Below are 47,258 nucleotides of genomic sequence, written 5' to 3'. Positions count from 1 at the left end.
CGGCGCGTGCGCCGGCTGCGGCTGCAGCTCGAAGGGCTCACGGCGATCGGTGAGGACGCGCTGCTGCCGCTCGCGGTGCGCATCGAGACGCAGTGGGTGCTGTCCGAAGCGTTGAGCACGGCGCCGTCGGCGGCGGCGCTTGCCGTGCTCGCGGACTGGCTTGGCGAGCGGCAGGATGTCGCAAACCTCGCCGCAGTCGCGCAATGTGTCTGGTCGTGAGTATTCTTATGACGTACCGGCGCCCGGCGGTGGAACTCAGCGAATGTCGGTTCAGCAGCAAACGCAAGATCGGAGTCATCCCGATCAGCTCCATCGGGAGGCCGGACGGGTGAACGTCGATGATGCCGGACATGTGCGTATGAACAAATACGACAGGCCTGCGCTCATGAACGGTAAATCCAAGGTGGATTACTGATGACCTCACAGTCGCTAGCGGCAAAGTTGCAGCGAAACCTGCATTTGAAGAGCTATTTGGCCGAGCTTTCTGCACTGACTAGTCGGCCCGTCGAGGCGCATGAACTTGGAAGCCCAGATGATGCGGTGAAGTATCGCGCAGAAGCGAGCCGATCCACTCTATTGGAAGGCGCAAGGGTCGAGATGCCGATCGCTGCGCTGGGAGATGAGCGATTCACGAACTTCATCGGCAGGCTTCAGGAAGCGAATCGGTCATCCGTGTACATTTGGTCAGAACACTCGATTTATTGCGGTCTCTTGCTCGTGTCATCGATCAGCAGCATCAAGTTCGACTGTGGAGTTGGAACTAACACGGGCGAATTGATTGCATTCAGAACAAAGGACTTGATGAATAGGTTGTTGCTTGACGTTTCAGAATCTCAGGTCGGCGATAAGTATGTACAGATTGAGGCAGACGGTGTGCATTGGGGGAGGGTTCTGTACTGACACTTCCTCCTCGACAACCGGCGAAATTTTGTGCCAGCCTCGTAGGGCGCAATACGCGAAGCGAATTGCGCCATAGTTGTTGAATGCGGCGGGCACGAACTAATTTTTTGCGGTTCATGAAGAAGCACTCCATGTCTTTTGAACGGTCCATGCCGCAGCCGCCGACGCCTGGGCAGACAGAGACATTAATTCATCCGGGTGCGCTCAGCGATTTCGAGAAAATTATAAAAATTTTCGAGGTGGATTATTAATGCCGTTTCTTGTTATGGAGTTGGATCCCAGGCTCGTGTCTTATGAAGAGTCGGCCGCTGAAACTAATGCCGACTTCGTTTACGAACACATGAGAGCTTATTGCGCAACATTCGATCCGTTACCGGCAATAAAAGTTGCTGCTCGGAACAATAGATTTGAGTGCACTAGTCGGGCGTATTACGTCCGTATCGCGAATCACTTTGAGCGGCCTGCAATACGAGCGATTTTCGATTATGGTACGGAGTTTTCTGTCGACAGATTGCTCGACAGAATCGAGAAGTTTGCAGGGTTCTACAGAGTAGTCTCGCGCGACGAACTGGAGCGAGAAGATGCGCAAAATACTGGTGATGGATGGCACGTTTTCTTTTTAGAAAATCCAATAACGCTTGAACAGCAAAGCGGTCTTCGAAAATGGTTTGAAGATTTTATGTTGAAAAGCTTGCCGGGCCTGATTGGCAGCCGATCTCCGAAGCTGAGTGGTTGGCGATACGATAGTGAGTCGCTTCAGATTGCTTTGCGAATTCCAACACCTCGCCCTGATTATAATTGGCCGTTGGACTTTGGACGGACTTTCAATAATTTGCCATTTGGGCTGCGTTTCGTGTCATATCAGGGTTGGCGGCTTCCGCGCTAATAATGTTAGTTTTGTGCAATTATGATATAATAAATGTATATAGTATTCGATCCGAAGTTGCGCGTGTTGGTGCGGTGGCTCACTTTATGCGGATGAATCTGCGGGTGATGGAGTCGTACGCGCAGTATGCATGCGGCCAGGAACATGTCGTTTGGCGCGTCCGTCTAAAAACCTCGTGCGAGCGGTTCTCGATGTGCTTCGAATGCGATTCCGTGTGGCTTGACAACCAATTGGTTTCTGAACAGGCGGGAACGAAGTTCGACAAGCTCATGAAGTCGTGCGCTGGCGAATGGCATCGATCAGGTGATCGACGGCGAGTTCCTCAGGTTTTGGCAAAGTGATGCGTTACCGATTTGGTGCTGCGCGCTGCCGACAGCTCAAGCTGGAATATCGCATCGGATGGCGAAACCGTGCTCGACAGGTTTCGGCGGCACTCTGGCGTCGTCGTCGAGGTGGGGGACATCGAGCTATGAACGTCCCGGAACTCAACGATTCGGCGCTGCGGGATATTTGCGTGCCGTGTGTGCCGGCGGCACGCGCGATTCTGCTTTCTACGGAGATGAGATGAGTTCGGCCGATCCCGTTCTTGAGCTGCCGCCCGACTTTGCTGATTACGATTGGGAAGTCGTTGCGAAAGGGTGTTTCTCCGGCGCGTCGATTACCGTGGACGGGCAGCGCTATCGGCTGGTGTTCTACGACACGGTTCGGCTGGGGCAGGAGATCGAGAGTGAGCTCGAGCGCGGTGGTACGTTCTTCGAACCGAATCTGCTGGTCGTGCGGTCGGTCACGCGGGAGTGCATGGAGGAGGCCGTGGACTGGCTCGTGCGTTCCCGGCAGCTTGATTCCTTCGTGCCGGAGCCCGAAGCCGAGCGGCCCGATGTGGCGGCCTGGTATGAAGTCTGGGCCGACGAGAGCTCGACACCGCCTTATCTGCTGTTGCTGAGCGTGGACGTTCCTGCGGCAAAGTTCAGGATCTGCGATCCGGCACTGGCGATGAAGGTCGTGTTCGAAGCGGGTACGTATGAGCAGGCGAAGAACTGGCTGCTCGAAGATGAATTCATGAAGGTCAGAGGACGCATGTCTATCGACGATGGACGGTCGTAGCGGCGCTTCCGGTCGGTGTCAGTTGCACTTCACAGTTGAATAGGTCGGATCGAGCGAACTCGTTGTTTTTCGCGCACACACAGCAAGTACGCGAGTATTCCGGTTTGAAGCAAGCCTAACGCATCCTTCTTTGGCTCATCGGCGTATTTCATGGACCCGACGATAGCGGCTTTTTTCGAGAACGAGGCTACCGATTAGGTCCATACCCGATCGAGGCTTGGGCAACCGTCCCATTGCCGTTAGGAAGGGTGGCGAGCGGTGCAGCCTCCGCCGGCACCACGTTGCTACCGTTGATTCGCAGAGCGTCGAAGGGCACGCCTCTTACATTCGACAGAGTTGCTCGCACATGGACATCCCCGGCCGGACGTGTTTATGGCGAAGGCTCAACTCACGGAAATCGAGTACGGCATGTGCTCGATCACGCAGCACCAAACCCAGCTAAGAGCGTTCATTCCGTTTTTAGTGTGAATCGAAATGAGATTCTGGGCCTTGTCGACGAAGCCTGGACTGCGAGAGTGGGGCCGGTACGCTGCAGGCGAACGGCAACCGTTTCTGGGTCGTTAATATGGGGCGTCAAGTCGGGACGGGTGGTCAGACTTCTGTTCAGATTGTAGTCCGCGACGGAACAAACGAAGTTATTACGGCCTATCCAAGATGAAGATTTGTCCTTTCTGCCAAGAAGATGTCGTTTGGCGCGTCCGTCTAAAAACCTCGTGCGAGCGGTTCTCGATGTGCTTCGAGTGCGATTCCGTGTGGCTTGACAACCAATTGGTTTCTGATCAGGCGGGAACGACGTTCGACAAGCTCATGAAATCGCTCGGCCGCATTCCCGACTGGAAGGACATTGAGAAGCTCGAGTTGGTGGATTGAGCCAAGGAAGACCATCCTTGGTTCTCCTCGCGAACTGCGACGTTTTGTTGCCGCCGTGCAGAAGTCACACAGCCCGGCTACGCTAGCCGGACCATGAACCTGCCCGCCTCCAGTGTGTCGGGAGCGTTGCCGTCGATCGACGGCGGCGAGGCCGTGGATTTCGGCGCGGCGATACAGGCATTCATGCTGGCTCAGCTGCGGCAGATCGACGACCAGCTCGGCGAGCGGCGTCATCCGCATCGCGCGATACACGAGGTGCGCAAGGCGGTGCGGCGGTTCCGGTCGATGCTGGCGCTCTGTGTCGACGTGTCGCCGAAACGATTCGATGCGCTGGACAAGCGCGTGCGGCGGGTCGGGAAGCGGTTGTCGGCGTTGCGCGATGCGCACGTGCTCGTCGGGACGGCGGCTTCGGTGCGGCGGCGTGACGGGCGCGAAGCGATCTGGCTGGCGCTCGATCTGTGGCTGCGGCGCGAGCGCAGACAATTGCTCGATAGTGCGCTCGCTGACGATCCGGAGTTTGCGGTGCTGCGACGTCGTGCGGTGCGGGCGGCACGCGCGCTCGCCGGGATCGATTTCTCGGGGCTCGGCGGAAAGGCGGTCGTTCGCGCATTGCGCGCGAGTGCGGCGGAAATGGCCAAGGCCGAGCAGAAGGCGAGCGAGCATCCGCGTGCCGCGATACGTCATCGCTGGCGGCGGCGCGTGCGCCGGCTGCGGCTGCAGCTCGAAGGGCTCGCGGCGATCGGTGAGGACGCGCTGCTGCCGATCGCGGTGCGCATCGAGGCGCAGTGGGTGCTGTCCGAAGCGTTGAGCTCGGTGCCGTCGGCCGCGGCGCTTGCCGTGCTCGCGGACCGGCTCGGCGAGCGGCAGGATGTCGAGAATCTCGCGGTACGCGTGAAGCGTCACGATGAGTTGCCGCATCGCGAAGACATACTTGCGGCGCTCAAGGCGCGCCAGGGCCCGCGTAGGGCGCAATAACCGAAGGGCATTGCGCCGATTCCGTCCTAGGCGTCGCCGCTGGATTGTCGGCGAAATACGCGGTCCGCATTTTTTTGTTTGCGCAAGCGATGGCGCCACGCATCGCGAACGTAGGCGCAATGCCGGCGCAATGCCTTCGGTCATTGCACCCAACGTTGCGTGCGTTTCACCGCTTCCAGGATTCCTTGACGAGTCCGACGAGTCCTGGCGGCAGCGGCGTGTAGCCGAGCGAATCGGCGGTTTCGCCGCCGCGTTCGAGTGCCCAGCCGAAGAACGTCATGGCGATGCGTTCGCGCTCGGCGCCGCGCAGGCTGCGCGGCATCACGATCCAGGTGCTTGCGGCGATCGGCCAGGTGTCGCTGCCCTGGATGCCGACGAGCAGCAGGTTGAAGTGCGAGGCGCCGAGCCAGTCGGCTGATTCGAGCGCGTTGCGGATCGTGGTCTGGGTCGGCGAGATCGCGCGTTCGGGTGTCGCATAGAGATTCACGATCTGCAGTTCATGCTGCAGCGCATAGCCGTATTCGACATAGCCGATGGAGTAGGGCGTCTCGACGACGCGCTGGCCGAGTCCGGTGTTGCCTTCGGCGGCGATGCCGACGGGCCATTTCACGGTCTTGCCGGTGCCGATCGTTCCGGCCCATTCCGGGCTCGTCTTGGACAGATACGCGGTGAAGTTGTAGGTGATGCCCGAGCTGTCGCTGCGGCGCACGACGGTGATCGGCGCGTCGGGCATGGCGAAGGTCGGATTGACGGCCTGCAACGCAGGATCGTTCCAGCGCACGATCTTGCCCTGGAAGATCCGCGCGAGCAGCGGGCCGTCGAGGCGCAGGCGCTTGCGGCCGGCGCCGCGCAGGTTCGTGACCGGCACGATGCCGCCGGCGACGATCGGGAATTGACGAAAACCGCCGGCGCGCAACTCTTCGTCCTTGAGCGGCGCGTCGGTCGCGGCGAAGTCGACCTTGCCGGCCTTGAGCTGTTCGATGCCGGCGCCGGAGCCGACGCCGTCGTAGCGGATCGTGTCGCCCTGCTGCTGCGCCCATTGCGTCGCCCAGCGCGTGAGCACGGGTTCGACGAAGGTCGAGCCCGCGCCGGCGACGGTCGCTGCGGCGGCGGCGTTCGCTGCGATGCCGCCGGCGAGCATGAGAAGCCCGGCGAGTCCCTGGCCGATGAATCGCGTGATCACGTGTGCCCCCTGCAGGCCGTGTTGAAAGCGCGCGAAGCGTGCCTGCGCGATGTTGCATCGCAATGTCGTCGGCACTGCGATGCCGTGTGGGGCGCGAGACTGTCATGCGACGGTTGCGTGTCGGACGGCGAAACCTCGCCGTGCTGTCGCGAAACTGCAGCAGCGCGTGTTTCAATGTGCACAAAAGAAAAACGGCGCAGTTGCCTGCGCCGTTTTCTCATTACGTTGCGGATGGCGATTTACTGCAATCCGTCCTTGATCGCCTTCGCGAGCGAGCCGGTGGAATCGTCGCCGCTGAATTCCCAGAAGAACGCACCGCCGAGGTTCTGGTTCTTCACGTACTGCATCTTCTCGAACACCAGCGCCGGATCGTCGTAGCTCCAGAACTGATTGCCGCTGAGCAGCCAGTGCGCGCGCGCGGTCGCGTCGGTGTGATGCGAGCCCGCGCGGTTCTTCAGCACCTTGTAGTCCTCGATGCCGGCTTCATACGTACCGGGTGCGGCGCTGCCACTCTGGTAGAGACCGTTGTTGGCCGACGACACGTTCTGCCAGCCGCGGCCGTAGAAGCCGATGCCGAGGTTGAGCTTCGCCGCCGGGACGCCACGGTTGCGGAACGCCTGGATCGCATCGTGCGAGTTGTAGGAACGCTGGTCGCCCGTCGACGGATCGGACGGCGAGCCGTACAGCGCGGAGTGATGATTGGTCTGCGGATCCCACGCGCCGTGGAAGTCGTAGGTCATCACGTTGATGAAATCGAGGTACTGGTGATACGTGCCCGGATCGGTGACGCGGATCTTGTCGATGCCCGCACCGGCCGCGATCGTCAGCAGCAGGCCCGGACGGACCTGGTCGAGCTGGCGGCGGAACTCGGCGAGCAGCGCGGTGAAGTTCGCGTTGTCCTCGGGCGAACCGCAGGCGATGCCGCAGGCCACGGGGTATTCCCAGTCGAGGTCGATGCCGTCGAACACGCCGGCCGCCGCGCCGGGGCCGCCGGCGTTGTCGGTCACCGGCAGGTTGCCGCGGATGTAGGCGTCGATGCACGAGGCGACGAAGGCCTGGCGGTTTTCCGGACGTGCGGCGCTGGAGAAGCCGCGCGACCAGGTCCAGCCGCCGAGCGAGATCAGCACCTTGATGTTCGGATACTTGGCCTTGAGCTCCTTGAGCTGGTTCCAGTTGCCGCGCAGCTTCTGGTCCCAGGTGTCGGCGACGCCGTCGACGCTTTCGGCCGCGGAGAACGCCTTGGAGTAGTCGGCGAACGCGTCGCCGCCGGCGCCGGTGTTCGGATCCGACGGAATCGTCAGGCCGACTTCGCAGCGGTTGTTGCGCACGTTGCCGAACGCGTAGTTGATGTGCGTGAGCTTCGCGGCGCTGCCGCTCGTGTCGATGTGCTGCACGCGATAGCCGCGGCCGTAGATGCCCCACTGCACGAAGTAGCCGAGCACGGTCTTCGCGCCGCCGACGATCACGGGCTTGGTGCGCGCGGTGATCGGCGCGCTCTGCGCCGAGGCGCCGGCCTCGCTGACCGCCGCGACGGTGAAGCTGTAGTTCGTGTCGGGATTGAGTCCGCTGTTGGTGAAGTTCGTCGCCGTGACTTCACCCTGCTGCGCGCCGCCGCGGAACACGCGGTACTTGATCGTGCAGTTCGCGCCGGCGGCGACCGCGCCCCAGCTCAGGCTGACGCTGTTGGTGGTCTGGCTCGGCGAGGTCAGGCCGGCCGGCACCGACGGAACCGTCGTGCAGGTGCCCGTGCCATTCGTCGTCACGTTGAGCGGCGAGGACTGCGCTGACGCATTCGACGCGACGTCGCGCGCACGCACGCGATAGGTATACGTGGTGTTCGCCGTGAGGCCGGTGTCGGTATACGTCGTCGCCGTCGGGCTGCCGACCAGCGTCGTGCCGCGATACACGTCATAACCCGCCACGCCGCTGCCGCCGGCGTTGTCGGTCGACGCGCTCCAGCTCAGCGTGATCGAGTTGCTCGTGCGCGAAGGCGAGGCGAGGTTGGCCGGCACGCTCGGTGCCGTGGTGTCGCCCGGGCCGCTGTCGCAGGCGCCGAGGTCGGTATACCAGCCGCAGCTGGGGCAGTGGGTCGGCGGCGCATTCCAGATCGGAATGTTGGCCTGGTACAGACGGTTCTGGTAGACCATCCTGTCGCCGGCGTTGTAGATCGTCGACTGGTTCCAGGCGGCGACGCCGGCACAGCTGACCGCGTGCGCCGAGGTCCAGGCGGTTGTGGAAAGTGCAACAAACAGCAGATGGGTAAAAGCCGATCGGAAGCGCATGTCCTTGACTCCGTTGCGAGTGAGTGCGGAGAGCGAAACCGGGGAGCGGCGAGGCCGCATTGACGCAGTGCGATGACGAAACGTTCCTGCGCGGGCGGTTTCAGGGACCGCCGGCGCAGCGGCGCAGGGCCGCGACAGACCGTTCGACAGCACCGGCCGGAACGGATCCGGCGGCAATGCAGTACCGATGCGTCCTCCCCGGACACATCGACTGCGGCGATTCGCGTTGTCGCATCCGTCCGCGATCGGCGCCCCCGCGCCCTCGCTGCGGCCGGTCGTTCCGGCCGTTTCCGCTCGCCGCAGTTGCGGTCGGCGTTTTTCCTTCCGTGGGCATCGCGCCTGCAGGAGGCGCAACGCGGATGCGCGGTCTTCGCCGCAGCGTCGAAACTTCATCCAGGCCGGCGATCCCGCCGACGATCCGCCGCATTTCGCGACGACCTCCGTGTTGACGGCACCAACCGCCAGCCCGACGCGGCGCCTACAGTGCGCGCGACTGACAACGTTGTCAACAATTGCGCGAACAAGACTTGCGGAGAACTTCACACAACGTGGATTCTGCTGCATTGCGGCAAACCGCGCGGCCTGAAATGACGCGCGCTTCCGTCAAAGAATTGAGTCCCGGAGCGAAATGTCGCGCGTATGTTGCGGAATTTTATGGGGCATCGCCGTGGTGTGGCGATGGCTGCTGCCGCCGGGCGGCCACACTTTGTGCGCGCGCTGAGAATGACAACGTGAGTCGTGGATTGGCGGCGGGCTTCAAGGCGAAGCACCGACGTAAGGCGCAATAACCGAAGGGCATTGCGCCGTCTCGACCCTTGCGGCGCTCCAACAACGGCGTTGCAGGGTGTCGCTTTGCGATGTCGCTTGCGATGTCGCTTTGCGATGAGATTGGCCGCAAAGGAAAGTGTCGCCTTGCATCGAGAAGGCGCAATGCGCTTATTGCGCCCGACGATTTTCCCGGAGCCATAGTGCGGCGCCGCGGCCGGCGATCAGGCCGCTCGCGAAGCTCGCGGTCAGCAGGTAGCCGCCGGTCGGCGCTTCCCAGTCGAGCATCTCGCCCGCGCAGAACACGCCGGGCAGCGTGTGCAGCATCAGATGCCCGTCGAGCGCTTCGAGCGTCACGCCGCCGGCGGTGCTGATGGCTTCGTCGACCGGACGCGGACGCTGCAGGCGCAGCGGCAGCGACTTGATCGTCCCGGCGACGCGGTCGATATCGTCGAGCGCATGCTTGCCGAGCACTTCGAAAATCAGTCCGGCCTTCACGCCGTCGAGTCCGGTCTGGCGGCGCAGATGATCGCCGCCGGAGCGTTTTCCGCGCGGCTTGCGCAGGGCCTGCACCAGGTGCTCCCGCGATTGCGCGGGTGCGAGATCGAGTGCGACATCGACGAAGCCGTCGCGGCGCTGCGTCTCGCGCAGGTCGGCCGACGCCGCATAGATCAGGCTGCCTTCGACGCCGCCGGCCGTGATCACGAATTCGCCCTGACGCGTTTCGCGCGCGCCGTCGCGCCGCGTCCACTGCAGCGCGACGGGTTTCAGCGGTTCGCCGGCGAAGCGGCCTGCGAAGTGCTCGCTCCAGTTCACGTCGAAACCGCAGTTGGCCGGCTGCAGCGGCGCGATCTCGACACCGCGCGCGGCGAGCGCATCGACCCACGTTCCGTCGGAACCGAGCACGGGCCAGCTCGCACCGCCGAGCGCGAGCACGCAGGCGTCCGCGTTCACGTGATGCGTCGCGCCGTCGCGATCGACGAAGGCGAGACGGCCTTGCGCATCCCAGCCCGTGAAGCGGCGCTGCACATGAAACTGCACACCCTGTTCGCGCAGCCGACGCACCCAGCCGCGCAGCAGCGGCGCGGCCTTGAGATCGACGGGAAACACGCGGCCGGAGCTGCCGACGAAGGTGTCGACGCCGAGGCCGCGCGCCCAGGCGCGCAACGCGTCGGCATCGAATTCGCGCAGCCAGCGTTCGACCTCGGGCGCGCGTTCGCCGTAGCGCGCGACGAAGCCGGCGAACGGTTCGGCGTGCGTGAGATTGAGGCCGCCCTTGCCGGCGATCAGGAACTTGCGGCCGACCGAGCCCATCGCATCGTAGAGGTGCACGGCGACGCCGTGCGCGCGCGCGGTTTCGGCGGCCATGAGGCCGGCGGGACCGCCGCCGACGACGACGAGCGTTGCGGAGGAATCGGACACGGAAAGCGCGCGCGGCGGCAGGAAACCGGGGCGCGCATCATACGCGAGGCGCGCCCCGGTCGTGGTCGCGGCAGTGGTCAGGATCGGCCGTCCGTGGCCGCTGCGTCATCCGTCGGCGGTCAGTATTCCGTGCTCAGCGTGACCCCGCTGAACGCACTCGCCGCATGCAGGCTGATGTAGTAGTAGCCCGCCGGCGGATTCGCGATCGTCAGCGTTTCGCCGTTGCCGGCGTTGATCGAGCGCCGTTGATAGCTCGTCGGCGTCGCCCAGCCCGCCGCATTCGCGTAGAGGTTCGCATCGCCGCTGCCGCCGCTCGCGCGGATTTGCAGCTGCGTCGTGCCGGCCGGGATCTGCAGATAGAAATACGCGATGTTGCCCGCGGCCGCCGCGAGGTTGCTGCGCTGGCAGTTCTTGCCGAGCACGCGCACGTCGCTGCCGGCGCATTCGGGCAGCCCCGCGGGCGGCGTGAAGCTCGCGACGAGGCTTGCACCCGAAAACGCCGAATATGCGTCGAGCATCACGTGGTAGCGACCGGCCTGCGGTGCCGCAACCGTGCAGGTTTCCGCGTTGCCGCCGAGATACGGCCGGCAGTCGTAGGCCGTCGTCGTCGGCGCGCTGCCGTAGCGCAGATACAGGTCGGCATCCCCGCTGCCGCCGCCGAGTGCGACGCGCAGGTTCGTCGCGCCGGCAGGCACGTCGATCGTGAAGTACAGTTTTGCACCTTGTGCTGCGGACAGCCCCGTGCGCGCCACGCCGTTCTGCAGCTCGCCGCCGGTGGGCGGCGCAGCGACGGTTACCGTCTTCGACACGCTGTGCGTCGCGCCGCGATTGTCCGTCGCCGCCAGCGTCACCGTGTAGCTGCCCGCGGCGGCGTAGGTCTTGCCGGGATTCGTCGCGGTCGACGTGCTGCCGTCGCCGAAGCTCCAGCTGCGCGAGACCACGCTGCCGTCGCTGTCGCTCGACGCGTCGGTGAACGTCACGGCGAGCCCGTTCGCGGCGAAGCTGAAGTTCGCGACGGGCGGCACGTTCGTGCCGCCGCTGCAGCCGCTGCCGTCCGGGTTCGCGACGCAGGCCAGGAAGCTGCGGAATTCCGTGTCGTAGCGCGCGCCGATGCCGTTCATGAAGGTCGCGTAGCCCGTGTAGTTGCCGGGCCGGAAGTGGCCGAGGATGCCCGACACGTCGCCGCGATGCTTCTCGAACATGAAGCGCACCGCGAGATAGCCCCAGCGATACACGCGGTTCGTGCCGCTGTCGTAGTCGTTCTGGAAGATCGTGCTCAGCGCATGCGTGCCGGCCGCGGCTTCGGCGACGGCATCGCTGTACGTGAGGCTGCGATAGCCGTAGGACATGTATTCGGCGAAGCCTTCGACCCACCAGACCGTCTTCTGCGACATCGCTGCGGAAAAATCGCCGTACATGTCGAAGCGGCCGTCGAGGTAGTGCACATATTCGTGCGTGAGATTCCAGATCTCGAAGGCCGGGCGCACCCACTCGGCCTCATAGGCGATGAAACGCGCCTGGTTGCCGGCGACCGACGGATCGCCTTCGAGGTACATGCCGCCGTTGTTGGTGTCGATGCCGAACAGCGCGCCGGCGTAGGTGCCGTAGTCGTCGCTGCTGTCGAACACGACCATTTCGAGCGCGCTGTTGTTGTCGTCGGCGACCGGTACGCGATTGCTCGCGACCTGGGCGTGGAAATAGTTCTCCTGTCCGGCGACGCTCGTGCATGCGCCCTGCAGTTCGCTCTGGCTCATCGACTGCGCGCGGATGCGCAGCGTCGCGCTGCACGGGTGCGAAATCGGCAGCACGGCGGCGGCGAGACGCTGCTGGAAATCGCAGAGGTCGTAGTAGCTGCAGTTGGCCTTGTCGTAGTGGTCGATCATTTCGCCGACGCCGACCCAGAGCGCGGCGGTGCTGCCGGTCACGCTGCTGCGGTCGAGCAGGGTCTTCGCGCGCGATCGCGCGAGCGTCTGCAGGGTTCCCGAATACCGCAGGAAGCGGCCGAGCTCGCGCCCGGCGTTCGCGACGAGATAGCCGTCGTCCTGGCCCAGCCGCGCGAAATGCGTGTTCGCGAAGGTGTAGAGCGTGTCGACGATGGAGGTGTCCGACTGCACGAGACTCGCGAATGCCGCGTCCTGGTGGCCGCGGAACAACACGGTGTACGCGTTGTTCGTCGCGGCCTTCATCCAGTAGTAGGGCGCGAAGGTCGTCGGGTTGTAGTTGCCGAGCACGCGCTTGACCACATACAGATAGCGCGCGTTTTCCGCCGAGCTGTCGAGCAGGATCACGTATTCGGACAGGACTTCGCCGTGCGCGTCGTCGACACGGTTGAAGTTCGCATTGGCCGCGAACGCATCGAGCGCGGGACGGATTGCGTTGCGCAGCGTCGCACCGTAGCTGCCGACCGTCGACGGATCGTAGTACTGCACGTAGTAGCCGGCGCGCAGGAACAGGATCAGCTGCAGCGCACGGCCGGCGTTCGTGCCGTTGTAGCTCGCCGCCGCGCTTCGCAGCGCGGTCGCGATCGTCGTCATCTGCGCTTCGCGGAACGTGGAATACGCGGTGTTTCCGCTCAGGCCGAACAGGCTGTTCACGCATTCGGTGTCGGCCGCCTTGACCGCGTCGACGAGTGCGCTGCCGCTCAGCGCGGCGAACTGCGCGCTGTCGCAGGCGGCCTTCGCGCGAAACGGCGAGGACGGGCGCTCCGGCGCGAGCGCGTCGCTGTCAGGCAGGTCGTAGTCGGAGCGATGCAGCATGCGCAGCGATGAAGCCGGCGGGCGCAGCCGCGTCGGCTGATAGTTTTCGCGATGCTGATGCGGCGCGAGCGCCGCGGATTCGATCGATGCCGATTTGCCGGCGCGATCTGCGGTGGTGTGGCCCGCGGCGGCAGCCGCGGCGGACAGCGTCGCGGCGGCGAGGAGCCCGGCGACGGCGGCGAACGTTCGGTAACGCGTGAAGCTCGACATCTGATTTCCCTCCCGAGTGTTGGTTTTCCCCTGCGCACCGGCACGGCGAAAGCGGCCGGCGCGGCGGCGAATCTAGGAAGGGCTTGCGCCGTCGTATTGTCAGATTCGTCGCACCGTTCGAGCGGATGCGTATAGGCGGATTTCGACGCCGCCGGGGCGGCTAAAAGTCTTGAAATGGAAAAATAGAGTGGCCTGCACTGCGGCGTGCAAGGCCGGAACGGCGGACCGGGGCACCGCGTCGCAGCGGCAGAGGCCGTCTGCGCGGGCCGTCACGGATCGCCGGTCTCATACCGAAATCGCCGCGTGCCGCGACGGTTACGGCATGACACGCAGCGGCGGCCGCGCGACAGTCGCGAGGCCGGTTCCATTGGACGCGATCGCGGTCTCCGGCACCGCCGCCATTTCGGACCTGGACGTCGCCATTTCGACCGGAGACGCCATGCACACCCTCGATTCCAAGGACCGGCTGCTGCTCGATCTGCTGTATCGCAACGCGCGCCTGCCGCTGAAGACGATCGCCGCGCGCGTGGGCCTGGCGCGCAGCTCCGTGCGCGAACGCGTCGCGCGGCTGGAGAGCAGCGGCGTCATTCGCGGTTATCGCGCCGAAGTCGCCTGGCCGCAGCCCAGCGGCGCGGTGCAGGTCTATTTCAACGTACGCCTGTCGCGCACACCGGCCGACGCGCTGATCCGGCGCCTGCGCGAACGCCGCGAGTTCGAACGCTGCTGCTCGATCGGCGGCGACGTCGACCTGCTGATCGCCGCGAGCGCCGATTCCATGCCCGCGCTCAACGAACTGCGCGACTGGCTCGCGATCCAGGCGGAAGTTGCGGCAGTGTCGACATCGGTGGTGTTGAACGAGGATTTCCGACGCTAGGCACGCGAGCGCGCCCAGCGTCGGGAATGGCCAACCGGGAGTCGTAGGAGCCAAGGCATGCACGCATGTTTCGTCGGCGTCGCGATGACGCCGCTCCGCAGTTGCCGGTAGTTCTCCTCCTCATCCGACCCTCTCGCCCAAGCAAGCCTGGGGGAGAGGCCAAGGGCCTGCTCCTCCGTCCCCATTCCCAATTCCCGATTCCTCAGGCAGCGCGCCCGCGCGCCGCCTGATAGCTTTTGTCGCAATTTTGCGATTGTGTTAGCGTGGCGCCGCAGCAGGGGAGGCGCTCGCGCACCCGCGCGCGCCGGTCGATTCGAACCGTTCCTAGGGGAAATTCAGATGACTTCGAGCAGTGCATTCGATGCGCGGCGTTCGGCTGCGCGTGTGAAACCGGTCGTTTGCGCCGCGGTGCCGCTCCTGCTGCTGTCCGCGGCGGCGCTGGCCCAGGCGGCCGAGCGTGTCGACGCGCCGCCGGTGCCGGCGGCGATCGCGCGTTCCGCGGAACTGCTGCGCAAGGGGGCGGCGGAAGCCGCACCCGGCCTGCAGGGCCGGCGTCTGCCGGCGGTCGCCCCGCACGAGGCGAAGCTCGCGCTCGATATCGACTACACCGAATCGACGATCTACAACCCGGCTACGGGTCGGAACGACCGCGTGAAGCTGCGCTCGTACCGGAGTCCGGGCACGAAGCCGAAGGTTCCGTTCGTCGCGCCGCTGATCGAGATACAGCCCGGCGAGACCGTGCGCATCGCGCTCGACAACCAGTTGCCTCCCGAACCCGACTGCGCCAAGAGCGTGAGCAACATCAACATCCCGCACTGCTTCAACAGCACGAACCTGCATTCGCACGGGCTTTGGGTCAGCCCGGCCGGCAACAGCGACAACGTGCTGATCGCGCTGCTGCCCGGCGTGAAGTTCGAGTACGAGTACAACATTCCGCCGGATCATCCTTCCGGCACGTTCTGGTACCACCCGCACATGCACGGCTCGACCGCGCTGCAGGTCGCGAGCGGCATGGCCGGGACGCTGATCGTGCGCGGCAGCCGCCGGCCCACCGACGCGCACACCGGCGACATCGACACGCTGCTGATGGAGAACGGCCAGCGCGTGACCGAACGCGTCGTGCAGCTGCAGCAGGTGCAGTACGCCTGCCGCGACAAGGACGGCAACATCAAGAAGAAGACGGTGAAGAAGGACGGAAAGGACGTCGTCGTCGCCTGGGTCTGCGACGAGAACGATGTCGGCGAAGTCAGCAGGTACGACCAGTTCGGCCAGACCACCTGGTCGGAATCGGGCCGCTACACCAGCGTCAACGGCCAGGTGCTGCCGACCTTCGAAGGCGGCCGTGCCGGTGCGGTCGAGCGCTGGCGTGCCGTGCATGCGGGCGTGCGCAACAGCGTGAACCTGCAGTTCCGCAAGATGAAGTCCGCCGCCAAGGCGTTCGACCGGCTCGAGGTCGGCGAACAGCAGAGCTGGATCGACGCGAACTGCACGGGACCGCTGCTGCCGCAGTTCGAGATCGCGAGCGACGGACTGACCCACACCAGGGCGATCCGCAAGACCGCGAACATCCTGCAGCCCGGCTATCGCAGCGACGTGCTCGTCGTGTTTCCGGAAGAGGGCGAATACTGCGTCATCGACGGCGACGCGTCGGCCGACACGAGCGTGAGCTGGACGGCCGAGAGCCGCCAGCTGCTCGGCAAGGTCAGCGTGGGCAAGGGCGAAACCGTCAGCGGCGATGCGCAGGCGCACCTGATCAAAGCGCTGTCGACGATGGCCGACGCGACGCAGGAAGCGGACATCGCCGCGACGATCAAGACCGATCTCGCCGCCGGCTTCGGCCTGCAGTCGTTCGTGCCGCATCCGGACGTGACCGCGTCGGAGCTGACCCGGCCGGCCCCGGACGAACCGAGTCAAAAAATGGAATTCAGCATCAAGACCGTCGACATTCCGGATCCGGCCGATCCGACCAAGACGATCAAGGAAACGCGCTTCCAGGTCGACAACAATCCCTACGATCCGAAGACCGCGCGCACGCTCGTGCTCGGACGCAGCGAAGAATGGCTGCTCACGTCAATCTCGGGCTCACACCCGTTCCATATCCACGTGAACCCGTTCCAGATCGATCGCATCCTCGATGCGAACGACAAGGACGTCAGCGTGCCCGGCAGCGGCGACACCTCGTATGACGGTCTCAAGGGCACCTGGAAGGACACGCTCTGGGTCAAGAACGGATTCAGGCTCTACGTGCGCACGCGCTACGAGCGCTACATCGGCGAGTACGTGCTGCATTGCCACATCCTCGACCACGAGGACCAGGGCATGATGCAGAACGTGCGCGTGGTCCTGCCGGACGGCAAGGGCGGCGGGGTTTACGGGCATCACTGAGGAACGGGCGGGAGGGAGCGAGAATCGAGTGACGGGAGATCGTGGCTGGATTTCCGGCGCTCGTCCGTAGTTTCCAGCGCCTCTTCCGGCCGCGATGTGGAAAAGAGCGTAGGAGTGAGAAACGAGCGAGAGCGCACGTCCTCTCGTTTCTCACTCCTCATCCCTCATTCCTGCTCACCGCACCGCCACGGCCTTCTGCACGATCACCTCGACGCGGCGATTCTGCAGGCGGCCGCTCGTCGAGTTGTTGTCGGCGACCGGGAAGTCCGGACCCATGCCGCGCACGGTGATGCGGGCGGGCGACACGCCGTGGCTCACGAGATAGGCCTGCACCGACTGCGCACGGCGCAGCGACAGGTCGACGTTGTAGTTGCGCGAGCCGGTCGCGTCGGTGTGACCTTCGATCGCCACGACGCCGCGGTTGTCGCTGCGCAGCGCGTCGGCGAGCTGGTCGAGGCTGCGCGTCGCGCCGGGCTTGAGTTCCGCGCGGTCGGTCTCGAACAGCACGTCGCCGAGCGTCACGACCGTGCCGCGTTCGGTTTCCCTGGCCTGCAGCTCGGCGAGCTGGGCGCGTGCCGACTCGGCGTCGAGACGCGCCTCGGTCGCCGCGAGGCGTTCCTGATCGGCGCGCATCTGCGCTTCGCGTGCTGCGGCCGCAGCGTCGTTCGCGTCGGCGCGCGCGATTGCGAGGTCGCGCGAGCGCGCTTCGGCCAGCAGCTGTTCGCGCTCGCGGCCGAGGTTCTGCGCATGCTGTTCGGCGAAGCGCGCCAGCCCTTCGGCTTCGGCGGTCTTCACGAGGCGGTCGGCCACGTAGACGCCGTGATCGAACAGTTCACGATCGAGATGGCGGCCATCGCGCGCGAGCGTGGCGACGGCGTCGTCGGCCTTGGCCAGTTCGGCACTCGCGGTCGAGGCGATGCGCTGGTCGCCGTGCAGGCGCTGCAGCTCGGACTGCAGGCGCATCACTTCCGGCGCAGGACCGCGCGGCGTGCTCGCGCAGGCGCCGAGCGCGGCCGCAAGGGAAAAGGCAAGAATTGCATTACGGAACTTCATGGTCAGCCTCCTGCGCGGCCGAGCTCGGCGCGCAGCGTGCGCACGGCCGCCTCGACTTCCTCAGTGGTCGCTTCGGCGCGGGCCTGACGGCTGCGCGCTTCGGCGAGATTGGCGTCGGCGCTGGTCTTTTCCGACGCGAGCATGCTTTCGGTCCAGTCGCGATCGCTGGCGAGACCCTGCGCATGCGCCATGCCGCTGCGCGCATTGGTCAGGTCTTCCATCGCGTACTGCGCGGCGCCGGCGCGTTCGGCCGCTTCCAGCGCGCTCTGCGCCGCGGTCATCGCGAGTTCGGCGTCGTGGCGGTTCGCCGCCCCGGCGATGCCGGGCAGGGCGAGCGCGACGCTGAGTATCACAGCCTGTAGTTTCATGACGGGGCTCCTGGTTTCGGGCGCCTTACCAGCGCTCGTATTCGCGTTGCGACACGCGCATGTCGCGATTCCTGTCGGCGAACTCGAAATCGTTCGCGAGTATTTCGAAGCCGCTGGCCTCGCGTTCGTCGATGACGCCGTCGCCGTTGCCGTCGAGCGCCGCAAACGCGGGCTTGGTCTGTGCCGGCTTCGCGGCCGGCTGGCCGTAGCGCAGGATGGTGTCGCCGCGCGGATCCGAATAGCGGATCTCGCGCAGGTTGTCCGACGTGCCCTGCGCCGACGCGACGGCGGCCGCGCCGCACAGTGCGATAGCGATCAGTGCTTTCATTGCTTCACCTCTCGGCCGGTGTTGTCAGCGAATCTTGGCGCGCAGCTCGCGCCCGAGCTCGGCCAGCGCGTGCACCGCTTCGTTGAAGCGCGGCGAGACCTCCTTGGCGATGCGCGGCAGCACCTTGGACTTGCCGTTGGACGCCATGACGGCCTTGCGCACGGCGGCGATGCCGACGCCGACCGCGACCGCGAGCGGCACGAGGACCTTGGGCGATTTCAGCGTCTTGGCCGTGCGCGCGATGACCGCGCGGCGTGGGGTGATTTCCGTCGACTTCTTCGCCGCGACGGAGACGCTCGCGCCGTTGGCGGACTTGCGCGCGCTCTTGCGCGCCGTGGCGGACTTCGTGGCGTTCTTCGCGGCCGCGGTTCCGTTGGACACTGTCTTTCGCACCATGACCCGACTCCTTTGCGATGGTCGAGCTGACACGACAGCTTTCGTGCCAGCGCGAAGGCGCTTCCAAGTCACTGGGCGTGCAACAGATTTTTCGCAGCCGGGCACGGCGTTTTCAGGCAGAACGCCTTGCCCTGCGGGGTGCCCGTGCAGGCTGCCCGGCGGTTTATGGCGTGGCGGCGAAGGTGCGGCCGAGCTGGACCTTGCGCCGCAGCGTCTCGCTGCCGCGCGCGAGGTTGAGCTCGACGGTGCGGCCCATGTGCTCGCGCAGCAGCGATTGAAATTCGACGCGATCCTTCACCGGTGAGGCGTCGAGCGCCGTGACGATGTCGCCGGCGCGCAGGTTTGCGCGCGAGGCCGGACTGTCGCCGACGATCTCGCCGAGGCGCACGCCGCCGGCGGGAAACGACGTGCGTTCGGTCGCATTCAGATCGCGGAACGTCGCGCCGAACACGAGTCTGACGCGCACGAAATACGCCGCGGCCAGCCCGCCGGTGTCGGGCACGACGTACCAGCGCACCGTGTCGGCCCCGATCGCGCGCGCCTGTTCGGCGATCCAGCGGCGCGCGTCGTCGTCGTCGCGGCGGTGGCGGCTGTTGCCGATCAGCACGAAGGCCTGCGGCGTCAGCAGTTCCTGATCGGCCGCGGGCGTGCGGCCGGGCAGTACCGGCGTCTGCTCGGGCGGTGCGCCGGCGCGCAGCGGATCGATGACCGACGCGTCGCGGCCTGCGACCGGTTCGTAGCGGTTGTCCGCATCGGCGCGCAGCCCGGGCGTCTCGGGTTCGCGTACGAACGACGAGGTGGCACAGCCGCCGAGCGCGGCGCAGGCAAGCAGCAGGACGAAGCGGAAGGTCATGAGGTTCTCGCGAAAACGGACAGACGCGAGCATGCCCGTTCCGGCGTTAGCCGCGCGTTGAACGCCGCCACGGTCCGGGCAGGCGGATTGCGTCCGCGTCGGGCGATCTCCGGCGTCTATATACTTCGACGGTTTCCGCGAAAGACTTTCCGTATGAGCGCTCATTTGCGCGGCGTGCTCTGCATGCTCGCGGCCGTCGCGACGTTCGCCCTGATGGACACGGGCATGAAGCTGCTCGCGGCACACTATCCGGCCACCCAGGTCGCCGCGCTGCGCGGTCTCGCCTCGTGGCCGTTCGTGGTGTTCTGGGTGCTGCTCGACGGCGGGCCGCGCCAGCTCGTGCGCGTGCGCTGGAGCCTGCATCTGCTGCGCGGCGCGCTCGCCGTGCTGATGCTCGCGGCGTTCGCCTATGCGTTGAAGCGCCTGCCGCTCGCGGAAGCGTATTCGCTGTTCTTCGTCGCCCCCTTGCTCGTGACCGCGCTCGCGGTGCCGCTGCTCGGCGAACACGTGGGCTGGCGCCGCTGGACCGCGATCGGCGTCGGCCTCGTCGGCACGCTCGTGATCCTGCGGCCGAGCGGGCAGGGCATGCTGTCGCTGAGCGGCGTCGCGGTACTCGTCTCCGCGCTCGCCTATGCGATCAGCGCGGTCAGCGTGCGCCTGCTCGGCAAAACCGACACGACGCAGGCCATGGTGTTCTGGATGCTGACGCTGCTGGCGATCTTCGCGACGATCATCGCCTGGCCCGAATGGCGCAGCCTGCGCGGCGAGGACATCGGGCTGCTCGCCGGCGTGGGCTTGAGCGGCGCGATCGGCCAGTACTGCGTGACCGAAGCCTTCCGCAACACGCCCGCGGCGATCGTCGCGCCGCTCGAATACACCGCGCTGCTCTGGGCGCTGCTGATCGACTGGACGCTGTGGCGCACGTTTCGCGACACTGTCACCTTCGTCGGCGCGGGCATCATCGTCGCGAGCGGGCTCTATCTGATGCGCCACGAGAAACCGTAGGTCGGGTTGAGCCGCAGGCGAAGCCCGACATCGAGATGATTCCGTGCGGCGATTTTCCGGCGGAAGACACATACCTTGCGGCGCATTCGAAACCTGCAGCGAATCTTCCTCCGGCACGGGTGCTTCGACGCGGGACTGCTTCGATGTTGGGCTTCGCCTGCGGCTCAACCCAACCTACGAATTGCTTTCTGGAAGAATGGATAGAACGATGCCCTACACCCCCATCGTCGCGACGCTAGGCTACGTGCTTTCGCCGGACCGCAGCCGCGTGCTGATGATCCATCGCAACGCGCGCGAGCACGATCATCACCTCGGCAAGTACAACGGGCTCGGCGGCAAGGTCGAGCCCGACGAGGACGTGCTCGCGGGCATGCGCCGCGAGATCCGCGAGGAAGCCGGCATCGAATGCGTCGATCTCACCCTGCGCGGCACGATCAGCTGGCCCGGCTTCGGCAAGCACGGCGAAGACTGGCTCGGCTTCCTGTTCCTGATCACCTCGTTCACCGGCACGCCGCTCGAACGCAATGCCGAAGGCACGCTCGAATGGGTCGCGCGCGACCGGCTGTTCGAGCTGCCGATGTGGGAAGGCGACCGGCAGTTCCTGCCGCTCGTGTTCGACGCCGACCCGCGCCCGTTTCACGGCGTGATGCCGTACAAGGACGGGCGCATGCAGGCGTGGAACTACTCGCGATAACGCGCCACGGCATCACGATGGACACGCTGCGAAGAACCCGTGCCGCAGGAACTCGCTTGCCGCGAGGTCTCTTCGGCGCGGCGACGACTTCCTCCGCCCGGCGCTCGCCCTGACCGACCACCTCGACGTTGCGGTTCGCCTGCGGCTCACCGCAACGACGATTTCTCAGATCGGTGCGCCCGGCGGAATCGGCGGCGGCGGCCGCAGCTTCACGGACTTCGGATCGGCGAGGTAGCGGCCGATCAACGTGGCGGCTTCGCGACGGCTCGCGGCGGCGGCGCCGTCGCCCGCGTTCTGCGCGAGCCAGCCTTGCCATTGCTTGAGCTGTGCGCGCACGTCGGCATCGGTCTGGGCATGCAGCTGGCCGGCGTCGAGCAGGTTCAGCGCGGCGTCGAGCGTGGTCCAGTTGATCGCGAGCTGCACGGCGGCGGCCGCGGGCAGCGTGTCGGCCGAGACGTCGCGCTGCCAGGTCGCGCGGAATGCGCCGTCGAAGACGTCGGCGATGCCGGGTTGACCGGTGTCGCGTGCATGCTGCCAGGCGACGCGGTTCAGACGCGCCGCGTCGAACAGGAACTGCAGGGTCTGCGCGCTCGCGGCGTTCGCCGCCGACAGCGGATCGAACAGCGGACCGTTGCGTGTCGCGAAATATTCGCGCGTGCGTTCGTACTCGTTGCCCGGCGGCGTCGTGCTGTCGAGCACGTTGGCCGGCAGCGCGAGTTCGGCCGCGCTCAAGGTTCGCAGCAGACGCTCCAGCGCGGCGCGCTGGTCGGCCGCGGCGACCGGCGTCGCGCCGGGCGGCGTGTCGCCGGCGAGGCCGTAGCGGTAGCGCGCACCGCCGAGCAGGCGCGCGACGGCTTCGGTCTGGTAGCGGTGCAGCAGATACAGCGGCACGAGCCGCGCCTCGATCTCGCCGAGCTGACGCGCCGGCGGCAGCACGCCGCGCCCGAAATCGGCAAGCGCGCGGCGGCGCAGCTTCAGCAGGTTGTCGAAAGTCTGCAGTGACGACACGCCGTAGTCCCAGAGCAGTCCGTTCGGATGCGCGGCGCCGGGGCTGCGCGCATCGGCATCGCTGACGTATTCGAGTCCGAGCGCGGCGGCATCGGCGCGCAACTGCGCGAGCGCCGCGGATTCCTGCTCCGGCAGGAATTCGCCGTACGCATGCTTGACGACGAAGTCGTCCCAGGGCCCGGTGCCTTCGCCGTAGGCGGACTGCAGCGCGACGTGACCCTGGTCGTCGGCGAGATCGAGCATCGGGTGCGGATAGTCGAGCACCGACCCGTTGCCGTTGCGGCTCGCGGCGAAATTGTGGGCGAAGCCCAGCGCATGGCCGACCTCGTGCGCGGCGAGCTGGCGCAGCCGCGCGAGCGCCATCTCCTGCGCGCGCTGCGCGAGCGCGTCGCCGTTTTCGCGGCCGTAGGGCGCGAGCAGCGCTTCGGCGATCAGGATGTCCTGGCGCACGCGCTGCGAGCCCAGCGTGACCGCGCCCTTGATGATTTCGCCGGTGCGCGGATCGGTCAGCGCCGCGCCGTAGGACCAGCCGCGCGTCGCGCGATGCACCCAGAGGATGGTGTTGTTGCGCACGTCCATCGGATCGGCGCCCTCGGGCAGCAGCTCGGCGCGGAACGCATCCTGGAAACCGGCGCGCTCGAACGAACGCTTCCACCAGTTCGCGCCTTCCAGCAAGGCGGAGCGCACCGGTTCGGGCGTGCCTGGATCGAGATAGAACACGATCGGTTTCTTTACCGGACTCGATGCCGCGGCCGGGTCGGTCTTCTCGAGCCGGAAGCGCGGCTGCACGCGCACGTCGAGACTCGCCGCGAGCGGCTGCGAGAAATCGACGACGCCCTGGCTGAACGCGCCGGACGCCGGGTGGTAGCGGCGCGGCCGGAAGCCTTCCGGCGGCAGGCGCACGAAGCTCACGTGCTGGCGCATCGTCAGCGCGGTCGGATCCATGCTGACCTGGCGCACGAAGTCGCCTTCGCCGGGGCCCTGCAACGTCAGCAGCGCCTCGAGTTCGGTGTTGTCGGGAAAGCTGCGCGCCTCGGCCAGCAGCACCGCGCTGCGTTTCTCGTCGACGGCGTACTTGCCCTGCTTGGCCTGTTCGAGCCGGTCGGCGATGCCGTGCCGGTCCGAAGTAAGAAAACTGGAGAAATCCACGATGACGCGTTCGCTGCGCGGCGATTCGATCACGTCGCCGGCCCAGAGCACGGATTCGGCGAAGGCGTCGTGCGCCGCGGCGCGCTCGGCCGCATTCGCGGCGCTCGCGGCGTAGCGGGTATTGCGCTCGACCAGCAGCACGCGCGGCCCGGCGCGCCGGAATTCGATCTCGCGCACGTTGCCCGGCTGGCCGCGGTCGAGGCCGACGTCGTTGGAGCCCAGCCCGTGCGGCAGCGCCGTGACGAGCAGCAGCGGCGTGTCGAGCCGCTCGATGCCGAGCAGCAGGCGTCCCTTGCCCGGATCGGTCCAGATTTCGAAGAAGCCATCCTTGCGTTCGAGCCCGGCGAGCGGGTCGGGCCCGCGTTCGGCGTGTGCGGCCGAGCAGAGCAGGAGCAGAACGAGGAACCAGCGCAGCGGAGCGGTCATGGACGTGTCAGTGGCCGAGGTCGGGTCCGACCATAGCCAAACGGCAACGCGCGCGTAAATGCGGAAAGGACTGCGCGGGCGGCGGAGTTGGCCTTTTGCGGGGAATCGGGAATGGGCGAGGAACAAGAAAGCCGCGCATCGCTGCGCGGCTTCGCCGGCCACCGCCGCGCGACGCGCGGCAGTGGCTCGGTGCTCAGCGAGAAGCCGCCAGCGCGCGGCGGCGCGTCGCGGCGATCAGGTACACGCCCAGCGCGAGCAGCAGCAGGCCCGGGATGCCGAGCGCCGGCACCGGGACGATCTGCGCGACGCCGAACACCGTGGCGTTGCCCGCGCCCGTGACGGCCGGGTTCGTCGCTCACGCCGCTGCTCTCGTTCGTGACCTGCGTTCCGACCGGCAGATCGACGAGCGCGGTGATCGCACCGGTGCCGTTGGCCGGACAGGTGCCCGTGCCGCTGCAGGCCCAGCTCACGCTGGTGCACGACGCCGGGAACGTATCGGCGACGGTCGCTCCGGTAACGCCGCTCGGGCCCGGATTGCTCGCGACGATCGTGTAGCTCAGCGTGCCGCCCGGGGCGACCTGGGTGGCGCCGTCGGTCTTCGTGATGCCGAGGTTCGCCGCCGGCGTGACCGTGTCGGTGTCGGTCGCGCTGTTGCCGGCCGGGTTCGGATCGACCACGCCGCCGCCGACGGTCGCCGTCGCGGTGTTCACGATGCTGCCGGTGGCGCCGGGGCCGATCGTGCACGCAGCCGTGTAGGTCACGCTGCCGCCGGCCGGCAGGCTGGCCGTATCGTTGATGCTGCCGCTGCCCGCTGCGGCACATGTGCCGCCGCCCGCGCCGGCGCAGGTCCAGGTGCAGGTCAGCGAAGCCGGGAAGGTATCGGCGGCGGTGACGCTGCCTGCCGCACTCGGCCCGGCATTGCCCGCGGTGATCGTGTACGTCGTCGAACCGCCTGCCGTCACGGTGGTCACGCCGTCGGTCTTCGTGATCGACAGATCGGCGCTCGCCGCGCGGCACGCGGTCACGCTGACGTCGTCGATGCCCAGGCCCGCCTTCACCACGGTGTTGTCGCTGACCAGGTTTGCTGCAAATTCCACATTGAGACCGGCGAGCGCGTCGGCGCGCGCGGTGACCTGGCCCCAGCCCGCGGCTTCTTCGACGGCGACGGCCGGATTGCCGACGTTGTCGGTCATGGTCGCGCCGAGGTGCTGGAACATCCGCACCGCGTTGGTCGGCGTCGCGACTTCGCGCAGGTTGACGGAGAACGTGTCGAACTGGGCGGCTTCGACGTTGAATTTCTGCGACCAGCGCACGACGACCGGCGGTGTAAGGCCGGCGAGGTTGATGTTGGGCGAGATCAGCGTCTGGTTGGAGTTGATGTCGTAGGTGTTGTCGAGGTCGGTCTTCCAGCAGTTCGTGCCGCTCGCGCAGTCGGCGATCCGTCGCCGTTGCCGAAGATGTTGCCCTCGCGCGTGGCCGACGAACCGGCAACCGGCGTCGCCGTCGCCGACGTGTCGTTCGGCTCGACTTCCGCCGGATATTGATTCGACGTCATCGCCTGCGGCGCCGAAGGCAGGCGCTGCACGTCGAGACCCGGCGTGTTCGTGTCGGGCAGCGCGGCAGGACCGCGGTCGGCGGCTCCAGTGCCGGCGACATCGAAACGGGCGGAGGTCTGATCGTCGGCGTTGGCCAGCCCGACGAAGGAGGTGACGAACAGCGCAGCCAGCGCGAGGCTGGCCCGGATACCGGCCCGGATACCGGCGATCGATCGCACCTTGGACTCCCCAATGGTCGTAGCACTGGCGCGGCCCGGCGGCTGCGCCGAACGGAACGCCGGTCATCCCCAACCGGGCGCACCGTGAAACCCGTCACGTTTAGGTTCGATTGCGAATCCCGTCCAGCCGCAACGCAGCGAGTCAGCAATGTGAAAGCGCAATGGCGGCAGCCGGGCTATCGGCGGGCCGTCGGTTCGGTTGAGAGATCCCACTTTCCGGCCTCGGGATCGGCAATTTCGAGGCATGCGCATTCCCGAACCGATCACGGCTTTCATGCCGACATCGGCATGCCGCGGCATGTCGCCCCGCAGCATCGCGGCGCCACGCGCTATCCTTCGCGCCCCTCTCCTCAGGCAGTCCCCGCAATGCCCCTGCTGCAACTTCGCCAGGTCGACTACAGCGTCGGCGGTCCCCTGCTGCTCGACGGCATCGATTTTTCGCTCGAGGCGAACGAGCGGGTCTGCGTGGTCGGCCGCAACGGCGCCGGCAAGTCGACGCTGATGAAGCTCATCGCCGGCGACATCCGCCCTGACGACGGCGTCATCCAGATCGAAGGCGGCACGCGCGTCGCGCGTCTTGCGCAGGAAGTGCCGCAGGCGACTTCGGGCAGCGTGTTCGACGTGGTCGCGCAGGGGCTCGGCGAACTCGGCGGCTGGCTCGCGCAGTTCCATCACCTCAGCCATGCGCTCGACGTTCCCGGCAATACCGACGCGCTGGCGGCGGTCCAGGCGCGCATCGAAGGCGCGCACGGCTGGGATCTCGACCGCCGCGTCGGCGACGTGCTGCAGCGGCTCGATCTGCCCGAGGATCTCGACTTCGCCGCGCTGTCCGGCGGCATGAAGCGCCGCGTGCTGCTGGCGCAGGCGCTGGTGCAGGCGCCCGACGTGCTGCTGCTCGACGAACCGACCAACCATCTGGACATCGAGTCCATCGCCTGGATGGAAGAGTTCCTGAAGCAGTTCCGCGGCAGCATCGTCTTCATCACGCACGACCGCAGCTTCCTGCGCGCGCTCGCGACGCGCATCGTCGAGATCGACCGCGGCAAGCTCACGAGCTGGCCCGGCGACTACGACAACTACCTGCGTCGCCGCGAAGAGCGCCTGCACGCCGAAGCGCAGGAGAACGCGCGCTTCGACAAGCTGCTCGCGCAGGAAGAGGTCTGGATCCGCCAGGGCATCAAGGCGCGGCGCACGCGCGACGAAGGCCGCGTGCGCCGGCTCAAGCAGATGCGCGTCGAGCGCGCGCAGCGCCGCGAACTCGGCGGCAACGCGCGCATGGAGCTCGCCGACGCGGCGCGCTCGGGCAAGCGCGTGGTCGAGGCGAAGAACATCTACTTCGCGTTCGAGCGCCGGCCGATGGTCGTGAATTTTTCCTGCACCATCCAGCGCGGCGACCGCATCGGCATCATCGGTCCCAACGGTTCGGGCAAGACCACGCTGATCCAGCTGCTGCTCGGTACGCGCGAGCCGGACCGCGGCGAGATCCAGCTCGGCACGAATCTCGAGATCGCGTATTTCGACCAGCACCGCGTGCAACTGCGCGACGACCTCAACGCGCTCGACAACGTGGCCGAGGGCCGCGAGTACATCGAGGTCAACGGTTCGCGCAAACACATCGTCGGCTATCTGCAGGACTTCCTGTTCACGCCGGATCGTGCCCGCGCGCCGATCACGGCGCTGTCCGGCGGCGAGCGCAACCGCCTGCTGCTCGCGAAATTGTTCTCCAAGCCGTCGAACCTGCTCGTCATGGACGAACCGACCAACGATCTCGACGTCGAGACGCTGGAGCTGCTCGAAGACCTGCTGGCCGACTACGCCGGCACGCTGCTGCTGGTCTCGCACGATCGCGCGTTCATCGACAACGTCGTGACGAGCACATTCGTGCTCGAAGGCGAAGGCCGCATCGCCGAATACGTCGGCGGCTACAGCGACTGGCTGCGCCAGCGGCCGACGCCGCGCGCGAAGCCGGCCGCGACGGCAGCCAAGCCCGCGGCCGCCGCCGCAGCCGAAGCACCGGCCGCGAAGCGCAAGCTCAGCTACAAGGACCAGCGCGAACTCGAGCAACTGCCGGCACGCATCGAGCAGCTCGAGACGACGATCGCCGAGATCGGCGCTGCGATGAACGAACCGGCATTTTTTCAACAGCCGCCGACCGCGATCGTCGCCGCGAACCAGCGCCTCGCCGACCTGCAGGCCGAACTCGATACGGCGTATGCGCGGTGGGGGGAGCTTGAAGGGTGAGAGTCGGGTCCGTGCTTTTGCCGGAGGAATGAGCAATGAGGAGAAATGAGTGCAGCCGACCGCGCTCGTTTCCCACTCCGCGTAACTTCCACTTGCCGCACCGCGCTGCCGGGGTGTGCCCCGGCCTCACCATCCCCCGTGCACCCTGCACACCCCCTCGCGCGCTTCTTGCAATCTGCCGTCGAGGCCGTGTGAGAAACGCCTGCAAGCCATTGATCGCATGAGCGCGCCGCGCTGGCACGAAGCCTGAGACGTACCGGTTCGTGTATCCACGCAGGAGTCGTCATGAATCCGATCCGCTCGCCGTATCACCAGGCCGATCCGCAGTCGCTGCTGCAGGAAACCCTGAAGCACCTTGCCGACGCGCGCGAGTTCTACCTGCACGCCTCGCGTTCGGCCGTCGACCGTGAAATCCGCGGCGCGTTCGCGTTCTCCGCCGAAGCCCACGCGGCGCTGCTGGAATCGCTGCACCAGGCGCTGACGGCTACGCGCGAGCAGCCTGTCGAGGCACCTTCCGTATTCGCCGGCGTCGCCGGCCGCTTCGACGGCCGCGCACCGCAGAACGCCGCGCGCGATCTGCATGCGCTCGACGCGCAACTGCTTGCGCGCATGGAAGCGCTGTTCGCGAACTATCCGGACATGCGCGTGCGCGCCGCGCTGAAGCGCCATGTGCAGGCGATCCAGCGCGCCGGCGACGCGACGCGCCGCCTCGCGCTGCGCAACGTCGCCTGAGGACCGGGCCATGCAGATGCCATCGCTGTTGACCCGCATCGCCGGGATCGCCGCACTCGCCATGGCCGGCTTCGCGCCGGCCGTGCCCGGCGATGCGGACGTGCCCACGGTGCCGACGGTCGACCTGCAGCGTTATGCCGGCACGTGGTACGAGCAGGCGCGGTTGCCGAACCGGTTCCAGAAGCAGTGCCATCGCGAGGTCTCGGCGACCTACACGCCGCAGGCCGACGGTTCGGTCGAGGTGCTCAACCGCTGCCTGCGCGAGAACGGCACGAGCGATTCCGCTGTTGGCAAGGCCGAGGTCGACGATCCGCGCCAGCCGGGTCTGCTCGATGTGACCTTCATGCCGAAGGGCCTGCGCTGGCTGCCGTTCACGCAGGCCGAGTACCGCATCGTGGCGCTCGACGACGACTATCAATGGAGCATCGTCGGTGGCAAGGACCGCAAATACCTCTGGGTACTCACGCGCCGTCAGAACATCGACGCTGCGCAGCGCGAAGCCCTCGTCGACCGCGCCCGCGCCCTCGGCTACGACACGACGAAGCTGCAGTTCAGCAGGGTGTATTGAGGGGCGGGGAATCGGGAATCGTAGAAGCAAAAGCGGCGCGCTTTGCGCATTGATGCGGACACGTGTCGCTCCTGCGCCTGCCGTCTCGCAGTGGGCGCAATAACCGAAGGGCAGTGCGCCGTGTCCGGTTCGCCTCGCGGCCGGTGACGGCGTCTCGCGATCCGGGGATGGCGCAATGCGCCGTGCTTGTCGTGCCCTACGCGGTCAGTCGGCCGCTCGCGCAGCATCGGAAGCCTTTCGAACGACAGCGGACCGCCGCAGCGTGCGCGCCTTGCCGGTTCCCCGCTCCCTCCCGGTTCCCTGCGTGATCCCGGTTCCCTGCGTGACAAAAAATGCCAGCTTTTTCTTGTCACGCCCGTGAGGGGATCCGGAACCTTTCGTCGTCCTTGTGGTTGCGCTTCGGAGAGAGGCTGGGTCGGTGCGGAAAGGACGGACGATCGCCTCGCGGTCGCTGCACGCCGGGAGTCGGGCGGCGGCTGCGGATCGTCCGTTCCGGCCGCCGCACCGGCTCAGCCTCTCTCCGCAGTGCCGATGCAGAGGACGTGCCGGCGCCGCGGCACCGGACACGAGGCCGGGCCGTGCTCAGTCCGTGCAGCCGCTCCACCAGCAGGGATTCGCCCCGATGAAGTTCATGAGCGCCTGCTGCTTGGGCGTGTTTATGTCGTCGAGGTGCTCTACCGCACCCCAGCTGCCGAATTTGCCGTAGCCGCTCGACGCGGTGAAATGCATGAACAACTCGCCGCCGGCGGTCTTCCAGAAATTCAGGTGATCGGTATACGCCGTGCCCATGCGCGCGTCGCGGTTGACGTTGTTGAACAGCGTCGCGATCGCCGTGTTGTTCTCGACGCCGAGCACGCCGGCGAGATGCTGGCCGCCTTCGTAGGTGACCAGGTGCAGCGACCGCGCGGTCGCCGCCGTGCGATGCCGCGTTATCCACGGCTGCACTTCGGCAAGGCTGCCGCCGGCCGGGCCGCCGGTCACCTGGCCGCCCGAGTTGATTTCGGCGAACAGCGTCGTCGCGTTCCAGCCCTGCACGGTCGACTCGTGCGCCGGCGAGCCGAGATAGCCGCCGAAGTAGGGCGCGATCGCCACGGTGCTTATGCCGTGCGCATGGCAGGGACGTCCCGCGACCCACAGCGGGCAGTCGGCGGCCTGCGTCTGCGTGTAGTCGTTCGCCGCCTGCGCGCCGAGCACGCAGGTCACGCGCGACGCCTGCGTGCCGAACGCGGCCTTCCAGAGATCGCACATCTGCGCCGTGCGCTGGCCGTGCCAGTTCAGGCGACGATCGAAACCCGAGCCCTGGTTGCCGTAGGCCGCGGTGCCCTGTTCCTCGACGTAGGCGCCCTGCTGGAACTGGCCATTCCAGACTTCGTTGGAATATTCGACGTAGACCTCGAGGTCGGGCCGCAGCAGCCGTCTCACGGCCAGCGCGAACTGCGTCATGTAGTCGTCGTCGGCGCGGTGCGGCATCGTGAACCACGGATTCGCGTCGGTGCGATTGGCGAGTTCGACCATGATTTCCAGCGGCATGTTGCCGTCGGTCCAGCGCACGTCGTCGATCCGCGGGCGCGCGGCGAAGGTCTGCTGCGTGGAGTTGTTGGTCCCCATCCAGTCCATGAAGCGCAGCACCTTGTTGCGCCGGATCAGCGCGAGGAAATCCGGATGGAACAGCTGCGACGGGCCCGAGTGCTCGTCGAAGCCCGGCATCCACACGTGGATATTGCGCGGATGGTTGCCGGGCGCGATCGCATTCAGCCGCATCATCCAGCCGCCGTTGGCCGCATTCACGTCGAGCACGTCGCGTCCCGGCGTCGACAGCGCGACGTTCTTCGTCGCGGCGAAGTGATAGCTGATGTCGCCCGCACCGTCGTAGGTCACGACGTAGCGGCCGCTCGGATAGTGGCCGGCCAATTCGCCGAAGAAGAACAGCGTCGACACGGCGGTGTAGTTCGGCGACGTGCAGCCCGGATTGCCGGTCTGCGGCGTCAGCGAGCGCACGTAGCCGTCGGCGTCGAGATCGAGGCAGGCCGCGTCCTCCGTGTCGAAGATCCCGCCGCCCGTGGTGTTGGCGGTGATCCAGGTCCGCGACTGCTTCATCACGTCGACGAAGTTGTAGCTCGTCGAATAGTCGACGACGCCGTCGAGATTCGTGCCGAGCGGCGAGGCATAGTTGGCCGGACGGTCGAAGCCGTTGCGCCAGATCGTGTCGAACGCCTGGGCCGACGGGGCGGCGAGCAACGCGGCAGCCGCGGCGACGCGGGCCGCGAAACGGAGAGCGGGCATGTTCTTTCCTTGAATCGGCCGGCAGCGCGGCAGCGGGGCGCAACCCTAGCGTCACGCGCCCGCCGGCTGCCGCGAAGGCGCGCACAGATCGTCAGTGAGGGCGCGCGGATGAACTCGGCTTTGCGACGTGTGGTCGCAACGTTGCGATGAGCGCGAGGGTGCGATGACGCGGAAAGGGTCGTAGCGCAGGTTCGGGGTTCGCCCGTTGGGCTCACCGCCAACCTACGGACGCTGTTGTTGTGCCTCGGCGGCGTGCCGCAGGTGGCGCAGGATCGCGATGCGGTTCTGCAGCGATTCGATGCGCAGCAGGCGGCAGACCGGCGCGGCGGGTGGCGATTCGATCGGCGCGTCGACGTCGTCGGGTTCCCCGGATGCCGATGCCTCGGCGGCAGGCGCCGCGGTTTCGGCTTCCGGTGTCATCGAAATCAGCAGGATCACGCGGTCGCCGCGGCGCGCCCGGAATTCTTCGCCGGAGCCGCTGACGAGCGGCGACAGCACGGCGTCGCCGCGGCGCTGCACGCGCTGTTCGGTGTAGCGGCAGAGCAGGGTTTCCTCGTCGCCGGATTCGAGGGCCGGTCCTGCCATCAACTGCTCGGGCACGGCTTCGACATCGAGTATGCGTTCGCCGCCTTCGTCGAAGTCGTCGACCGCGACGACCTCGGCAACGACGATGCGCTGCGCGCGCACCGCGACGCTCGCAAGCGATTCGCGCACCGGGCGCCCGGCGAGAGCGACGCCGATGCCCGCAGCGAACAGCGCCGTCGCGGCGATCGCGCGCCTCATCGCTGCGCCCCGCGCGGATTCACGATGCGGCCCGGATCGAGAAAGAACATGCGTTTCCATCCTTGCGTCTGCGTCGTCGCGCGCCACGGCAGCGGCAGCAGCGACAGCACGGTGTAATGCAGATGCGGCGGCTTGCCCGCGGCGTTGCCGCTGTCGCCGACCGTGCCGAGCGTCGTGCCGGGCGCGAGCAGCGAGAACGCGCCGGCTTCAGCGGTGTCGAGATGCGCATAGTAGTGCAGCCGCCAGCGCGGACCGAGTACCACGATCACGTTGCCGCCGAGCGCGAGCTGCCCGCGGAACAGCACGATGCCGTAAGTCGCCGATACGACGTCGCGGCCCTTCGGCGCGAAGATGTCGATGCCCTTGTGCACGCCGGAAACGCCCCACGGCGCGTACCAGAACGACTGCGCGTTCCAGTCGCGCGGGCCGGCGTTGCGCACCGGGACGACCGCGTGTTCGGGGATGCCGAGGCCGAGCAGGATCACGACGGACAGTGCGATCAGCGCGCGCCGGCGTCGGCGCCGCGGTGGTGCAGCCTGCTGACGCTCCGGTGTCTCTGACGGAATGCCGGTCATGGCGTCGCGATGAGTTCGGGTTCAGCCTCGGACCGCAGCGGCAACGAGGCGTTCATTGCACGGATGCGAGCAATATCGCCCGAACCTGCTCGTACTCGCGCAGCCGCGCATGATCCTTTTCCGTCGGCGACGGTATCCGGCTCAGGTCCATGTTGTCGGCGACGTCCGCGAGTTTCACGGCGCGCGCGATCGGATTCGCCGCGGCGCGATGCGCGGCGTCGATGCGGGATTCGCCGTCGTGCTTGGTCAATGCGCGCAGGGCGTCGACGACCGGTTCGGAAAAGCCTTCGCGCAGCAGATCGTCGAAGGTCAGCGGCGTGTCCTCGACGACGTCGTGAAGCACGGCGGCCATGCGTTCCTCGTCGCCGCGCACGGCGAGCATCAGGCGCAGCGGATGAAAGATGTACGGCGCGCCGGCCTTGTCGCGCTGGCCCGCATGCGCGCGTGCGGCGATCTCGATGGCGCGCTCGATCGTGCTCACGTTGCCGGCGCCCGGATTTCCTCGCCGATGCGCCAGAGCACGCTTGTCGGATCGTCGAGGCAGAAGTCGCGGATGCCCCAGGGCCGGTCTTCCGGCGGCAGGGCGCGCACGCCGTATTTCGCGGCGATGTCCTGCTCGACGACGCGGCGCCACCAGGCTTGTACGTCGGGAACGAGCATATGCATCATGAAGTTCTCGGCGTGCTCGCGCACGTAGAAGCGCTGCAGCAGAAAGCTCGACCTGCCGACGTACAGGAACGCCATGTCGTCGGACAGCCGTTCGGCGGTGAAACCGAGATCGATATAGAACTGCAGCGACAGCTCGATGTCCCGCGCGGGGACGAAGGCTTTGATCTCGATGGCCTGGAGTTCGCTCATGGGTGGCCTCGGTCGTGGCGGAGTGAAAGTATGCGCAGCATCGCGGCGAGTACCACGCAGACGATCGCGACGATGTCGGCGGTGACGACGCGTGCGACAGCCGTGTTGTAGTTGCCGATGGACAGGGCGAGCCACAGGAAGGAAACGGTACTGGCACCGGCGGCGATCAGCGCCGCAGTCTGCCAGTCGCGGCGGAACGCGGCGATCGCGCAGCCCGCGCCGAGCAGGCCGAACAGCACGGCACGATGACGCAGCAGCAGGGCGAGATTCGGATCGGCCGCATCGATGCCGTAGAGCGCGGCGAGACGTTCGGTACCGAGTACGCCCGGCAGCGGCAGCAGATGGATCACGGCGACGACGAGCAGCAGCATGCTGACGAGACGATGCATGGCGCGCATTCCGGAAGGGGATCGTAGGTTGCCGGTGAGCGCAGCGAACCGCAACGTCACGGTGCCGATGACGTCACGCCGTTGCAGATTCCCGAGAGGAAAACGAGCGAAGCCGGGCGACCTGCGCCCGGCTTCGTCAGTTGCGGCGATGGTTTGCGGGGTACTTACGGCATGGTCGACTTGAAGTAGCTGATCGCGTCGAGCACGTCCGGCGTGATGCGGCGGATGCCGTTCGGATAATCGTCCGACGCGGTGCAGGTGCTGCAGGTCTGCGTGCTGACGACACCGACGACCACGTTGTTGGCACCGGCCCAGCGATTCGTGTAGACCGCCGAACCCGAGTGGCCGCCCGACAGGTCGCAGTTCGTCGAGAAGCGCGACTTCCAGCCGTCGCTGCCGGTGCTGCCGAAGCCGCCGATGTTGCAGGGCTTCGGATCCTGATACGCCCAGCCCTGCTGGCAGGTTTCATAGCGCACCGGCGCATTCGACAGGCCGCAGGCCGGATAGCCGCGGTTGAAGCACTGGCCGAGGCTGAACGAATTCGCGTCGCAGTAGTCGCGCAGGCTGTCTTCGCCGATCGCGACGTAGCCGAGCCAGCCGGTTTCGTCGCCCGGTGCCGTGTCGAGCACCATGATCGCGTAGTCGTAGGTCCAGTCGGTGTCGCTCGCGCGGAACTGTTCCGGCGTGAAGTACCAGGTGGCGTCGTGCGCGCCGTAGGGCTGGCAGCTGTCGCCGGCGCAAGTGCCTTCGCGGCCCGGGCGGAAACGCGTCGCCGAGAGCGAGTACCAGTAGTCGTCGTCGCGGTTGTAGAGGCAATGCGCGGCCGTCAGCACGTGACGGCGGCCGACGAGCGTGCCCGAGCAGCCGGAGGTCGGGCCGCCGCCCATCTGACCCATCGCGCGGTACGGAAACGCGGTGTTGTCGAAGCGGCGCGTGCGGGTGTCGACGCCGTCGCTCCAGCCCTTGGTCCCGCCGATATCGGCGAGCGCTTCGGTCGCGCCCTTGGCGTCGCCCGAGGCGGCACCCGACTGCAGCGCGAGGCGGTGCAGCTCATGCGCCAGTTCGCGCGGCATCTCGACGCGGTACTTCGCACCGGTCTTCGCATTGACCGCGGTCCAGTACTGGTCGCCCGTGCTGACGGTCTTGTCGTCGCCGGCATTCTTCGCATCGACACTGTCGTCGCCGGTGCGCAGACGTTCCTTCCAGGCGATCTCGGCGGACTTGGCGTCGGCCGGCGCGAAGCGGGCGGTGCCGTCGGCGCGCCAGACTTCCTGTGTGAATCCCGTCGCGCCCGGCAGACCGGCCGTGACGTCGACGATCATGTCGGCGCCCGGCGCCGCCTCGATCGTGCGGCCGCCGGCAGCGAACGCGCCGTCGACGCAACCCATGCCCAGCATCAGGAGCAGCGCTCCGCGAATCGTATCGAACTTCATGGTCTTACCCTCCGTATCTATCGTTGATGAGCGCCGGTCATTCCGGCGGTGTCGTCATCACATACGGAGAAGGGGAAGCGAGGGATCACGCGGGAGGGGAATTTGTTTCGACTGCTTCGCCGGTTGTGTAAATGGGGAAGTTGGAAAGAAGTAAATAGGGGGGCGAGCAACTGGCGAGCGGTCAGCAGTGCCGTTTTCTCTGGTTCTTCGCTCCTATTCACTATTTACCCAGTCTCACTCCCTGGTGAGCTCGACCCCGTCCACCGTCATCGTCCAATGCCCTTCGGGCTGCTGCTTCGGCAGCGCGGAGACGACGAACGTCGTCGAGATCGGGCCGAGGCCGATGACGACGTTGTCGCCTTCGAAGCGCTGGATCGGCGCTTCGATCGATTTGCGGAAGCCGTTGCCGCGTTCGACGCGATAGATCACGCGGCCCTGCGGCGAGATCGCGAGCATGGTCGCGCCGTTGCGCCAGACGCCGGCATAGGCGGCGCGTTCCGGCGGCAGCGGCGTCGAGCAGCCGGCGAGCAGCAGCAGAACGGCGGCGACGGCGCAAACGAATCCGGTTCTGGCGGTCATGGTCGGTCTCCGGTGGCGGATGGCGCCATCGTGCCGCGTCGCGCGCCGCGCCGGAAGCGGCGGCGCGCGCCGGGGATCATTCTTCGACGTCGGCCGTCGCGAGGATGTCCGAGACGACGGCCCAGGTGTTGTCGGCGCCGAGCGTGGCGGTCAGCGCATAGACGTTCGGCGGGAACTCGACCGGCTCGCAGTGGATCACGGCCGGGTCGATGATCTGGCTCTGCGCGATCGTGCCGAAGGCGAGCGCATAGCTGGTCCGCGGCGTGAACACATAGTTCATGTTCGGCTGGCCCTGCATGACCAGCGTCGGCTTGCCCGACATGCCGATGCCGGCGGCCACGGCATTGACCGGCAGGCTGCTGTCGGCGCGAATGACGAGCGTGCCCATCTGCGGGGCGTCCTGCTGGTCGTGGAAATAGAACGTGCGGTTCTTGCTGTCGTAGGACAGCGCAATCAGGTTGCCTTCGTTGAGCGAGGTCGACACGGTCTGCGACGCGTCGATGACGACGCCCGGCGAGATCTGGCCGGAGCCCGACCAGACGAAGCAGTAATCGGTGTCGTTCCAGGTGAAGCGGACCTGCGCGCCGGGATAGACATAGCGCACGAGCCAGGCGACGACGCCTCCCTGTTCGTTCGCGTTCTGCACGACGGCCAGCGAGGTCGGCGAGGTGGAATTGTTGACGAGGGTGATCTGGCGCTGAGTCATGGTTGTCCCCTTTGTTGGCTGTCGGCGTTGTGGACGGCGGTGGCAGGCCCGGCCTGCTCTACGCAAGCGCGGTAACGGCGCTCCGCGGATCACCGCGCCGTGCGGCGGCTCGCTGAACGGCGGTTCGCTGCGGTGATGCGGCCGGCGGTTCCGCAGCGTCGTCGGTCATGTCGCTTGTGTAACCTCGCGGGACGGATCTGTCCGCCCCGGGTCACCACGCATGCGCGCCGTCTTCGTCCGTTCCGCCGTCGTCCTGCTCGTTCTCGTGCTGTCCCCGGTCGCCGGTGTGGCCGACTACAAACCCGTGCGCTGCGACGCGCGTGCCGACTATGCGGGCCGGCCGCTGCACGCGCCCGTGCGCGTTGACCGCGGACCCGGCGCGATCGTCGACGCGGCATTCGACGAGGCGACCGTGCAGCGCCTCGACGCGGCGTTCGCGACCCTGAGTCAGGCGACCGCGGCACCGGCGATCAGTGCGGCCGTCGCCGTGCCGGGGCGCGGCCTCTGGACGCGCCGGCTCGGCGAAGCGCCGCTGCTGTACTGGGCCAGCGCGGGCAAGGCGTTCACCGCGGTCGTCGTGCTGCAGCTCGCGGCCGAAGGCCGCCTCGACCTCGACGCGCCGGTCTCGCGCTGGATCGACGACGTGCCCAACGGCGACGCCGTGACCGTGCGCGACCTGCTCGCGCACACGAGCGGCCTGTTCAGCGCGAACGAAGATCTCAAGGCACGGGCTTCGCCGCGCTACCGCAGCGCGCAGGAAAACCTCGCGATCGCGCGGCGTCACGGCGCGATGTTCTGCGCCGGCGCGAACTGGCGCTACAGCAATACCGGCTACGACCTGCTCGGCGCGATCGTCGAACGCGTCGACGGCCGGCCGCTGGCCGCGGCGATCGAGGCGCGCATCGTCGCGCGGCTCGCGCTGGAGCGCACGCGCGTGCTGCGCGCCGACAGCGACGTGCGCGACATCGCGCCGCTCGCGTCGGCGAAGGAAACGCCGATCGACCCGCGCTGGCCCGGCGCCGCCGGTCCGATCGCGGCCGACGCGGTCGACATGACGCGCTTTCTCGCGGCGCTGTTCGACGGTCGCCTCGTGCCGGCCGCGAGTGTCGACGCCATGTCGGCCACGCTGTATCCGATGTTCGACGCGGGCCTGTACTACGGCCTAGGCCTCATGGTGTTCGACGTTCCCGACGGCGGGGGCCGGCAGCTCTGGATCGGCCACGCCGGCGGCACGCCGGGCGCCGGCGCGCTGATGATCTACGCGCCGCAGGATCGCGCCTTCGTCGCGGTCGCGCTGACCGGCGACGGATCGGCGGCCGCGTCGGTGAATCTGCTCGTGAAGGCGTTGCGGGGGGCCGTGACGGATCGGTCTCCGTGAATGGCGCGGCTCGGCGGCGCGGCCTTGTAGTTCTGTGCAGCATCCGGTTTTCGCGCAGACAGGGCACGGGCAGAACAGAAGCAAAAAGCCACCCCGTTGCCGTCGCCTTCAGACCCCGGTGCCATCCACGAACCGCCGCTGCAGCGCACTCAGCGCCGCCGCCGATTCCCGCCGGATCCGGAAGCGCCCGAACACCGCGTCGATCGCGCGCAGCCACAGCGGCTTCACGTCGTAGTCGAGCGTGCGCGTGAAGCGCGTGCCGGAGCCGTCGGCGGCGAAGTCGTAGCGCAGGCGCACGCGGCTGCCGTCGTCCATCGCGGCGAGTGCTTCCCAGTGGTGCGGGCGCTGCGACGCGATCACGCGCCACTGCAGGCGGCGGCGAAAGCCCGCCGTGCGGATGTCCTCTTCGAACGTCGCGCCGTGGATCAGCGGCACCGGCGTGTCGGGCCGCGTGCCCAGCGAGGCGGCATGCCACTCGTGCCAGCACGCGGGAATCGTGAGGTAGTCGTAGGCCTGTTCCGGCGTCGCGGCGAGCGGGGTGTGGCTGACATGGATCGGCATGGCGTGTTCCGGCGAGTCGGTTGAGAAAGTGCATTCAGCGCGGATGCGGATCTTCGGGTTCCCAGTGCAGCGTGCCGTGCAGCCAGTCCATCAGCGGAAACACGAGATTGAAATTGCGCGCCTGCATCAGGTCGCGGCGATGGTGCAGCTGATGCAGCCGCCGCATCTGGCGTATCCACGGCAGCCGCGCGAACGGATGCCGCGCAGGCAGGTGTTCGCAGGCGTGGAAGATTTCATACGTGAGATAGCCGCCGAGCAGCGTCGCGCAGAACAGCGCGGCGGCGTTGACGCTGACCTGCGACACGACGAAGTAGAGCGGTGCGAGCCCCGCGCAGAACAGCACGATCAGCCAGGCCGGAAAGAAGATCACGCGCCAGTCGCGCGCCTGTTCGTAGGGCATCTGCGCGTCGGCGAAGAAGCTGTGGTGATCGCCGGCGTGGCGCTTGTAGAACAGTGCGCCGATGCGGTGCTTGTGGTGGCCGAAGGTGCGATGCGCGGTGTACTCGCCCCAGTTGAAGACGACGAGGCCGAGCGGAATCGCGAGCCACTCCCAGGCGCGCACGGCGTCGAGCCGCGAGAGCAGCCATGCGAGCACCGCCACGCCGGACACGAGCACGAAGCCGCCGTGCAGCCAGGCGTTGTACCAGCGGCTGATGCCGGCGCGGTAGCGCAGGCGGAAGGCGTCGGTGTCGTGGGCCATCGGCGGTATCCGTGTCGTTGCCGCGATGATCCGCCGCGCGCGCGATGCATGCATTGACAGGACGGCGCGCCGGATTGACATTTCGCGCCAGCCGTCCGGACCACGCCATGCTCGACCCGCGCACCGTCGCCAATCCCTATGTCCGCACGCTGCTCGGCGTGTTCGACGCGCAAGGTGTCGATCTGCGCGTGCTGCTGGCCGGACTGCCGCTCGACGCGGCCATGCTCGAGGATCCGAACGGGCGCATCGCGCCGGAAACGCTGCACCGGATCTGGGAACGCGCGCTTGCGGCGACCGGCGATCCGCTGCTGGGCCTCAAGGTGGCCGAGGCGGCGAAGCCCGCGACGTTCCGCGCGGTCGGGCTCGCGGCCATGAGCAGCGCGTCGCTGCGCGATGCGCTCGCGCTGATGCTGCGCTGCTACCGGCTCGTCAGCGAATCGGGATCGCTGACCGCCGAATCCTGCGAAGGCGGCGACGTCGCGATCGTCTATGCCGAACAACTCGCGCGCGTGCGGCTGTTTCCGCAGCAGGTCGAAGCGATCGTCGGCGGCATCCTCGTGACCGCGCGCGGGCTCGCGGAACGCGCGCTGCGGCCGACGGCCGTCGCGTTCCGCCACCGGCCGCAGGGCGATGCCGATGCCTATCGGCGGCTGTTCGGCTGCGAGGTGCGGTTCGACGCCCCGGCACATCGTCTGCAGCTCGCCGCCGCCGATCTCGTGCGCCGGCTGCCGCAGGCCGACGCCGACCTGCATCGAGTGCATTGTGAACTTCTGGACCGGCAGCTCGCCGACCTGCCGCGCGCGGGCTCGGTCGGCGCGTTCGCCCGGCAGTGGCTCGCCGTGCGCGCGAGCGGCGCGATGCGCGTCGAGGATCTCGCCCGTGCGATGGGCACGAGCGTGCGCGCGCTGCAGCGGCAACTGCAGCAGGAAGGCGAGTCGTGGACCGCGCTCGTCGACGGCGCGCGGCGCGACGCGCTGAAGGCGCTGCTGCACGAAGGCGTGTCGCTCGACGAGGCCGCGCGCCGCCTGGGCTATCACGACGCGAGCAGCCTGAGCCGCGCGGCGCGGCGCTGGTTCGGCACGACGCCGGGACAGTGGCGGGAACGCTAGCGCGCTTCGCGCGCGAAACCGAAAAGATCCGAATCCTCGCCGAACCAGTAGCTGCGGCTGCGGTCCCGGCGGCGGTACTGCACCGACAGGCCGGACGGCCCGGAGCCCTGGAAATAGTCGAGCGCGAATTCGTGTTCGCCGTGCGCCAGCCGGATGTCGCAGGGCTGCAGCGCCATCGCGTGCGGCCGCGGGTCCGCGCAGACCGGACGGTTGTCGATGCGCAGCGAAAACCCGTCGTCGCTGCCGACGAGGAAGCGGTAGTCGCCGTCGCCGAGCACCGCGAAGCGTTTGCGCAGCGTCACGAAGAACTGTTCCGCGTAGCCGATGTCGCCGAGTTCGGCATGGCGCAGGCGCCCGTCGCGCGACAGGTCGAGCCGGTCGACGACGACCTCGCGCGTCTCGATGATCTTTCGCGGCTGATCCAGGTGCGCGATCGGTTCGGCGTTGCGTTCGATCGTGAGGCGCAGCACGGGTGCGACCTGCACCGGCCACATCGCCTGCGCGAGCGCGCCGCCCGCGGCGAGCAGCACGATCGTCAATGTCCAGTCGCTGCGCAGGCGGGGCATCAGCGCACCGGTTCCAGTTGCCAGGCGTCGAGCCAGGCGCGGTGTTCCACCGCCGAGGCGGTCAGCGGCCAGCCGTAGGTCAATGGCGCAAAGTATACAAACGCGGCGGCGGCCAGCAGCAGGAACAGCAGCAGATTGACGCGCGGATGCGGCTGGCCCGCGGCGAGGCCCGCGCCGTAGAGATAATTCCAGACCGCCGCGAGATTCGCGATGCCGAACAGCAGCGGCAGCAGATAGTGATAGAGGTACATCACGCGCTCGATCTGCAGGATCGCGGCGAGATAGGCCAGATGCAGGCTCGTGAACAGCAGCACCCAGCCGAACGCGCGCGGATCGGCGACCGCGAGCCCGAACGCCGCACGCGCGACGACGAGACTGACCGACAGCGCCAGCCCGGCCAGCACGCTCAACCAGACCACCGGATTGGCCACGAGATAGGTATATGAGACGCGGTTGACGCCGCCCGCATCGGCGCGGTTCCAGCGATAGTTGATGGTCTTTCCGCCGAGCAGCCAGCGCGAGGCGTGGCTGCCGTTTTCGCCGGGCTTGCAGACATCGAGCCGCGGCACGCCGTCGGCGTACTCGGCCATGTAGCGCAGATGGTCGCGCAGTCCCACGCGAAAGCCCGACGCCGTCCAGGTCGTGCCGTCGCGCAGATGCTGCAGGTATTCCGGCGACGCCTTGTAGGCATGCTCCGGCACGACGGTGGTCGAGGTCGCGATGAACGCATAGAAACTGCCGAGGAACACGATGAGCAGCGGCAGGCAGAACGCCGGAACCGCGCCGGCGAGGCGGCGCGCGACCGCGAGTCCGCGCGCTTCGCGCAGCGCCGGCCATTGCTCGGCGACGAACAGGGCGACGGGCAGCAACAGCAGCACCGCGCCGTTGAGCTTCACCGCGACCGCGAGCCCGACCAGCGTGCCGAGCACGGCGTAGTGCCGCAGCCGCACGCGCACGCCGGCGCGCAGGCTCCAGGCCAGCGCGCCGATCGCGCCGGCCGCAAATGCGAGTTGTATACCTTCGAGCATCGCCGAGCGCGCATGCACGACGAGCGCGTTGTCGAGCGCGGGCAGCGCCGCGAACACGAACGCGAGCAGGCGCTGCCCGGTCGCGAACAGCAGCGCCGCATAGAGCAGCAGCACGGTCGCGATCGCCGATACCGTGGAGGCCAGGCGCACACCGGCGAACGAATAGCCCGGCGGCAGCTGCGCCTGCTGCACGCGGTCGGCGTGGAGCAGGGCACTCGCGTCGCGTCCGTCGTTCGCGCCGACCGCGCGTTCGCCGAGCGCGATCAGCATTTTTCCGAGCGGCGGATGCGATTCCATGTACATCACGCCGTCGAGGTGCTTCTGCGCCGAGGTGACGTGATAGTTCTCGTCCCAGAACAGCGAGTCCGGCTCCCAGTAGCGCGCGCCGATCGTGACGACGGACAGCGCCAGCAACAGCAGCGGCGCGAGCGCGTCGGCGAGTCGCCCGTGCCGCGCCGCTGACGCCTGCGTGTCGGTGCCGTCAGTCGTTGCCGTCATTGCTCATCCGATCGATCGCGCCCGGCGCGCCTGTTGTCCGTGGGACAGGCCTGTCCCTCGCTGCGGTGCAGATTGACACCGGTGACAGAACGGATCAAGGTCGCCGCCGCCGGCGCAACGGGCCGTTCGAGCCGTCGTTCGCCGCAGTCTGGGAGGGCTGAGATGACGCGCTGCGTTCTCGCGGTACGCGGCACCGATCGGGGGAAAGGTGCTGCGCGAAGCAGGTTTTCGTACGGCGTCTGCGCTCGTCGCGCGGGACGCCGGCGCCGTTTGATCGCGCGTGCTGCCGGCGTGCGGGCTTCGCCCGGGCGGGCGGCCATGCGCTTGCCTGCGAATGCTACCGGTGTCATTGCTCGGCGCCCGCCGCGACAGATTCCGCGCCGCGCCTCATCGCCGCACCGGAAACATCTCCACTAAGCCACTAATAGACAACCCGCCGACGGCGGCAACGTCCCCACACGCGTTCTTGCTCCGGGAGTCCCCATGACTGTCGTGAAATCACTGCGATGCGCCGCCCGGGCGGCGGCGATGTCGACCGGTCTGCTGCTCGCTGGCGTGCCGGTCATCGGCATGGCCCAGGCCAACGTGCCGTTCGCCGAAAGTTTCGATGCGGCCACGACCGCGACGTTCCTGACCGCCGGCTATCGGCCGCTGCCGGGCGACGCGACCAAGCCCCTGTACTTCGCGACCGGCGGCGGCAGCAACATCACGATCACGCCGGAAGGACGGCTCAGCCTGACCAACGGGCGATTCACGATCGGCAACACCGACACGACCGTGACGACGACGTCGACCGTCTCGCCGCCGGGCATCTTCGACCTGAGCCAGCAGTACACCGTGTCGTTCTGCCTCGCGTCGGCGTCGGGCTCGGGCAACTTCCAGATCTATGTCAACAACAACACGACCGGTTCGGCGAACTCGCCGCTCGGCGGCGCCTCGCGCATCGCGAATCTCGCCGTGACGGGACTCAGCGCCGGCACCGCGTATTCGGTCACCTCGACCGTCGGCACGCCGACGGCGTTCCTGCAGCTGCGCAGCGAGAGCGCCGCGCTCGTCGTCATCGACAATCTGCGCATCGACTACGGCGCGAGCGGCAGCGCGACCTGCCCGCCGCCCGGCCAGGCGCAGCTCACGCTCGATCCGCCCGACGCGAGCTGGACGACGCCGGCCGGCGGCGCCGCGCGCGCCGTCGCGGTCACCGCCATCACGGCTGCGGGCAACCCGGATACCTTCGGTGTCGTGTCGAGCAATCCCGCGGCCGTCGACGTGGCGGTGACGGCGAACGTCGCGACCCTGACGCCGCTCGCCGCCGGCACGTCGACGATCACGTTCACGAGCGGATCGGATCCGACCGTGCAGAAGACGATCGCCGCGACCGTGCTTGCGCCGTCGACGACGGTCTACGACTTGAACGGCGTCGCCGAACCCGCGGCGCTCGCGAGCAACGTGCATGCCGACACGCGCCTGCGTCTGCAGTTCGACGCGGCGCCGGCGCTCGGCACGGCCGGCGCCGTGCGCATCGAGCGCGTCAGCGACGGCGCGATCGTCGACACGATTCCGTTGGCCGGAGACACCGATGCGCTCGGTCATCCGGGCCAGGACCGCGTGCGCGTCATCAAGCGCGACGCGATCGCGGTCAGCGGCAATGCCGTGACCATCGCGCCGCACAGCCACGCGCTGGCCTACGACACCGAATACCGCGTGCTCGTCGACAACGGCGTGATCACCGGCGCCACGCTCAACGGCACGCCGTTCGACGGCATGGGACCGAATGCGGGCTGGCGCTTCACCACGCGCAGCGCGCCGGCCGCATCGGCGCACCTCGTCGTCGACGACGACGGTCCGGCCGATTTCCGCACCGTGCAGGGCGCAATCGATTTCGCGGTGCAGCAGTTCCCGGGCAACGATCCGGTGTCGGTGATGATCGGCAACGGCGACTATCGCGAACTGCTGTACCTGCGCGGCAAGAACAACCTGTCGCTCGTCGGCGAGACGCGCGACGGCGTCGTCGTGCAGTACCGCAATTCCGAGGCGATCAATGCCGGCACCGGCACGAGCCGCGCGCCCGGCCCCGGCGCGGCGAACGGCGGACGCAGCGTATTTCTGATCGAGAACGCCGATCTGCTGACGCTCGAAAATCTCACCGTGCGCAACACGACGCTGCGCTCGGCGTCGCCGAGCCAGGCCGAGACGCTGTACTTCAACGGCGACGGCACGCATCGCCTGATCGCGAAATACGCGCGCTTCCAGAGCGAACAGGACACGCTGCAGCTCAAGTCCTATGCCTGGATCTATCGCAGCCTCGTCGAAGGCAACGTCGACTTCATCTGGGGCGCCAACCGCGTCAGCCTGTTCGAGGAGAGCGAGATCCGCTCGGTCGGCGACACTTTCAATCCGAGCCAGGGCGGCTATGTGCTACAGGCGCGCTCGGTCGCGGCCGACGACAAGGGCTTCGTCTTCCTCAACAGCGCGCTGACGCACGGCCCGGGTCCGGGACCGCTCGCCGGCGACGTGCCGCCGGGCACGACGTATCTCGCGCGCAGCGGCGGCAGCGCGGCGTATTTCGACAATGTGGCGTTCATCAACACGCGCATGGATGCGCACGTCGCGACCGTCGGCTGGGCCTCGGCCGGCATCAACGGCCAGCCCGCGCCGAATCCGGCGGTGCCGACCGCGACGAGCGGCTGGCGCGAATACGGCACGACCGATCTGTCGGGCACGCCGGTCAATCTGGCGTCGCGCATCGGCGGCTACCTGCTGCAGCCGGCCGAGGTCGCGGCGGAATTCTCCACGCGTGCACAAATATTTTCCGCCTACGGCGGCGGCATCGGCTGGGACCCGCTCGACGACGGCCCGGCCGACCGGCTGTTCGCAAACGGCTTCGAGGCGCAGGGCGGGCCGCTGCTGCCGCTGCTCGCCGAGAATTTCGACGAGGCGACGGCCGGCGCCGGCAGCGGCGGCAGCATCAGCAATTTCTGGTCGGCGGCCTACCGCGCGATTCCGGGACAGTCCGACACGCCGATGTATACGGCGACCGGCGGCGGCAGCGGACTGCTGGTCACGAACGAGAAGACGCTGTCGATGACCGGCGCGCGCTTCACGATCGGCAACACGATTCCGGCGCAGCTCACGAGCGCGGCCGGCGCGCCGCCCGGCGCGTTCGATCTGAGCCTGCCGTATACGATTTCGTTCTGCGTCGTGTCGCGTTCGGACAGCGGCTTCTTCTACGTCTACATCGACAACAACACGACGACCTCGGCGAACTCGCCGCTCGGCTCGGCGTCGCGTCTCGGCGAATTCCCGGTCGCCGACATGGTGCCCGGCACCGTGTACTCGGTGACCGGCAACGTCGGCACGGCGACCTCGTTCCTGCAATTGCGCACGAACAGCGGCACGACGGTCGTGCTGGACAACCTGCGCATCGACCGCGGCACGACGCCCGGCGCGAGCTGCGAGGGTTCCGGCAGTTCGAGCAGTTCGTCCAGTTCCAGCTCGTCGAGCTCGTCGAGTTCGAGTTCGTCGAGCAGCAGCTCGTCGAGCAGCTCGAGTTCGTCGTCGAGCGGCGGACCGGGCACGCTGACCTGCGAAGTCGCCAACACCGTGCCGGGCTTCGCCTCGCTCGGTCCCGGAACCACGGGCGGCGCCGGCGGCCGCAGCGCGACCGTGTCCACCGGCGCGCAGCTCGTGACGGAACTGGCCGGCCAGGTCGGCAATGCGCAGCCGCTGACGATCTACATCGACGGCATCATCACGCCGGCCAACAGCGGCAGCGTCACGAAGTTCGAAGTGAAGGACATGAACAACGTGTCGATCATCGGCCGGCCCGGCTCGCTGTTCGACGGCATCGGCATCAAGATCTGGCGCGCGAACAACGTCATCGTGCGCAACCTGACGATGCGCTACGTGAACATCGGCGACAAGGACCAGATCAGCATCGAAGGCCCCTCGTCGAACATCTGGATCGACCACAACGAGTTCTACAACTCGCTGGAGGTCGACCAGGATTTCTACGACGAACTCGTCAGCGGCAAGGGCAGCATCGACAACATCACGCTCTCGTACAACTACCTGCACGACAGCTGGAAGACCTCGCTCTGGGGATCGAGCGACACCGACAACTTCAATCGCCGCATCAGCTTCATCGGCAATCGCTGGGACAACGTCATGTCGCGCCTGCCGCTGTTCCGCTTCGGCGAAGGCCACGTGCTCAACAACTACTATCGCAACGTCCAGCGCACCGCGATCAACTCGCGCATGGGCGCGAAGATCCGCATCGACAGCTCGCAGTTCGAGGATTCCACGAACGTCGTGATCTCGCAGGACAGCAGCCAGATCGGCTACTGGGATACCAACGGCGACAACGTGTTCCAGAACGTCACCTGGACCGCGCTGCCGGAACCCAACTGCACGAGCAATCCCTGCGCCTGGGGCAACACGCCGGGCACCGTGCAGAACGGCGGACAGATCGCATCGACCGTCAGCTACGTGCCGCCCTATGCGTATACGGCCGTGCCCGGCGCCGACGTGCGCGCGCACGTACTCGCGAACTCGGGTGCCGGCCGGATCGATGCCTGCCTCGGTTTCGGCGGAGGCGGTTTCTAGAAC

39 protein-coding genes and 2 pseudogenes are annotated in these 47,258 nt (G+C 67.2%); 15 read left to right on the top strand and 26 right to left on the bottom strand.

All coding sequences use genetic code 11. The features are described from left to right. The 5 genes from VLF18_RS21565 to VLF18_RS21545 all read left to right on the top strand — a co-directional run. On the top strand, positions 1-219 hold a 219-nt coding region (locus VLF18_RS21565; RefSeq protein WP_325281694.1), incomplete at its 5' end, for a hypothetical protein. Between the two features lie 195 nt (positions 220-414). Next, a complete protein-coding gene (locus tag VLF18_RS21560; RefSeq protein WP_325281693.1) occupies positions 415-900 on the top strand; it encodes a hypothetical protein in 486 nt (161 codons plus the stop codon). A 286-nt stretch (positions 901-1,186) separates the two neighbouring features. Further along, positions 1,187-1,786 (top strand): hypothetical protein, encoded by a 600-nt coding sequence (locus VLF18_RS21555; protein WP_325281692.1) that lies wholly within the window; start codon positions 1,187-1,189, stop codon positions 1,784-1,786. Between the two features lie 564 nt (positions 1,787-2,350). Then, positions 2,351-2,890 carry a hypothetical protein gene (locus VLF18_RS21550; protein WP_325281691.1) on the top strand — a complete coding sequence of 180 codons (540 nt, stop codon included), beginning with the start codon at positions 2,351-2,353 and terminating at the stop codon, positions 2,888-2,890. A 963-nt stretch (positions 2,891-3,853) separates the two neighbouring features. Then, positions 3,854-4,735 carry a CHAD domain-containing protein gene (locus VLF18_RS21545; protein WP_325281690.1) on the top strand — a complete coding sequence of 294 codons (882 nt, stop codon included), beginning with the start codon at positions 3,854-3,856 and terminating at the stop codon, positions 4,733-4,735. A gap of 166 nt (positions 4,736-4,901) precedes the next feature. Here the strand turns inward: VLF18_RS21545 and pstS are convergent, their stop codons facing one another. The 5 genes and pseudogenes from pstS to VLF18_RS21525 all read right to left on the bottom strand — a co-directional run bounded on the left by pstS (position 4,902) and on the right by VLF18_RS21525 (position 13,353). Continuing rightward, positions 4,902-5,918 (bottom strand): phosphate ABC transporter substrate-binding protein PstS, encoded by a 1,017-nt coding sequence (pstS, locus tag VLF18_RS21540; protein ID WP_325281689.1) that lies wholly within the window; start codon positions 5,916-5,918, stop codon positions 4,902-4,904. A gap of 239 nt (positions 5,919-6,157) precedes the next feature. Next, positions 6,158-7,366 (bottom strand): annotated as a pseudogene (locus tag VLF18_RS23215) (glycoside hydrolase family 18 protein); the annotation flags it as partial. Positions 7,367-7,456: 90 nt separating this feature from the next. After that, positions 7,457-8,065 (bottom strand): annotated as a pseudogene (locus VLF18_RS23210) (fibronectin type III domain-containing protein); the annotation flags it as partial. 1,071 nt (positions 8,066-9,136) lie between these two features. After that, a complete protein-coding gene (locus VLF18_RS21530; RefSeq protein WP_325281687.1) occupies positions 9,137-10,387 on the bottom strand; it encodes a TIGR03862 family flavoprotein in 1,251 nt (416 codons plus the stop codon). Between the two features lie 119 nt (positions 10,388-10,506). Further along, entirely contained in the window at positions 10,507-13,353 is a 2,847-nt protein-coding gene (locus VLF18_RS21525) for a collagenase (protein WP_325281686.1), read from the bottom strand. 439 nt (positions 13,354-13,792) lie between these two features. On the opposite strand from VLF18_RS21525, the gene VLF18_RS21520 reads away from it, so the two are divergent. Together VLF18_RS21520 and VLF18_RS21515 are read left to right on the top strand one after the other, a co-directional pair. Beyond that, positions 13,793-14,227, top strand: a complete 435-nt coding sequence (locus VLF18_RS21520; protein WP_325281685.1) for an Lrp/AsnC family transcriptional regulator — start codon at positions 13,793-13,795, stop codon at positions 14,225-14,227. A 339-nt stretch (positions 14,228-14,566) separates the two neighbouring features. Then, positions 14,567-16,612 (top strand): multicopper oxidase family protein, encoded by a 2,046-nt coding sequence (locus VLF18_RS21515; protein ID WP_325281684.1) that lies wholly within the window; start codon positions 14,567-14,569, stop codon positions 16,610-16,612. Between the two features lie 174 nt (positions 16,613-16,786). Here VLF18_RS21515 and VLF18_RS21510 read toward each other — a convergent pair whose 3' ends face one another. The 5 genes from VLF18_RS21510 to VLF18_RS21490 all read right to left on the bottom strand — a co-directional run bounded on the left by VLF18_RS21510 (position 16,787) and on the right by VLF18_RS21490 (position 19,643). Further along, entirely contained in the window at positions 16,787-17,665 is an 879-nt protein-coding gene (locus VLF18_RS21510; protein ID WP_325281683.1) for an OmpA family protein, read from the bottom strand. A gap of 2 nt (positions 17,666-17,667) precedes the next feature. Further along, positions 17,668-18,033, bottom strand: a complete 366-nt coding sequence (locus tag VLF18_RS21505) for a DUF4398 domain-containing protein (protein ID WP_325281682.1) — start codon at positions 18,031-18,033, stop codon at positions 17,668-17,670. A 25-nt stretch (positions 18,034-18,058) separates the two neighbouring features. Beyond that, positions 18,059-18,361: a hypothetical protein gene (locus tag VLF18_RS21500; protein WP_325281681.1), complete on the bottom strand. Its 303-nt coding sequence runs from the start codon at positions 18,359-18,361 to the stop codon at positions 18,059-18,061. A gap of 24 nt (positions 18,362-18,385) precedes the next feature. Beyond that, the gene (locus VLF18_RS21495; RefSeq protein ID WP_325281680.1) at positions 18,386-18,757 is read right to left on the bottom strand and encodes a hypothetical protein; all 372 of its coding nucleotides are present in this window, start codon (positions 18,755-18,757) and stop codon (positions 18,386-18,388) included. A 163-nt stretch (positions 18,758-18,920) separates the two neighbouring features. After that, a complete protein-coding gene (locus VLF18_RS21490; RefSeq protein ID WP_325281679.1) occupies positions 18,921-19,643 on the bottom strand; it encodes a PDZ domain-containing protein in 723 nt (240 codons plus the stop codon). 120 nt (positions 19,644-19,763) lie between these two features. On the opposite strand from VLF18_RS21490, the gene VLF18_RS21485 reads away from it, so the two are divergent. Both VLF18_RS21485 and VLF18_RS21480 read left to right on the top strand, forming a co-directional pair. After that, complete coding sequence (locus VLF18_RS21485) at positions 19,764-20,615, top strand: DMT family transporter (protein WP_325281678.1); 852 nt, start codon at positions 19,764-19,766, stop codon at positions 20,613-20,615. A gap of 208 nt (positions 20,616-20,823) precedes the next feature. Beyond that, positions 20,824-21,309 (top strand): 8-oxo-dGTP diphosphatase, encoded by a 486-nt coding sequence (locus tag VLF18_RS21480; protein WP_325281677.1) that lies wholly within the window; start codon positions 20,824-20,826, stop codon positions 21,307-21,309. Positions 21,310-21,474: 165 nt separating this feature from the next. On the opposite strand, the gene VLF18_RS21475 is transcribed toward VLF18_RS21480, so the two are convergent. From VLF18_RS21475 to VLF18_RS21465, 3 genes are read right to left on the bottom strand one after another with little or no spacing between them, the layout of a single operon-like run. After that, positions 21,475-23,892, bottom strand: coding sequence for a zinc-dependent metalloprotease (locus VLF18_RS21475; RefSeq protein ID WP_325281676.1), 2,418 nt, complete (start codon positions 23,890-23,892; stop codon positions 21,475-21,477). Further along, on the bottom strand, positions 23,889-25,205 hold the full coding sequence (locus VLF18_RS21470) for a hypothetical protein (RefSeq protein ID WP_325281675.1): 1,317 nt from the start codon (positions 25,203-25,205) through the stop codon (positions 23,889-23,891). The genes VLF18_RS21475 and VLF18_RS21470 overlap by 4 nt, the downstream gene beginning before the upstream one ends. A gap of 44 nt (positions 25,206-25,249) precedes the next feature. Beyond that, a complete protein-coding gene (locus VLF18_RS21465; protein WP_325281674.1) occupies positions 25,250-25,666 on the bottom strand; it encodes a hypothetical protein in 417 nt (138 codons plus the stop codon). A 366-nt stretch (positions 25,667-26,032) separates the two neighbouring features. Between VLF18_RS21465 and VLF18_RS21460 the strand changes: the two genes are divergently transcribed. The 3 genes from VLF18_RS21460 (at position 26,033) to VLF18_RS21450 (ending at position 29,207) form a co-directional block, all read left to right on the top strand. Continuing rightward, positions 26,033-27,907: an ATP-binding cassette domain-containing protein gene (locus VLF18_RS21460; protein ID WP_325281673.1), complete on the top strand. Its 1,875-nt coding sequence runs from the start codon at positions 26,033-26,035 to the stop codon at positions 27,905-27,907. Between the two features lie 285 nt (positions 27,908-28,192). Continuing rightward, positions 28,193-28,639, top strand: a complete 447-nt coding sequence (locus VLF18_RS21455) for a hypothetical protein (protein ID WP_325281672.1) — start codon at positions 28,193-28,195, stop codon at positions 28,637-28,639. A 10-nt stretch (positions 28,640-28,649) separates the two neighbouring features. Continuing rightward, on the top strand, positions 28,650-29,207 hold the full coding sequence (locus VLF18_RS21450; protein WP_325281671.1) for a lipocalin family protein: 558 nt from the start codon (positions 28,650-28,652) through the stop codon (positions 29,205-29,207). A 582-nt stretch (positions 29,208-29,789) separates the two neighbouring features. On the opposite strand, the gene VLF18_RS21445 is transcribed toward VLF18_RS21450, so the two are convergent. The 9 genes from VLF18_RS21445 to VLF18_RS21405 all read right to left on the bottom strand — a co-directional run bounded on the left by VLF18_RS21445 (position 29,790) and on the right by VLF18_RS21405 (position 36,813). After that, complete coding sequence (locus VLF18_RS21445) at positions 29,790-31,490, bottom strand: hypothetical protein (RefSeq protein ID WP_325281670.1); 1,701 nt, start codon at positions 31,488-31,490, stop codon at positions 29,790-29,792. A gap of 222 nt (positions 31,491-31,712) precedes the next feature. Continuing rightward, positions 31,713-32,273, bottom strand: coding sequence for a hypothetical protein (locus VLF18_RS21440; protein WP_325281669.1), 561 nt, complete (start codon positions 32,271-32,273; stop codon positions 31,713-31,715). Then, complete coding sequence (locus VLF18_RS21435) at positions 32,270-32,848, bottom strand: M23 family metallopeptidase (protein WP_325281668.1); 579 nt, start codon at positions 32,846-32,848, stop codon at positions 32,270-32,272. Before VLF18_RS21435 ends, VLF18_RS21440 begins: the two co-directional genes overlap by 4 nt. Positions 32,849-32,900: 52 nt before the next feature. Then, positions 32,901-33,329 (bottom strand): HD domain-containing protein, encoded by a 429-nt coding sequence (locus tag VLF18_RS21430; RefSeq protein ID WP_325281667.1) that lies wholly within the window; start codon positions 33,327-33,329, stop codon positions 32,901-32,903. Continuing rightward, complete coding sequence (locus VLF18_RS21425) at positions 33,326-33,706, bottom strand: VOC family protein (RefSeq protein ID WP_325281666.1); 381 nt, start codon at positions 33,704-33,706, stop codon at positions 33,326-33,328. Before VLF18_RS21425 ends, VLF18_RS21430 begins: the two co-directional genes overlap by 4 nt. Further along, entirely contained in the window at positions 33,703-34,095 is a 393-nt protein-coding gene (locus VLF18_RS21420) for a hypothetical protein (protein ID WP_325281665.1), read from the bottom strand. Before VLF18_RS21420 ends, VLF18_RS21425 begins: the two co-directional genes overlap by 4 nt. 164 nt (positions 34,096-34,259) lie before the next feature. Next, on the bottom strand, positions 34,260-35,528 hold the full coding sequence (locus VLF18_RS21415; protein ID WP_325281664.1) for a trypsin-like serine peptidase: 1,269 nt from the start codon (positions 35,526-35,528) through the stop codon (positions 34,260-34,262). Positions 35,529-35,762: 234 nt separating this feature from the next. Beyond that, positions 35,763-36,107 (bottom strand): hypothetical protein, encoded by a 345-nt coding sequence (locus VLF18_RS21410; protein WP_325281663.1) that lies wholly within the window; start codon positions 36,105-36,107, stop codon positions 35,763-35,765. Between the two features lie 76 nt (positions 36,108-36,183). Continuing rightward, positions 36,184-36,813, bottom strand: coding sequence for a hypothetical protein (locus VLF18_RS21405; protein ID WP_325281662.1), 630 nt, complete (start codon positions 36,811-36,813; stop codon positions 36,184-36,186). A 220-nt stretch (positions 36,814-37,033) separates the two neighbouring features. Here VLF18_RS21405 and VLF18_RS21400 point away from each other — a divergent pair, with 220 nt between their 5' ends. Continuing rightward, entirely contained in the window at positions 37,034-38,191 is a 1,158-nt protein-coding gene (locus tag VLF18_RS21400; protein WP_325281661.1) for a serine hydrolase domain-containing protein, read from the top strand. 108 nt (positions 38,192-38,299) lie between these two features. Here the strand turns inward: VLF18_RS21400 and VLF18_RS21395 are convergent, their stop codons facing one another. Both VLF18_RS21395 and VLF18_RS21390 read right to left on the bottom strand, forming a co-directional pair. Beyond that, on the bottom strand, positions 38,300-38,752 hold the full coding sequence (locus VLF18_RS21395) for an SRPBCC family protein (protein ID WP_325281660.1): 453 nt from the start codon (positions 38,750-38,752) through the stop codon (positions 38,300-38,302). A gap of 34 nt (positions 38,753-38,786) precedes the next feature. After that, positions 38,787-39,452 carry a sterol desaturase family protein gene (locus VLF18_RS21390; RefSeq protein WP_325281659.1) on the bottom strand — a complete coding sequence of 222 codons (666 nt, stop codon included), beginning with the start codon at positions 39,450-39,452 and terminating at the stop codon, positions 38,787-38,789. A 107-nt stretch (positions 39,453-39,559) separates the two neighbouring features. Between VLF18_RS21390 and VLF18_RS21385 the strand changes: the two genes are divergently transcribed. Further along, the gene (locus VLF18_RS21385) at positions 39,560-40,561 is read left to right on the top strand and encodes an AraC family transcriptional regulator (protein WP_325281658.1); all 1,002 of its coding nucleotides are present in this window, start codon (positions 39,560-39,562) and stop codon (positions 40,559-40,561) included. On the opposite strand, the gene VLF18_RS21380 is transcribed toward VLF18_RS21385, so the two are convergent. Then, positions 40,558-41,127 (bottom strand): hypothetical protein, encoded by a 570-nt coding sequence (locus VLF18_RS21380; protein WP_325281657.1) that lies wholly within the window; start codon positions 41,125-41,127, stop codon positions 40,558-40,560. The two genes, VLF18_RS21385 and VLF18_RS21380, sit on opposite strands and share 4 nt — an antisense overlap. Beyond that, positions 41,127-42,653 (bottom strand): phospholipid carrier-dependent glycosyltransferase, encoded by a 1,527-nt coding sequence (locus VLF18_RS21375; protein ID WP_325281656.1) that lies wholly within the window; start codon positions 42,651-42,653, stop codon positions 41,127-41,129. Before VLF18_RS21375 ends, VLF18_RS21380 begins: the two co-directional genes overlap by 1 nt. 528 nt (positions 42,654-43,181) lie before the next feature. Here VLF18_RS21375 and VLF18_RS21370 point away from each other — a divergent pair. Continuing rightward, entirely contained in the window at positions 43,182-47,255 is a 4,074-nt protein-coding gene (locus VLF18_RS21370) for a pectinesterase family protein (RefSeq protein ID WP_325281655.1), read from the top strand. The last annotated feature ends 3 nt before the right edge of the window (positions 47,256-47,258 follow it).

Origin of the sequence: Tahibacter sp. (genome assembly GCF_035481375.1) — a bacterium.
In the GTDB taxonomy this organism is placed as follows: domain Bacteria; phylum Pseudomonadota; class Gammaproteobacteria; order Xanthomonadales; family Rhodanobacteraceae; genus Tahibacter.
This window is presented reverse-complemented; position numbering and strand designations above follow the sequence as displayed.

Coding starts and splice junctions, on each gene's coding strand:
- VLF18_RS21505 (WP_325281682.1), bottom strand. CDS start 18,033: ATGAAACTACAGGCTGTGATACTCAGCGTCGCGCTCGCCCTGCCCGGC.
- VLF18_RS21395 (WP_325281660.1), bottom strand. CDS start 38,752: ATGCCGATCCATGTCAGCCACACCCCGCTCGCCGCGACGCCGGAACAG.
- VLF18_RS21455 (WP_325281672.1), top strand. CDS start 28,193: ATGAATCCGATCCGCTCGCCGTATCACCAGGCCGATCCGCAGTCGCTG.
- VLF18_RS21500 (WP_325281681.1), bottom strand. CDS start 18,361: ATGAAAGCACTGATCGCTATCGCACTGTGCGGCGCGGCCGCCGTCGCG.
- VLF18_RS21420 (WP_325281665.1), bottom strand. CDS start 34,095: ATGCATCGTCTCGTCAGCATGCTGCTGCTCGTCGTCGCCGTGATCCAT.
- VLF18_RS21405 (WP_325281662.1), bottom strand. CDS start 36,813: ATGACTCAGCGCCAGATCACCCTCGTCAACAATTCCACCTCGCCGACC.
- VLF18_RS21560 (WP_325281693.1), top strand. CDS start 415: ATGACCTCACAGTCGCTAGCGGCAAAGTTGCAGCGAAACCTGCATTTG.
- VLF18_RS21515 (WP_325281684.1), top strand. CDS start 14,567: ATGACTTCGAGCAGTGCATTCGATGCGCGGCGTTCGGCTGCGCGTGTG.
- VLF18_RS21475 (WP_325281676.1), bottom strand. CDS start 23,892: ATGACCGCTCCGCTGCGCTGGTTCCTCGTTCTGCTCCTGCTCTGCTCG.
- VLF18_RS21525 (WP_325281686.1), bottom strand. CDS start 13,353: ATGTCGAGCTTCACGCGTTACCGAACGTTCGCCGCCGTCGCCGGGCTC.
- VLF18_RS21375 (WP_325281656.1), bottom strand. CDS start 42,653: ATGACGGCAACGACTGACGGCACCGACACGCAGGCGTCAGCGGCGCGG.
- VLF18_RS21400 (WP_325281661.1), top strand. CDS start 37,034: ATGCGCGCCGTCTTCGTCCGTTCCGCCGTCGTCCTGCTCGTTCTCGTG.
- VLF18_RS21450 (WP_325281671.1), top strand. CDS start 28,650: ATGCAGATGCCATCGCTGTTGACCCGCATCGCCGGGATCGCCGCACTC.
- VLF18_RS21480 (WP_325281677.1), top strand. CDS start 20,824: ATGCCCTACACCCCCATCGTCGCGACGCTAGGCTACGTGCTTTCGCCG.
- VLF18_RS21370 (WP_325281655.1), top strand. CDS start 43,182: ATGTCGACCGGTCTGCTGCTCGCTGGCGTGCCGGTCATCGGCATGGCC.
- VLF18_RS21485 (WP_325281678.1), top strand. CDS start 19,764: ATGAGCGCTCATTTGCGCGGCGTGCTCTGCATGCTCGCGGCCGTCGCG.
- VLF18_RS21495 (WP_325281680.1), bottom strand. CDS start 18,757: ATGGTGCGAAAGACAGTGTCCAACGGAACCGCGGCCGCGAAGAACGCC.
- VLF18_RS21415 (WP_325281664.1), bottom strand. CDS start 35,528: ATGAAGTTCGATACGATTCGCGGAGCGCTGCTCCTGATGCTGGGCATG.
- VLF18_RS21435 (WP_325281668.1), bottom strand. CDS start 32,848: ATGACCGGCATTCCGTCAGAGACACCGGAGCGTCAGCAGGCTGCACCA.
- VLF18_RS21445 (WP_325281670.1), bottom strand. CDS start 31,490: ATGCCCGCTCTCCGTTTCGCGGCCCGCGTCGCCGCGGCTGCCGCGTTG.
- VLF18_RS21385 (WP_325281658.1), top strand. CDS start 39,560: ATGCTCGACCCGCGCACCGTCGCCAATCCCTATGTCCGCACGCTGCTC.
- VLF18_RS21425 (WP_325281666.1), bottom strand. CDS start 33,706: ATGAGCGAACTCCAGGCCATCGAGATCAAAGCCTTCGTCCCCGCGCGG.
- VLF18_RS21460 (WP_325281673.1), top strand. CDS start 26,033: ATGCCCCTGCTGCAACTTCGCCAGGTCGACTACAGCGTCGGCGGTCCC.
- VLF18_RS21510 (WP_325281683.1), bottom strand. CDS start 17,665: ATGAAGTTCCGTAATGCAATTCTTGCCTTTTCCCTTGCGGCCGCGCTC.
- VLF18_RS21380 (WP_325281657.1), bottom strand. CDS start 41,127: ATGCCCCGCCTGCGCAGCGACTGGACATTGACGATCGTGCTGCTCGCC.
- VLF18_RS21545 (WP_325281690.1), top strand. CDS start 3,854: ATGAACCTGCCCGCCTCCAGTGTGTCGGGAGCGTTGCCGTCGATCGAC.
- VLF18_RS21390 (WP_325281659.1), bottom strand. CDS start 39,452: ATGGCCCACGACACCGACGCCTTCCGCCTGCGCTACCGCGCCGGCATC.
- VLF18_RS21410 (WP_325281663.1), bottom strand. CDS start 36,107: ATGACCGCCAGAACCGGATTCGTTTGCGCCGTCGCCGCCGTTCTGCTG.
- VLF18_RS21550 (WP_325281691.1), top strand. CDS start 2,351: ATGAGTTCGGCCGATCCCGTTCTTGAGCTGCCGCCCGACTTTGCTGAT.
- VLF18_RS21490 (WP_325281679.1), bottom strand. CDS start 19,643: ATGCTCGCGTCTGTCCGTTTTCGCGAGAACCTCATGACCTTCCGCTTC.
- VLF18_RS21440 (WP_325281669.1), bottom strand. CDS start 32,273: ATGAGGCGCGCGATCGCCGCGACGGCGCTGTTCGCTGCGGGCATCGGC.
- VLF18_RS21520 (WP_325281685.1), top strand. CDS start 13,793: ATGCACACCCTCGATTCCAAGGACCGGCTGCTGCTCGATCTGCTGTAT.